The organism is Mesorhizobium sp. WSM4821 (genome assembly GCF_055901555.1).
Map to the genome: position 1 here is coordinate 631,820 of NZ_CM148371.1, position 56,680 is coordinate 688,499.

Sequence of the window (56,680 nt, forward strand, 5' to 3'; positions counted from 1 at the left end):
ATCTCACGGAGCAGCGTTGCGCGTCCTCCTGGACGCGCCGTAGCCTTTTCGACTTCCACGCATGAACCGCTCAAAAGGCCGATTTCGGGTCTCGGAGACCATGCATTAGCGTCGCGGGACGCCAAATTTTTCGGGAGTGCTTCCCATGTCGCTGCTCGAGACCTTCTTCAACGCCGATGTCATGATCTCCAGCCTGCCGGCGCTGCTGCGCGGCTTCCTGAACACGCTGCTGCTCGGGCTGCTGAGCATCGGCATCGGCATTCCCGTCGGGCTGGCGATCAGCCTGGTGCGGCTCTATGCGCCAAAGCCGCTGCGGTTGCTGTCGGTCAGCTATATCGATATTTTCCGGGCGATGCCGGTGCTGGTCGTGCTGATCCTGATCTACTACGCGCTGCCGTTTTTGGGCATACGCCTGTCGTCCTGGACCTCCGCGGTGACGGCATTCGCCATCATCATGGCGGCCTATTCGGCCGAGGTTTTCCGCTCCGGCATAGAAAGCATCCCGCGCGGCCAATTCGAGGCGGCGCAGGCACTCGGCCTGCCGTTTTTGCTGACCTTGCGCAAGGTGGTGCTGCCGCAGGCGATCCGCGTGGTCATCCCGCCGATGACCAGCAATTGCGTTTCGATGTTCAAGGATACGTCGCTCGCCTCCACCGTGGCGCTGCCCGAGTTGCTGAAGGAAGCGACCAACGCGCAGTCGCTCTACGCCAACCCCTCGCCGCTGATTGGCGCAGCGCTGGTCTATCTCATCTTTCTCTGGCCGATGGTCCGTCTCGTCAGCCTGCTGGAACGCCGCTTCAAAACCGAAAAAACCCGCTGACGTCGGCCGCGTCGCCATCTGTCAATTTCCGTATCTGCCAATTTCATGTCTGTCAGGCACTCGCAGGAGACCATCTTGAACAAGCATCAGATCCCCAATGCGAGCGACGTCTCCGCAGCCTTCCCGGTCGACACGATCCGCGCCATGTTCCCAGCCCTGCAGCAGGCCGGCGATTTCATCTTCATGGACAATGCCGCCGGCGCGCAGATCCCGCAAAGCGTACTCGACGCGGTGACCAACCATCTGGTCGCGCACAATGTACAGCGCGGCGGCCGCTATGGCCGCAGCGTCGCCGTCGACCAGGTGATCGCCGATGCACGCGAAAGCGTTGCCCTGCTGATCAATGCCTACAGCCCTGCCGAAATCTGTTTCGGCATGAACGCCACTTCGTTCATCCGCCTCGTCAGCCTCGGCATCGGCCAGATGCTTCAGGAGCGTGACGAGATCGTCGTCACCGACATGGACCACGACGCCAACATCGCGACATGGCTGGCGCTGGCGCCCACCGGCGCGAAATTCAAATTGTGGCGGATGCGCGACGACGGCAATCTCCATGTCGACGATTTGCGCCCGCTGGTCTCCAACCGCACACGGCTCGTCGCCTGCACGGTGACGGCACATTCGATCGGCTCGATCGTCGATGTCGCTTCAGTGGCTGACATCGCGCATGCGGCCGGCGCCGAAGTGTTCCTCGACTGTGTGCATTACGGGCCGCACGGGCTAATCGACGTGCAGGCCTGGGATTGCGACTATCTGGTCTGCTCCGGCTACAAGAATTTCTCGCCGCATATGGGCTTCCTGTGGGGCCGCTTCGAGACGCTGAAGCGCCTCCCGACCTTCCGCGAGGATTTCATTCCCGACGAGCCGCCCTACAAGGTCGAGGCCGGCACGTTCATCTACGAGAACGTCTCCGGCATGGATGCCGCGGTGCGCTATCTCGAATCGATCGGCCGCAACTTCCTGACCGAGAACAACCGGTCGCGACGCGACAACCTCGTCGCCGGCATGAATGCCATCCGCGACTATGAGCTGGTGCTGGCGCGCGAAATGCTCGCCGTGCTCAAGGATTGCGGCGCGACGATCTATGGTGTCGCCGACGAAGTCCGCCTCAACGAGCGCGTGCCGACTTTCTGCTTCAACATCGGCACGATGTCGCCGCAGATGATCGTCGAGGCGATGGCCGAGATGCAGATCGGCATCCGCGACGGGCATATGTACGCGCCGCGGCTGATGAAGCGTCTGAACCTCAGCATGGACAGCGGCGCCATCCGCGCCTCGCTGGTGCATTACAACACGGTCGGGGAAGTCCGGCGCTTCGGTGAGGCGCTGCGCGCCATCATCGCACGGCTGTCCTGATCGGCCGCGATTGCAGGATCAGGCGGCCTTCTTCTTCGCCAGCCTCGCCTTGATGCTGGCGACGTCGGCGCGCGGCGTCGCGGCGAACAACGTCTTGGTGTAGTTGTGCTTGGGGTCGGCGAAGACCGTGTCGCGCGAGCCGTACTCGACCGCCTCGCCGAAATACATGACCATCACGTCGTCGGCGATGTAGCGCACCACCGACAGGTCGTGGCTGATGAAGACATAGGTCAGATCGAACTCGTCCTGCAGGTCGGCGAGCAGGTTTAGCACCTGCGCCTGCACCGACAGGTCGAGCGCCGAGACCGGTTCGTCGAGCACCAAGAGGCTCGGATTGAGCATCAGCGCGCGGGCAATGGCGATGCGCTGGCGCTGGCCGCCCGAGAACATGTGCGGGTAGCGGTTGTAGTGCTCAGGTCCGAGGCCGACCTTCTTCAGCATCTTCATGGCGAGATCGCGCCGTTCGTCGGCCGGCTTGTCGGTGTTGATGAGCAGCGGTTCGCCCAGCACGTCGCCGATCTTCTGGCGCGGATTGAGCGAACCATAAGGGTTCTGAAAAACGATCTGCACCTTGCGGCGCATCTCCTTCGTCAAGCCGTCCTTGGCGATGTCGACCTTGTTGCCGTCGATGAAGAGCTCACCCGATGTCGCCGGATCGATCAGGGTGATGATGCGGGCGAGCGTTGACTTGCCGCAGCCGCTTTCACCGACGATGGCCAGCGTCTTGCCCTTGTCGACGCTGAACGAGACGCCCTTGACCGCATGCACCGTGCGCGAGGGGCGAAACAGGCCGCCGCCGACATGATAGTCGCGCACGATGTTTTTGCCTTCGAGAACCGTCACGCTCATGACGCGGCTCCCGTTGCAGGTCCGGTTCCCGCGGCGGAGGGGGCCGGCTCGAACAGCATGTCGGAAATGGTCGGCAGCCGGTCGCCGACGGCGTTTTCCGGCAGCGCCGACAGCAGCGCGCGGGTGTAGTTGCTCTTCGGCTGCTCGAACAGCGACAGAACGTCGGCCTCCTCCATCTTGCGGCCCTTGTACTGGACGATCACGCGGTCCGCGGTCTCGGCGACAACGCCCATATTGTGGGTGATCATGATCAGCCCCATGCCGTATTTGGCCTGCAGGCCGACCAAAAGATCGAGGATCTGCTTCTGGATAGTGACGTCGAGCGCGGTGGTCGGCTCATCGGCGATCAACAGCTTTGGATTGCAGGCGATGGCGATGGCGATCATGACGCGCTGGCACTGGCCGCCCGACATCTGGTGCGGGAACGAATTCAGCCGCTCTTCCGGATCGGCGATGCCGACCAGCTTCATCAGTTCGATGGCACGAGCCCTGCGCTGGGCGCGGTCCATGCCCATGTGAAAGCGCAGCACCTCCTCGATCTGGAAGCCGGCGGTGAAGCATGGATTGAGACTGGCGATCGGCTCCTGGAAGATCATCGAGATGTCCTTGCCGACGATCTTGCGGCGCTCGGACGGACCGAGCTCAAGCAAGTCAATGCCGTCGAACGCCATGCGGTCGGCCTTCACCGTCGCCGTGTTCGGCAACAGCCCCATCACCGCCAGCATCGCCACAGATTTGCCGGAGCCGGATTCACCGACGATCGCCAGCACCTCGCGCGGCTCAATAGACAGGTCGATGCCTTGTACGGCCATGAACGGTCCGGCGGCGGTATCGAAAGACACGGTAAGGTTCTTGATCTCGAGAAGAGGCATGGTCACGACCTCTTCAGCTTGGGGTCGAAGGCATCGCGCAGGCCGTCGCCGATCAGATTGATGGCAAGCACCGTGACCAGGATGGCCAAGCCTGGGAAGGTCACCACCCATGGCGCGCGCAGTATGAATTCGCGCGCCGTGGCGAGCATGGTGCCCCATTCCGGCGTCGGCGGCTGCGCGCCGACGCCGAGGAAGCCGAGAGCCGCGGCCTCGAGGATGGCGTTGGAGAAGGACAGTGTCGCCTGCACGATCAGCGGCGCCATGCAGTTCGGCAAGATCGTCTTCACCATCAGCCTGACATGACTGGCACCGGCCACCTTGGCGGAGATCACATATTCGCGGTTCTTTTCGGCCATCACCGCCGCGCGCGTGAGCCGCGCGAAATGCGGCTGCAGCACCAGCGCAATCGCCAGCATGGCGTTGAAGAGGCCGGGTCCGAGGATCGCCACCAGAACCAGGGCAAGGAGCAGCGACGGGAAGGCCAGAATGACGTCCATGACGCGCATGATCAGCGTATCGACCCAGCCGCGGAAATAACCGGCGAGCACGCCGAGCACGATGCCGCTGGTCAGCGAGAAAACCACGACGACCAGACCGATGAACAGCGAGAACCGCGCCCCGAAAATCAGCCGCGAAAGCATGTCGCGGCCAACGGCGTCGGTGCCGAGCAGGAACATCGATTTGCCGCCCTCCTGCCAGGCCGGCGGTGTCAGCAGCGCATCGCGAAACTGTTCGTCAGGCGAATGCGGCGCGACCAGCGGCGCGAAAATCGCCACCAGCACCAGAGCCGTGAACACGACCAGGCCGATGACGGCGCCGGTGTTCATCGAGTAGTAATGCCAGAATTCGGCAAAGGCGCGTTGCCGGCCGCCGGTCGGAATGGATGCGGCGGTGGCTTCTGCCGTGGTTTGGTCGGTCATCTCACTGCACCCTGATACGTGGGTTGATGACGGCGTAGAGCACATCGACGATCAGGTTCACCGCCATGACGATGAGGGCGATGATCAGCAAGCCGCTCTGGACGACGACGTAGTCGCGCTTGCCGATCGCGTCGATCATCCATTTGCCGATACCGGGCCAGGAGAAGATCGTTTCGGTAAGGATAGCGCCCGCCATAAGCGTGCCGACCTGCAGGCCGATGGTGGTGACGACGGGAATCAGCGCGTTGCGGAAGGCGTGGAGGCCGATGACGCGACGCGGCGCCAGGCCCTTGGCGCGCGCGGTGCGGACATAGTCCTCGCCCAGCACCTCCAGCATCGCCGAGCGCGTCTGGCGCGCTATGACGGCGAGCGGAATCGTCGCCAGCACGATCGCCGGCAGGACCAGATGACTGGCGGCGGACCTGAAAGCGCCGCTCTTGCCGGAGATCAGGCTGTCGATCAGCATGAACCCCGTCGTCGGCTTGAAGAAATATTGAAGGCCGATGCGGCCGGAAACCGGCGTCCAGCCGAGATAGCCGGAGAAGAAGATGATGAGCAGCAGCCCCCACCAGAAAATCGGCATCGAATAGCCGGTCAGCGCCACGCCCATCGTGGCCTGGTCGAACCATGACCCGCGCTTGACCGCCGCGAAGATGCCGGCGGGAATACCGATGAGCACGGCGATGATCAGCGCGATCGTCGCCAGTTCCAGCGTGGCCGGAAACAACGCCTGGAATTCACCGAGCACAGGCCGCTTGGTGGCGATCGATATGCCGAAGTCGCCGGTCAGGACCCTGCCGATATACTCCAGATACTGGATGACATAAGGCCTGTTATAGCCAAACCGCTCGATAAGCTCCGCGTAGCGTTCGGGGCTCACGCCGCGCTCGCCGGCCAGGGCCAGGATCGGGTCGCCCGGCAGAAGCCGGACGAATGCGAACGCCGCCAGCGATATGCCGAACACAGTCGGGATGATCAAGGCGAGCTTGTGGAGGAGATAGCGGAGCATCGTACTTCATAGAACGGCGGCGCCGGAAGTCCAGCGTCGCCGTTCAATTTCTCGTTGACTTATTCGGCCACGTCGACGCCGTCAAACCGATGAATGCCCAGCGGATCCATGACGAAGCCCGAAACCTTCTTGTTCATCGGCATGAAGACCTTGGAATGGGCGATGGTCAGCCACGGGGCCTCACGCTTGAACACGACCTGGGCTTCCTCGTAGATCTTGGTGCGCTCGGCGACGTCCGTGGTCGCCTTGCCCTTCTGCAACAGAGCCTCGAATTCCTGGTTGCACCAGATCGCATAGTTGGACTGGCCGATGGCATCGCAGCCGAGCAGGAACAGGAAGTTGTCCGGATCGCCATTGTCGCCGGTCCAGCCGAGTTGGAAGGCGCCGTCACGATCCTTCTGCTTGCCGCGTTCGCGATACTCGGTCCATTCGTAGCTGACGATCTCGGCCTTCACGCCGATCTTGGCGTAGTCGGCCTGGATCAGTTCCGCGACCCTTTGGGCGTTCGGATTGTACGGGCGGCTGACGGGCATTGCCCAGATCTTCATCGAGAGATCCTTGACGCCGGCGTCGGCCAGCATCTTTTTGGCCGCATCCGGATCATACGGATCGTCCTTGATGTCCTTGTTGTAGGACCACATCGTCGGCGGGATCGGGTTGATGGCCGCCTGGCCAGCGCCCTGATAGACCGCATCGAGAATGGCCTGCTTGTTGACGGCCATGTTGAGCGCCTTGCGGACTTCGACCTTGTCGAAGGGCGGCAGCGTCGTGTTGTAGGCCAAGTAGCCGATGTTCAGGCCTTCCTGCTCGTCGACCTTGAGGTTCGGGTCGGCCTGCAGGCCGGCGATGTCGGCCGGCGCCGGGTACGACATGATATCGCACTCACCTGCCTTCAGCTTTTGCGCGCGCACGGCCGGATCGGTCGTGATGGCGAAGATCAGATCGTCGATCTTCTGGCGGCCGCCATAGTAGCCGTCCCATGCCGCATAGCGGATGACCGCATCGACCTGGTAGTCGACGAACTGGAACGGACCGGTGCCGATCGGCTTCTGGGTGAATTGCTGCCTGGTGTCAGCCTTGTCGAGCTGGTCGGCATATTCCTTGGAGACGATCGAAGCAAAGTCCATGCCGAGGTCCGGCAGGAAAGCGACTTCAGGCTTGTTCAGCACGAATTTCACCGTCAGGTCGTCGACCTTGACGATCTCCTTGAGAAGATCCGGGAAGCCCATGCCGGCAAAATATTCCCAGCCGGTGCCTGCCAGATAGTCGTACCACGGGCTTTCCTTCTTCCACTGGCGTTCGAAGGAAAAGATCACATCGTCGGCATTGAGGTCGCGCGTCGGCGTGAAATAGTCGGTGGTCTGGAACTTCACGCCCGGCCGAAGCTTGAACGTGTATTCGAGACCGTCGTCGGAAACCGTCCAGCTCTCTGCGAGGCCGGGCGTGATGGTGGTCTTGCCGTGTTCGAACTCGACCAGGCGCGAATAGATGGTGCGCGACGATGCGTCGAAGTCGTTGCCACCGCTCCACGGCGACGGGTCGAAGCCGGCCGGCGCCGCCTCTGAGCAGTAGACCAATTGCTTCGCATTGGCCATGCCGCCGAGGACGCTTGCGGCCAGCAACGCGGCCGCAAAAGTCAGTTTCTTTTTCATGGAGGACTCCCTGATGTTCTTCCAAGCCCCTCTATCAGGCTCGCGAAGCGCGCATATAAGCACCGTTTTTCCGGCTTTGGAACACCCCGCTTGCCTACCCCACGGGAAGCAGAATTTAATTCTGCCTACATGTGACAAAATAGAAGAAATTGTCAATTCTTGCCGATCACAGCATTATTAACGACTGCATTTTTTTATTGATCTTCAACACGACCGATGGTGAGGAACCGCGACCTTCGGCTTGTCGCTGGCGCGGAAGATTTTCTTCCCCTCTTGCCGCAGGGGCAAGACTTGCACGGTCGCCGATAGTCGCAATACATAGTGGCATGCTGGATTTCCTGGGTGCCCGGCCGTGGAGGACGTCTCTGTCATTCGGAGGCGGCGCGATGGGCAAGCAGAGAAAAGAAGAACGACCGAGGGAGGGACAGGTGGCAAAAGCATCAAGGACGACGCCAGCGAAGGCGAGCGCCAAAACTGCCGCAAAGCCGGCCAGCCCCGACAAGCCAAAAGCGTTATCTGCCGGTGCCAAGCCGAAGGCGGTTGCTGCGTCCGCGAAGACCAATATGTCTGCAAAGGCTGGCGCAAAGCGCACCGTCGTCAAACCAGAGGCGAACGCGGCACCGACAACGGCTTCATCAGCGTCGAAGCCGAGGCCAGCCAGTAGATCGCCGAAGGCGCCTACAGCCGGATTGCCGGAAAAGCCTTGGCTCAAAAGCTATCCGAAAGTCGTTCCGGCCGAGATCGGCGCCCCGCGCTTCGGTTCCATCGGCGATCTGCTCGCCGATGTCTGCAAGCAGTACGCCGCCCGCCCCGCCTTCACCTGTATGGGCAAGACCGTCACCTATGCGGAAGTCGAGCGGCTATCGGCTGCCTTCGGCGCCTATCTGCAATCGAAGGGACTGCAGCAAGGCGCGCGCGTCGCGCTGATGATGCCGAACGTGCTGCAATATCCGGTGGCGATGATGGCAGTGCTGCGCGCCGGCTATATCGTGGTCAACGTCAACCCGCTCTACACGCCGCGCGAGCTGGAACACCAGCTCAAGGATTCCGGCGCGCAAGCCATCGTCATTCTGGAGAATTTCGCCAACACCTTGCAGGCGGTGATCGCCAGGACGGCGGTCAAGCACGTCGTCGTCGCGGCGATGGGCGACATGCTCGGCGGCCTGAAGGGGACGATCGTCAATTTCGTCGTGCGCCGCGTGAAGAAGATGGTGCCGGTATGGTCGCTTCCGGGCCATGTCAAGTTCAACGCCGCGTTGCAGGCAGGCGCCAGCGTGAGTTTCAAGCCGGTGAAGGTCACTGCCGACGATGTCGCCTTCCTGCAATATACGGGCGGCACCACCGGCATCTCGAAGGGCGCAGTGCTGCTGCACAGCAACGTGCTGGCCAACGTCGCGCAGAACGCGCTCTGGATCGAAGACGCCTTCACCATCAAGCCGAAGCCGGCGCATCTCAACTTCATCTGCGCGCTGCCGCTCTATCACATCTTCGCGCTGACGGTGAACGCGCTGATGGGCATGCAGATGGGCGGCCAGAACATACTCATTCCCAATCCGCGCGACATTCCCGGCTTCGTCAAGGAATTCGGCAAATACCCGGTCCACATCTTTCCGGGCCTCAACACGCTGTTCAACGCCCTGCTCAACAATGAGGATTTCCGCAAGCTCGAATTCAGGCCGCTGATCCTGACGCTGGCCGGCGGCATGGCGGTGCACAAGGGCGTTGCCGAGCGCTGGAAGGCGCTGACCGGCTGCCCGATCACCGAGGGCTACGGACTTTCCGAAACCTCGCCGGTGGCCACTGCCAACAAATTCAGCGACGGCAATTTTACCGGCACGATCGGCCTGCCGCTGCCGTCGACCGAGATCGTCATCCGCGACGACGACGGCAATGATTTGCCGCTCGGCGAAGTCGGCGAGATCTGCATCCGCGGACCACAAGTGATGGCCGGTTACTGGAACCGGCCGGACGAGACCGCCAAGGTGATGACGAAGGATGGTTTCTTCAAGTCGGGCGACATGGGCTTCATGGACGAGCGCGGCTACACCAAAATCGTCGACCGCAAGAAGGACATGATCCTGGTGTCCGGCTTCAACGTCTATCCGAACGAACTCGAGGAGATCGTAGCCCTGCATCCGGGCGTGCTCGAAGTGGCGGCGATCGGAGTGCCTGACGAGCATTCCGGCGAAGTGCCGAAGCTGTTCGTCGTCAAGAAGGATCCATCGCTGACCGCCGAGGTGCTGACTGTCTATTGCCGCGAAAACCTGACCGGCTACAAGCGGCCGAAATATATCGAATTCCGGACCGAACTGCCGAAGACGCCAGTGGGCAAGATCCTGCGGCGGGCGTTGCGGGGATAGGTATAATTTTGAGCGATTGCCTTGCTGTCGACGATACGGCGGATACGTTTTCCCGTGCCGATGCGCTGACCTTCATCAAGACGAACATGCGGATCGCCCCGGTTCCCGCGCTTCCCGAAATCCGGCTTTACGCAGCCCATCCAACGAGCGGTCTGTGGCGGCTCACGCATCCAGAAGGACGAGGAGCCGAGCCGGAGGAAGAAGCTGACGAGGACGGGCACGAGCCGCAGCCACCTTACTGGGCCTATGCCTGGGCTGGCGGCGCGGTGCTTGCCCGCTACGTCCTCGATAGGCCGGAGAGCGTGGCCGGGCTTCGCGTGCTCGACCTCGGCGCCGGCTCGGGACTCGTCGGCATCGCCGCGGCAAGGGCCGGCGCCAGCGAAGTGATCGCGTCCGAGATCGACCGCAACGGCGTCGCCGCGCTCGGTCTCAATGCGGCGGCGAACGGCGTCACGATCACGGTGGTCGGCGAGGATCTCACCGCTGGTCCGCCGCCGGCGGTGGATGTCGTGGCGGTCGGCGACTTGTTTTACGGGCAAGATCTCGCCAAAAGGGTCATGCACTTCCTCGATCGCTGCCTGGCCGCCGGCATCGATGTGCTGATCGGCGACCCGGGCCGCTCCTATCTGCCACGCTCGCGGCTTCGCCTGCTGGCAGAATACCGCGTGCCGGATGTCGGCGAAGCCGGGGAGGCCGCAATAAGGCCGAGCGGCGTCTTCTCGTTAGAGCCGGAGCAAACCGGATGCGAGGTTAGGTCGTCTCGCTGACCCTCGCGGAAAGAAACTCGGGCAGATCGGCAACGGATTCCAGAATGACGTCGGCAACCTGCGACAGCGATTCACGCGTGCCGGTGCCGGAGAGCACGCCGATCGCCAGCCCGCAGCCGCCGACCCGTGCCATCTCCAGATCGTGCCGGCTGTCGCCGACCATGGCGATAGCCGACGGCTTCAGGCCGGTCAGGTCCGAAAAGGCGATGATCGTATCCGGCGCCGGTTTCGGATTGGCCACCGCGTCGTAACCATAGGCGGCGTCGAACAGCTGGGCGACGCCCAGCGTCAGCAAGGTCTTTTCCGCACCAGTGGTCGAATCGTTGGTGGCGACACCGAGCCGGTAGGATTTGCCGTGAAGTAGGCCAAGCGTCTCGACTATGCCCGGCAGCGCCACCGCCATCGCCGAGCCCTGCATCGAGGTGATCTCGTTGAAGCGGGCGACGGCAAGCATCTGGTCTTCGTCGGACAGGCGCGGAAACCAAAGCTCGACGACATCCATATTGGTGCCGGAGGCAAAGATGGAATCGGGCTTGAAGCGCTTGGTGGCGAAATCGAGGCCAGCCGCGGCAAGCAGCCTGTCGGCTTTCCAGCGGTCGCCCTCCGCCGCGTCCATCGCCATGAAATCGGCGACGCCGAGCCACGTTGCGTTGAAGTCGACAAGCGTGCCGTCCTTGTCGAACAATATTCCCTTGATCTCGGCCAAGTCGTTTACTCCGATCCGCGCAATCGGTGGATATGTCCCACCAGTCCGGCAGTCGAAGCGTCGCGCTTTGCGGCATTCTCCTTGCCTTCCACGACCTCCTTGCCTTCCACGAAGGGTAACAGGCCGGTCGCCAGTTCCTTGCCGAGTTCGACACCCCATTGGTCGAAGGAATTGATGTTGAAGAGCGTGCCTTCGACGAAGACGCGGTGCTCATAGAGCGCGATCAGCCGTCCGAATGTGTGCGGATCGAGTTGTCGGTAGAGGATGGTCACCGAGGGCCGGTCACCGGAGAAGACGCGGTGCGGGGCGATCCTGTCGACATCGGCGGGGTCCATGCCTTTTGCCAGCATCTGCGCGCGCGCTTCCTCCAGCGTGCGGCCCTTCATGAAGGCCTCCGACTGCGCCAGGCAGTTGGCGAGCAACAGATCGTGGTGATGCTTGAGATCCGGCTCGTGGCCGATGGCCGCGGCGAGGAATTCGACCGGGATGAAGTCGGTGCCCTGGTGCAGCAGCTGGAAGAAGGCATGCTGGCCGTTGGTGCCGGGCTCGCCCCAGACAAGCGGGCCGGTCGGCGTGGTGACAGTGGCGCCGTCGAGGGTGACGCTTTTGCCGTTCGATTCCATGTCGAGCTGCTGCAGATAGGCCGGCAGCCTGGATAGGCGCTGGTCGTAGGGAATGACGGCGCGGGCGGGGTATTTGCAGATCACCCGATGCCACCAGCCGATCAGACCCATCAGCACCGGTAGGTTCCTGGCCAACGGCGCCGTCTGGAAATGTTCGTCCATCGCATGCGCGCCATCGAGGAAAACGCGAAAGTTCTTCGGGCCGACTGCGATCATCACCGGCAGGCCGATCGCACCCCAGACGGAGTAGCGTCCGCCGACCCAGTCCCAGAAGCCGAAGACGCGGTCGGATGCGATGCCGAATTTGGCCACAAGGTCGAGCGCCGTCGAGACGGCGGCGAAATGCTTTCCGACCGCTTCCTTGCCGAGCGCGTTCTGCACCCATTTGCGCGCCGTCTCGGCATTGGTCATCGTCTCGACCGTGGTGAAGGTCTTCGATGCGACGATGAACAGCGTGGTTTCGGCGGAAAGGCCTTTCAGCGTGTCGTGGATATGGGCGCCGTCGATGTTGGACACGTAATGCGCGCGCGGCCCGTCGTGATAGGGCGCCAGCGCCAGCGTCGCCATGGCCGGGCCAAGATCGGAGCCGCCGATGCCGATGTTGACGACGTCGGTGATCTTCTTGCCGGTGGCGCCGGCCGCCTTGCCGGAACGCACCGCATCGGCGAAGGCGCCCATCGCGTCGAGCACTGCGACAACGTCCGCCTTGACGTCCTGGCCGTCGAGCAGGATGCCCTTGCCGTTCAGGTTGCGTAGCGCGGTGTGCAGCACGGCGCGGCCTTCGGTGACGTTGATCTTCTTGCCCGAGAAAATCGCGGCGCGCCGGCCTTCGAGATCGGCGGCTGCCGCCAGCTTCTCCAGCAAATCCATCGTCTGTCGATCGACCGCGCATTTCGACCAGTCGAGCAGCAGGTCGCCGTCGGTGGCGGAGAATTTTTCGAAGCGCTGCGGATCGGCGGCGAAAGCCTCGCGCATGCTGCCCGATTTGGCCGCATGGCGAGAGCGCAGGGCGTCGAGCTGTTTTTGAAAGGAGGATTGATCCACTGCCTCGCTCCGAAGTCTTTGATGCCATCATATCAGACCGGATGTTTCCGGCGCGTGTCGTCGCGGCAAACTATCTAGACCAAATCCACCGGTTTCAATGCGCAGCGATGACGCACTGCGTCACGCCGGGATGACGGCATTGCGCCGATGCATTGCGTCACGCCGCGATGACTGTGTCACGCTGGGGATGCCGCACTGCAGCGAAGGATCACTGGCATAAATCTCAGCGATCAGAAAAATTGATTGGCGCAACCCCTTGTGCCACCGCTACATTCGACTGGTCCAGCCAAGTGAAAAAGGCTGGCCGTCGAGGAACAATCCCATGCCACAGCGAAACGACACGGCCATATGGTCCGGCCTGTTCCGGATTTCGGCGGAATCCGGTCAGACCCTGCAGGCGCAGATCCGTCAGGCGATCGTCGCCGCCATCCTCGACCGGCAGATCGCCGCCTCGATGCCGCTTCCATCCTGCCGCATCCTGGCCGAGAAGCTGGGCGTGGCGCGCGGCACCGTGGTGCTGGCCTTCCAGCAGCTTGTCGACCAGGGTTTCCTGGTGGCGCGCGAACGGCGCGGCCATTTCGTCAATCCCGAGGTGCTGGCGACGCCGGCGCGGCCGCATCAGAAGGCGCCGGACCAGGCCAACGAGATCGACTGGAAGGCGCGCCGGCAGATCGCCGCTAGTGACATGCCGCCGCCGGCCAAGCACGACAACTGGATCAAGTCGTCCTACCCGTTCGTCTATGGCCAGTTCGATCCGGCACTGTTCCCGACCGCAGAATGGCGCGAGTGCAACCGCATGGCGCTCGCCGTGCTCGAGATCCGCAACTGGGCATCCGACATGGTCGACCGCGACGACCCGCTCCTGATCGAGCAGATCCAGGCGCGGCTGTTGCCGCGGCGCGGCATCTTCGCCAATCCCGACGAGATCATCGTGACGCTCGGCGCGCAGAACGCGCTCTATATGCTTGCGACGCTGCTGATGACCAAGGGTTCCAAGGTGGCCATGGAAGACCCCGGCTACCCCGACGCACGCTCGATCTTCCGGCTGGCGGGCGCCGACGTCACACCGGTTCCGGTCGACCACTCCGGCATCGTAACCGCTTCCATTCCCAATGATTCCGGCTTCGTCTTCGTGACACCCAGTCACCATTGCCCGACCATGGTGCCGTTGTCGGCGGAGCGCCGGCAGGATCTGCTGGCGCGGGCCACCCGTCACAATCAGATCGTCATCGAGGACGGCTATGACAGCCAGCTTCTAGACGAGGCGCCGCAGCAGGCTTTGAAGAGCCTCGACCGTTCCGGCCGCGTCATCTATGTCGGCTCGATGTCGAAGACGCTGGCCCCCGGTCTGCGGCTCGGCTACATCGTCGCCTCGGCCGAGCTGATTGCCGAGCTTCGCGCGCTGCGCCGGTTCATGCTGCGTCATCCGCCTGCCAACAACCAGCGCGCGGTCGCGCTGTTCCTGTCGCTCGGCCATCACGAGGCGCTGGTGCGCCGGCTGTCGAGCGCCTTCGACGAACGGCGCAAGCGTCTGATCCATGCGATTTCCGCCTTCCTGCCGGAATGGCGCTCGACTGATTCGGCCGGCGGCGCGTCGCTCTGGCTCGAGGGGCCGCGCGGCACCGATTCGCGCGGGCTGGCCGAGGCCGCCGCCTCTCGCAGCGTTATCATCGAACCCGGCGACCGCTTCTTCGACCGCACCGAAAAGCCGTCGCGATTCATGCGGCTGGGCATCTCCTCGATCGCGCTGCAGCACATCGAGCCCGGCATCCGAGAACTGGCGACGGCGGCCGGGCGCAGACCGGCGGCGGCTTGATGCCTCGTCCAGACCGAGGCCGGGATCGGCCACGGTTCTTTAGCGCCCTGGCATATGTGACGGGATCGTCTGGCTCATAGGCTGTGCCAATGCCGACGGCATAGTTCGAGGCATAAGGGGACGAAGCAGGCCGATGGTGGACCAACCGCCGCCGCCCGCTTCGCAGTTAAAGGTGGAGTGCCTCCATGTCAGTGGCTGTTGAGAAGCCGGATACGCCTACGGACCAACGTTCGCGGCGTTCCGGCGGGCGCGAAGCGCGCCGCGCCATGCGGGCGGCGCCGCTTGCCGACGATATCAAGCCGGTGCGCGCCGGCCTCGAAGGCGGAAGCTACGGGCCGCTCAGCGAAAATGACCGCGAGCGCATCCACGAGGCGGTGCTGACGCTGCTTGAAACGGTCGGCTTCGCCAACGCCATCCCGTCCTGCATCGAGGCATTGACCAAGGCCGGCGGCACCCTTGGCGAGGATGGCCGCATTCGTTTTCCGCGCGCGCTCGTCCTCGACACCATCAGACGAGCGGCACGACATTTCACGCTGCACGGCCAGGATCCCAAGCACGACATGGTGATCCAGGGCAAGCGCGTGCATTACGGTACGGCGGGGGCCGCCGTGCATCTGGTCGATGTCGAGAAGCGCGAGTATCGCGAGTCGCTGCTGCAGGATATCTACGACGCCGCCCGCATCGTCGAAGGGCTGGACAACATCCATTTCTTCCAGCGGCCGATGGTGCCGCGCGATATTCCCGATCCGCTCGACATGGATTTCAACACGCTTTACGCCTGCGTGATGGGCACGTCGAAGCATGTCGGCACCTCGTTCACGGTGCGCGAGAACGTCAAGCCGGCGCTCGACATGCTCTATGCTATTGCCGGCGGCGAGGAAAACTTCCGCGCCCGGCCGTTCGTGTCGAACTCGAACTGCTTCGTCGTGCCGCCGATGAAATTCGCCGAGGACGCCTGCGGCGTGCTCGAGGCCTGTGTCGAAGGCGGCATCCCGATCCTGCTTTTGTCGGCCGGACAGGCCGGCGCCACGGCGCCGGCGGCGATTGCAGGTGCAGTGGTGCAAGCGGTGGCCGAGGTGCTCGCCGGCCTCGTCTACGTCAACGCTCTCAAGCCCGGCCATCCGGCGATCTTCGGCACCTGGCCGTTCGTCTCGGACCTCAGGACCGGCGCCATGTCGGGCGGCTCGGCCGAGCAAGCGGTGCTGACCGCGGCCTGCGCCCAGATGGCGCAATTCTACGACCTGCCCGGCGGTTCGGCCGCCGGCATGACGGATTCGAAACTGCCTGATATTCAGTCCGGCTACGAAAAGGGCATCACCGATGTGATGGCAGGCCTTGCCGGCCTCAACCTCGTCTACGAATCGGCCGGCATGCACGCCTCGCTGCTCGGCTTTTGCCTGGAAAGCCTGATCATCGACAACGACATGCTCGGTCATTGCCTGCGCTGCGTGCGCGGCATCGAGGTGACCGACGAGTCGCTGTCGATCGATACCATCGCCGACGTCTGCCTGAAGGGGCCGGGTCACTATCTCGGCAACGAGCAGACGCTGCGGCTGATGCAGACCGAATATTTCTATCCGTCGGTCGGCGACCGCTTTTCGCCAAAGGAATGGAACGAGAAGGGCAGGCCCGACATCTTGCAGCGGGCGATCATCGAGAAGAAACGCATCCTCGCCGAGCGCTTCCCACGCCATGTGCCGAAGCCGGTCGACGACAAGTTGCGCGCGCGCTTCGGCAATCTGATCCAGCTGCCGCGCAGCGGCATGGGCGGCTGAGCACGCCTCTCCTCGGTCAGTCTGTGCTCAACCCGTAGCGTTCGACGACCTCGCCACTGATCAGCTTGGCATGCAGCGTCATCAGTATGATTTGCGCATCGAAGCTGTCGCCGGCCTCAAGTGCGGTCTCGATCCGGCGCTCCGCATCCAGCGTATATTCACGACCGTTGGACAGTTCGAACGCTTCCGGCCCGGCAATACAATAGCCAAGCAGCAGCGCCACCGGCGGATAGGCTTGTGGCGGCGGCTCGTTGGGCCAGTGATCCTTCATCAGATTGACGATGGTGAGCTTTGCTCCTTCCGGCACAAGGGCGGGGTGAAGATCGACGCCGCGTAACGCGGCGTCGAGTTGCCTGAGGTCGCCTGAACGGCCGAACATTCCGAGGAAGCCCAGCGAAGAGCGTCGTCTCGCCATGATGTTCCTTTCAGAATACCCGAAACCGCGGCGAAAGCGCCGGCCGCACACCCGCTATCCGCTCGCCGCCAGCAACACAACACCGGCAAGGGCAGATCCCGCAAGCGTCGGCAGCATGCCGATCTTCAGCTTCAGGATGGCGATCATGGCCGCACATGACAGCAGCGCCGCACGCCAGTCGATCGATGATAACACCGGCGCATCCATGCCAAGGCCGATGTTGCGCACCTCGCCGAAGATGACATGCAAGGCGAACCAAAGAGCGAGATTCATGATGACGCCGACGACGGCGGCGGTGATCGCGCTCAGCGCCGCCGACAGCGCCTTGTTGCCGCGCAGGGATTCGATGTAGGGCCCGCCGAGGAATATCCAGAAGAAGCAAGGGGTGAACGTCGCCCACAGCGTGAGCATCGCCCCAAGCGATCCGGCAAGCAGCGGGTTCAACGATCCGGATTGGCGGAACGCGGCAAGGAAGCCGACAAACTGCAGGACCAGGATAAGCGGACCAGGCGTCGTTTCGGCGAGCCCGAGGCCATCGACCATCTCACCGGGTGCGAGCCAGCCGAAGGATTCGACCGCTGCCTGCGCGACATAGGCCAGGACTGCGTAGGCGCCGCCGAAGGTGACGACCGCCATGACGCTGAAGAAGCCACCGATCTGCGTCCACACGCTGGCGGATCCGGTGAATGCCCAGATCAGAAGGACGGGGGCGAGCCAGATCGGCAGCCAAATCGCCAAAGTGCGCGGCGCATGCCATCGCGTCGGCCTGACGTGGGCCAGCTCGCCGCGCTCGAACATCAGATCGACCGCACCCTTGATGTCTGGAACCGCGTCCTTGCCGTGCGCCGCGCCGGAAAAGAGGGCAGGCGCGATACGGTTTCCGACCCAGCCCGTCAGGCCGGCAAGCAGGATGATGAGCGGAAACGGCACGTTCAATGCATAGATGGCGATGAAGGCGGCGAGCGCGATCGGCACCATGACCCGATTCTTCAAGGCGCGTCGTCCGATCCGAATCATCGCTTCGACCACGACGGCGAGCACGGCCGCTTTCACCCCGAAAAACAGCGCCTCGACCAGCGGGGCGTCGCCATACAGTGCATAGAGGATGCTCAAGGCGAGCATCACAAGCGCACCCGGCGCGACGAAGAGGATGCCGGCGACCAGGCCGCCGATCGTCCGGTGCAGCAGCCAGCCGATATAGATGGCGAGCTGCTGAGCTTCAGGGCCGGGCAGCAGCATGCAGTAGTTCAGCGCATGCAGGAAACGTTGCTCGCCGATCCAACGCCGTTCCTCGACCAGTTCCCTATGCATGAGCGCGATCTGCCCGGCCGGCCCGCCGAAGCTGAGCAGGCCGATTTTCGCCCAGAGCTTTACGCCTTCGCGGAAGGTTGGCGCAGCCGGCGCCTGGATAATCTCGTTCGTCTTTTCAGAAGTGTGGGCGGTCATGCTGGCTTGCCCGCGCCTGGCCAGTTGTGCGTTTCCTCGGTGGCGTCGCGACACCATCGGAAAAACGCATCGTAAAGCAGCATGCCTGCCTCCAACTGTTCCAGATCGTCGCGAAACATCCGCGACAGGCCAAGCGAGGCGGCCAGGAATCCGGCTGCCTGGGGAACCAGATCGAGGCTTGCGGTATCGGCCGCGCGCACGATCATGGCGAGGCGATCGAGCGGTTCGGAGTCGAGTCCGAACTCTTCGACCATCGTGTCGAAGGTGCAGCGTTCGCCCCGGTGAGTCCAGAACACATTGTCGATGTCGAAAGGCACGGCCTGAAAGCGATCCGCAGTGGCCGACACTTCGGCCGCCTCGACAAAGAGGAAGACCGCGTCCGGATCGATGAAACGCCGGATCAGCCAGGGACAAGCGATGCGATCGACCTTGGGGCGGGTCCGCGTCACCCACACGGTGCGGCCTTTTTTGTCGCGGGGCGGTATCTTGCCGGCATGGATCAATAGTCCCTTGGCATCGCGCCAGGCTTCGAACCCGCCTTCCAGCGATTCGGCGCCGATGCCCTCATGCCGCAGCCAGGCGGCCACGCCTTGCGAGAGCTTCTGCCCTTTTTGGCACACGACCGCCACCCGGCTGCCGGCGAATTCTGAGGCCCAGGTCGATACAGTTTTGAAATCACGCCGGTTTGAGGCCGGCAGCAGGCGCGGATCGGCGTTGTAATCATCTTCGATGCGAACGTCGATGATCGCGGGCGCGCCCGGCAGACCAATCAGACGGGATAGTTGCGATACGGTGATAGCGGTTGTCGACGGCATGGCGTCCACCTCCTTGAGAGAGAAGCTTGGACGCGAACGTTGGGCTGACGCCTCACGGGGTCGTCGCGATGCACCCCTTGCCATGATCGTGGATTTGTAGTGCCCGCTTGTCAAGCAGCATACTTGGAGCAAAGGATGCTCTGGCTCAGAGGGCCGGTGTGGCGGAGCCAGAACACGTCTGCGAGGAAAATATGAAAAGGACTTATCACGGCAGTTGCCATTGCGGCGCGGTGCAGTTCGAAGCCGATATCGACCTCGCCGAAGGCATCCGCAAATGCAATTGCAGCTTCTGCTGGAAGCTCGGCTACCGGAAATCCTTCGCGGCCTATGAGGCCGTGCGGGTGACGGATGGCCGCGACCGGATGCGGGAATACAAGGCAATCCCGTCCAACTGGCCGAAGGGCGACATCAACCACTACATGTGCCCGAACTGCGGCGCGAATTTTCTCTCGCGCGGCTATCTCGACTTCATGGGCGGGAATTTCTGGGCGGTGAACGTCGCCTGCCTCGACGACGTCACCGAAGGGGAGTTGGCCGCGGCACCCATCGTTTACGAGGACGGCAAGCACGACCGGCAGGACCGGGCGCCGGAGATCACCGGTTATCTCTGAGCGGCCGCTTTAGGCGAGGCAGAGCAGAAATGCCCGCCCACGCATCCGACGGCGGCTTGATCGGATCAAGCCGCCGGTTAAGGAAGCGCCGCGATCCGGCGTCTAGTGATTGTCCCGCGGCACGCCGCTGGTGTGCGCCACATCCTGGTATTTCACCGCCGGCTTCAGCACCATTCCTTCGGAAAACTGGTCGACCATGCCGCGCTGGATCTCCTGCCACGGCGTCTGGTGCTTGGGGTAGTGATAGCCGCCATTGTTCTGCAGTTCGGCGCGGCGGCGGGTGATCTCGTCGTCGGTGACGAGAATGTCGGCGGTGCCCTTGCGCAGGTCGATGCGGACGCGATCGCCGGTTTTCAACAGCGCCAGCCCGCCGCCTATGGCGGCTTCGGGCGAGGCGTTGAGGATCGACGGCGAGCCCGACGTGCCCGACTGGCGGCCGTCGCCGATGCAGGCCAGCGCATGGATGCCCTTCTTGATGAGATGGGCCGGCGGCTGCATGTTGACGACTTCGGCGCCGCCCGGATAACCGATCGGACCGGCGCCGCGCATGAACAGGATCGTGTGCTCGTCGATGCCTTGCGCCGGATCGTCGATGCGGGCGTGGTAATCCTCTGGCCCGTCGAAGACCATGGCGTTGCCTTCGAAGGCCTCGGGATCCTTCGGATTGGACAGATAGCGTTCGCGGAATTCGGGCGAGATGCCGCTGGTCTTCATGATCGCCGAATCGAACAGATTGCCCCTAAGATTGATGAAGCCGGCATTTGCCTTCAGCGGTTCGGCGACGGTGCGGATGACGTCGAGGTTCTCGTTGACGGCCGCGCTGCAATTATCACCCATCGTCCTGCCGTTGACGGTGACGGCGTCTGGATGGGGCAACAGCCCGGCCTTCATCAGTTCGGCCACGACCGCCGGCACGCCACCGGCATGGTGATAATCCTCGCCGAGATATTCGCCCGACGGCTGCAGATTGACGAGAAGCGGTATCTCGAGACCGACCTTCTGCCAATCGTCGTTGTCGAGCGGCACGCCGAGATGACGGGCGATGGCGTTGAGATGGATTGGCGCGTTGGTCGAGCCGCCGATGGCCGAATTGACGACGATGGCGTTCTCGAAAGCTTTGCGGGTCATAATGTCGGAGGGCTTCAGATCCTCATGCACCATGTCGACGATGCGTTTTCCCGTCTCATAGGCTATCTGGCCGCGCTCGCGATAGGGCGCCGGTATGGCGGCCGAGCCCGGCAGTTGCATGCCGAGCGCCTCGGCCAGCGAATTCATGGTGGTGGCGGTGCCCATGGTGTTGCAATAGCCGGTGGACGGCGCCGAGGAGGCGACGATGTCCATGAACTCGTCATAGTCGATCTCGCCGGCCGACAGGCGCTGGCGTGATTCCCAAACGATGGTGCCGGAGCCGGTGCGCTTGCCCTTGTGCCAGCCGTTGAGCATCGGGCCGACCGACAGCGCGATGGCCGGGATGTTGACGGTGGCCGCGGCCATCAGCAAGGCCGGCGTCGTCTTGTCGCAGCCGATGGTGAGCACGACGCCGTCGAGCGGATAGCCGTAGAGCACCTCGACCAGGCCGAGATAGGCAAGGTTGCGGTCAAGTGCGGCGGTCGGACGCTTGCCGGTCTCCTGAATCGGATGGCACGGGAATTCGAACGGGATGCCGCCCATCGAGACGATGCCCTCGCGCACGCGCTTGGCCAGTTCGATATGATGGCGATTGCAGGGCGACAGATCCGAGCCGGTCTGGGCGATGCCGATCAGTGGCTTGCCCGACATCAGTTCGGCGCGCGTCAGCCCGTAATTCAAGTATCGCTCGAGATAAAGCGCCGTCATGCCCGGATTGTCGGGATTGTCGAACCACTCCTGCGAGCGAAATTTCTTCTTTCCGGTGGGGGCGCCTGCCATCATGGTCTCCGTATTTGTATGACAAATCGATATGCCAACGCGCGAGAGCAAGCAAGGGGGACGCGCGCTCCGAAACCGGACTTTGGTGCGATAGACATGTGAGCGCCCCTGCGCTAGAGCGTACTTCGTGCGTTCATATGGGCGCACGAAGTACGCTCTAGCATCTTGGATCTTCGCATCGTGCTTTCCGAAAATCGATTCCGATTTCGGGCCGATGCGATAGGCTTCGTGCCTGTCTTGTCGGGGAGATTTTCATGGCTTTGGTGATCGAAGGCGAGGAGCGCATCGCCGCACCCTTACAAAAGGTGTGGGAGGCGCTGAACGACCCGGAGGTTCTGAAAGAAACCATTCCCGGCTGCCAGAGCCTCGAAAAGAAGTCGGACACCGAGATGGGAGCGACGGTAGTGCTCAAGATCGGGCCGATCAAGGCGACGTTCAACGGCGAGGTGACGCTGAAGAACCTCAACCCGCCGCATTCCTACACCATCCAGGGCGAAGGCAAGGGCGGCATCGCCGGCTTCGCCAAGGGCGGCGCCGATGTGACGCTGACCGCCGACGGGCCGGAGGCGACGATCCTCAGATATGCGGCCAAGGCCGATGTCGGCGGCAAGATCGCCCAACTCGGCAGCCGGCTGATCGAATCGACGTCGAAGAAACTGGCCGGACAGTTCTTTTCGAGCTTCGGCGAGAAGGTCGGCGGCTGAGCCCTCCCTGGGAGGGATCATTCGAACACGATTGATGGCACGGCGGCTTCCGCCAGGCCGCGTTCTTCATTGACCCTGTCCCAGACCTTGGCTGCGATATCGCGGTAGATCTTCGCCTCGGCGCCACCGGGCTTCGAGGCCACCACCGGCGTGCCGGCATCCGAGCTTTCGCGGATGCCCATCTCGAGCGGCACTTCGCCGAGGAAGGCCACGCCGAGACGCTCGGCCTCGCGGCGCGCGCCGCCATGGCCGAAGATGTCGTAGCGCTTGCCTGTGTCGGGGGCGAGGAAGTAGCTCATATTCTCGACGATGCCCAACACTGGCACGTCGACCTTCCTGAACATGTTAAGGCCTTTTCGGGCATCGATGAGGGCCAGGTCCTGCGGCGTCGACACGATGACGGCGCCGGCCAGCGGCACCTGCTGGGCCATGGTCAACTGTGCGTCGCCGGTGCCGGGCGGCATGTCGACGACGAGCACGTCGAGCGGGCCCCACTCGACCTCGCGCAGCATTTGCGTCAATGCCGACATCACCATCGGCCCGCGCCAGATCATCGGCGTCTCCTCGTCGACGAGGAAGCCCATCGACATGACCTTCAGGCCGTAATTCTCCATCGGCCTCAGGACCTTGCCGTCGACGGTCTGCGGCCGGCCATGGATGTTGAGCAGCCGCGGCATGGACGGGCCGTAGATATCGGCGTCGAGCACACCGACCCTCAGGCCGTTGGCGGCGAGGCCAAGCGCGATGTTGACGGCAGTGGTCGACTTGCCGACGCCGCCCTTGCCGGAAGCGACAGCGATGATCGCGTTGATGCCGGGTATGCCGCGCTTTCCCTGGCTGTGCGAGGCTGGAGCATGCGGAGCCGGACGTGGCGCGGCAGCGGGTGCGGCCGGCGGCGCGGGCCTGGGCGCATGCCGTGTCGGAACCGGGGCCTCCATGCCGCCGCCTTTTCTCTCCGCCGTCAGCGCGACCACGGCGCCGGCGACACCGGGGATCGCCTTGACGACACGCTCGGCGGCGGCACGCAATGGCTCCATCTCCTGGGCCCGGGCGGCAGGAACGGTGATCGAGAAGAAAACCTTGGCGTCGGCAATGAATATCTCGGAAACCATGCCGAGGTCGACGATGTTGCCGGTGAAATCCGGTCCGTTGACCGTCTTCAGACGCTCGATAACGATTTCCTTGGTGACGTTTTCCTGGACGGCGGACATCAGCTTTTTCCTCTGCTTTCCGCTTCAGATAAGGCAGTTGCCGAACAGAACCAAGCGGCGGAACGACGCGCGCTGTGGCATGGCGGTCGCCAGAAGCCGACGCGGCCCTATTTCCTGCACAGCTTTCGATGGCGACAGCCAACAAGGAAAGGAGACCGCCATGCTCGCAAACAGCAACGCAACGGCCAATCTCGCGGTGAAGGACCTGGCCAAGGCCAGGGCTTTCTACCAGGACATCCTGGGTCTGACGCAGGTCCACAATGAGGGTGGCGAATTGATCGTCTACAAATGCGGCGATACCAGCATCAATGTGTACCGCTCGAAGTTTGCCGGAACCAACAAGGCGACGGCGGTGACCTGGATGGTCGGCGTCGCGATCGAAAAAATTGTCAGCGCGCTAAGGTCGAAAGGTGTTGTTTTCGAACATTACGACATGCCTCACACGATGATGGAAGGCGACATCCACGTCGGTCACGGCATGAAGGTCGCATGGTTCAAGGACCCCGACGGCAACATCCTGAACCTTGTGGACAGGTAGATTTCACACTGCCGCACAATGCGACTTCGAACGCAACCCGCGTCACGCCGTCAGGCTGACCGCGAGGTAGGTGAGGGCCGAAATCGCGGCCGTGGCCGGCAAAGTGACAATCCATGCGATGACGATGTTGCCGGCGATGCCCCAGCGCACGGCGGACACACGGCGGGCGGCGCCGACCCCAATGATGGCGCCGGTGATCGTGTGGGTGGTCGACACGGGAATGCCGAGCCAGGTGGCGGCGAACAGGGTGATCGCGCCGCCGGTCTCGGCGCAAAAACCCTGCATCGGGTTCAGCCGGGTGATCTTCGAACCCATCGTGTGGACGATGCGCCAGCCGCCGAACAACGTGCCCAGCGCCAGCGCCGCCTGGCAGGTGATGACTACCCATAGCGGCACGTAAAAATTGTCTCCCAGCATGCCTTGCGAGTAGAGCAGCACGGCGATGATGCCCATGGTTTTCTGTGCGTCGTTGCCGCCATGACCGAGCGAATAGAGCGAGGCGGAAACGAACTGCATGACACGGAAAGTGCTATCGACGGCGAACGGCGTCTGACGCACGAACACCCAGGAAACCGTAAGGATCAAGACAAGCGCCAGCAGAAATCCGGTTGCTGGCGACAGGACGATGGCCGCAACGGTCTTGCCGAGCCCGGTCCAGACGATGGCGCCGCCGCCTGCCTTTGCAACGCCGGCGCCGACCAGCCCGCCGATCAGCGCATGCGAGCTGCTGGAGGGGATGCCGACGAGCCAGGTGACGATGTTCCAGACAATGGCGCCGACAAGGGCGGCGAAGACCACCCCCGGGGTGACGATGCTGGCGTCGATGATGCCCGTTCCCAGCGTCTCCGCAACATGAAGGCCGAAGAACAGGAACGCGATGAAATTGAAGAAGGCTGCCCACAGCACCGCGTAGTGCGGTCTCAGCACGCGGGTGGAAACGATGGTGGCGATGGAGTTGGCGGCATCGTGCAGTCCGTTGAGAAAATCGAAGAACAGCGCAACGGCGATGAGCCCGACCAGCACGGGAAAGGCGATGGCGGCATCCATTGTCTAAACGTTCTCGATGACGATGCCACTGATCTCGTTGGCGACGTCCTCGAAGCGGTCGACAACCCTTTCCAGCTCGCCATAGATTTCGCTGCCGATCAGGTAGGCCATCGGGTCGCTGCGGCCATGCCTCTTGAACAGGTCCTTCAAGCCCTGCTCGTGCAGATCGTCGGCCCGGCCTTCCGCGCGCATGACCTCTTCGGCGATGGCATTGAGGCGCACGCTGTGAGCCCCGATCTTGCTGAGCAACGGGATGGCCTCGGCGACCAGTTTGGCCGTAATGACGATGATGCCGCCCATTTCCTGCATCAGCGGGTCGAATTCCTTCTTCTCGAACCGCTTCACCGTCTTGACGGTCTTGTGCATCATGTCGATGGCGTCATCCATCGACTGGATCAGATCCTTGATGTCACCGCGATCGAAAGGCGTGATGAACGAGCGCCGCACGGATAGCAGGACTTCCGCGGTGATGTGATCGGCCTTGTCTTCAAGATCGATAATCTTCTGGCACCAGCGATCGATGTCCTTGCCCTGGAGAAGCTGCTCGAGTGCCTCGGCCCCATCGACCACGGTACGGGAGTGTTGCTCAAACAGGTCGAAGAAGCGATCTTCGCGCGGCAGCAGCTTGCGGAACCAGCCCAGCATGTTCAACCTCCGGTCGCCCCACGGCATCGTTTCATCCACATAGCGCCGCATGCCGCTGTCGGAAATAGTAAGCCGGCTGAAAGATGTGGATGCAGCCGATTGCACGCGCGACTTGCGGCGGAAAGCAATTTCCCCGACCTTGCGCGGAACGCACTGGACAGATGGCATGATCGACAAGCTGGAATTCTTCATTGCGCTGGCCAGGGAAGAGCATTTCGGCCGGGCGGCTGAGGTATGCGGCGTCACCCAGCCGACGCTTTCGGCCGGCATCAAACAGCTGGAGGGCCAACTCGGCGTGATGCTGGTTCTGCGCGGCTCACGCTTTCAGGGGCTGACGCCGGAGGGAGAACAGGTGCTGGGTTGGGCGCGCCGCATCGTCGGCGACAGCAGGACCATGCGCGAGGAGATGCGGGCGGCGCGTCACGGCCTCTCGGGGCGCATCCGCATCGCGGCCATCCCGACGGCGCTGGCCATGGTGGCGCGGCTGACGACGCCTTTCCGCGCCAAACACCCCGGCGTCACCTTCTCGGTGCTGTCGCGCACTTCGATCGAGGTGCTGTCGCTGCTCGGCAATTTCGACATCGACGCCGGCATCACCTATCTCGACAACGAGCCGCTGGGGCGAGTGATCAGCGTACCGCTCTATGACGAGCGCTATCAGCTGATCACCGCGGTCGGAAACCCCTATTCCGACCGCGACAAAGTGACATGGGCGGAGCTCAGCCAGCTGCCGCTCTGCTTGTTGACCCCAGACATGCAGAACCGCCGCATCATCGACCAGCATCTTGCCGAGGCCGGCACGCAGGTGCGGCCGACACTCGAATCCAATTCGATGATCGTGCTGTTCTCCCATATCCGTACCGGCAAATGGTCGTCGATCATGCCGCTCAACCTCTCGGAAACATTCGGCTTTTCCGAGCCGATCCGGGCCATTCCGATCGTCGCGCCGGATGCCAGCCATACCGTCGGGCTGGTGGCGACGCCGCGCGAGCCGCACACGCCGCTGGTCTCGGCGCTGCTGGACGAGGCGATGGCGCTGGCAGACGATTTCCGCGCCCGCCGCTGAGCTAGAGATCGCAGACAGAACGGCATCGATAGAAGATTTCTATCAAGCAACGGATCGGCTTTATTGATTTCGCGGGTTTCCTCTGATTTCCTAACCACTTAGCGACATTGTGCATGTCGTCGCCCAAACCGCTTCACACTTTGGGCGGCATGCATTGGATCGCAACGACCAGGGAGGGCGCTGCATGACGATGCAGCCTGCAAGTACCGAGATCGCGTCGCGCACGACGGCGATCATCCAGGATCTGAAGGGCCTCGAAGGCCCGCTGCTACCGATCCTTCACGGCATCCAGGAAGAGTTCGGCCATGTGCCGCAGGACGCGCTGCCTGTCATCGCCGAGGCGCTCAACATCTCCAGGGCCGAGGTGCACGGCGTCGTCACCTTCTATCACGATTACCGCAGCCTCCCGGCCGGGCGGCATGTGCTGAAACTCTGCCAGGCGGAAGCCTGCCAGTCGATGGGCTCGGACGCCATTGCCGCCAAGCTCAAGCAATTGCTGGGCATCGGCTTTCACGAGACGGCCCGCGACGGTTCGGTAACGCTGGAACCGGTCTATTGCCTCGGCCTTTGCGCTTGCGCGCCATCGGCGATGCTGGACGGCGAAGTGATCGGCCGGCTCAATGACGAAAAGCTAGACGAGATCGTTACCGAGGTGCGCTCATGATCCCGCGCATTTACATTCCAGGCGATTCCGGCGCGCTGGCGCTCGGTGCGGAAAAGGTCGCCAAGGCGATTGAGAAGGAATTGGCCGATCGCGGTATCGAGGCCAAGATCGTGCGCAATGGTTCGCGCGGCGCGTATTTCCTCGAGCCGATGGTCGAAGTGGCAACAACGGACAAGGGCCGCGTCGCCTACGGGCCGGTGAAGCCTTCCGACGTCAAAAGCCTGTTCGATTGCGGCTTTCTCACCGGCGGCTATCACAAGCGCTGGCTGGGCGCACCCGACAAGATCCCGTTCCTGGCCAAGCAGACGCGGCTGACCTTCGCGCGTTGCGGCGTCACCGATCCGCTGTCGCTCGATCACTACAAGTCGCATGGCGGGCTGAAAGGCCTGCAGAACGCCGTGGTAATGGCGCCGGCCGATATTGTCAGCCAAGTAACCGAGTCCGGCCTGCGCGGTCGTGGCGGCGCCGGATTCCCGACCGGCATCAAGTGGAAGACGGTGCTCGAGACCACGGCCGACCGCAAATATATCGTCTGCAATGCCGACGAGGGCGATTCCGGCACGTTCGCCGACCGCATGATCATGGAAGGCGACCCGTTCGTGCTGATTGAGGGCATGGCGATCGCCGGCGTCGCGACGGGCGCCACCAAGGGTTTCATCTATATCCGCTCGGAATATCCGCACGCGGTAGCGGTGATGCAGAAAGCCGTAGAGATCGCCCGTAAGGCCGGGCTGCTCGGCCTCAACGTGCTGGGTTCTCCAAATGCCTTCGACATGGAAGTCCGTGTCGGCGCCGGTGCCTATGTCTGCGGCGAGGAAACCTCGCTGCTCGACAGCCTCGAAGGTAAGCGCGGGCAGGTGCGGGCCAAGCCGCCGCTGCCGGCGCACAAGGGCCTGTTCGGCAAACCAACGGTGATCAACAACGTCATCTCGCTGGCTTCGGTGCCTATCATCATGGATAAGGGCGCGGCCTTCTACAAGGATTTCGGCATGGGCCGTTCGCGCGGCACCATCCCAATCCAGATCGCCGGTAACGTCAAGTATCCCGGCCTCTACGAGGCCGCGTTCGGCATGACGCTGGGCGAAATCGTCGACGACATCGGCGGCGGCACCGCGACAGGACGTCCGGTCAAGGCCGTGCAGGTCGGCGGGCCTCTGGGTGCCTATTTCCCGCGCGCGCTGTTCGACACGCCGTTCGACTACGAAGCGTTCGCCGCCAAGGACGGGCTGATCGGACATGCCGGCATCGTCGTGTTCGACGACACGGCCGACATGCTGAAGCAGGCGCGCTTCGCCATGGAATTCTGCAGCATAGAAAGCTGCGGCAAGTGCACGCCCTGCCGCATCGGCTCGACGCGCGGCGTCGAGGTGTTGGACCGGCTCGCCCAGAACATCGAGCCCGAAAAGCAGATCGCGCTGGTCACCGACCTTTGCAACACGATGAAGTTCGGCTCGCTTTGCGCTCTGGGCGGCTTCACCCCATATCCGGTGATGAGTGCACTCAACCATTTCCCCGACGACTTTCGGCCGACGCCGGTCGCCGAAGCAGCGGAATAGGAGCGGACAGGCATGAACGCGACATTCGATATCAAATCGCTGGTCCAGGAAATCGACTACGGCACGCCCGCCTCGGAAGCGGAACAGCAGGTGACGCTGACCGTCGACGGCAAGTCGGTGACGGTGCCGGCGGGGACCTCGATCATGCGCGCTTCGATGGAGGCGGGCGTCGAAATCCCGAAGCTCTGCGCCACCGACATGCTGGACTCGTTCGGCTCCTGTCGGGTCTGCCTGGTCGAGATCGACGGACGCGGCGGCACGCCGGCATCCTGCACGACGCCGGTTGGGGAAGGCATGGTCGTGCACACGCAGACCGATCGCCTCAACGCCATTCGCCGCGGCGTCATGGAACTCTACGTCTCCGATCACCCGACCGGCTGGAACGAGAAGGCCGGCACCGGCGCCAGCGAGTTCGACAAGGTCGCCAAGACGGTCGGTCTGACCGAAAACCGCTACGGCATCGAGGGACGCAACCACGTCAAGCAGGAAAACGGCGTGGCGCCCGGCCATGGCTCGCTGGCTGTCGACTACATCGCCCGTGATGAATCCAATCCTTATTTCACCTATGATCCCGCGCAATGCATCGTCTGCTCGCGTTGCGTGCGGGCCTGCGAGGAGGTGCAGGGCACCTTCGCGCTGACCATCGAGGGCCGCGGTTTCGAATCGCGCATGGTCGCCGGCATGCACGAGGATTTCATTGCCTCCGAATGCGTGTCATGCGGGGCCTGCGTGCAGGCCTGCCCAACCGATGCGCTGCGCGAGAAGTCGGTGCTTGCCAAGGGCCTGCCGGAGCGTTCGGCCGTCACCACTTGCGCCTATTGCGGCGTCGGCTGCTCGTTCAATGCCGAAGTGAAGGGCGACGAGGTCATTCGCATGATGCCCTACAAGGAGGGCAAGGCGAACCATGGGCATTCCTGCGTGAAGGGCCGGTTCGCTTATGGCTACGCCACCCACAAGGACCGCATCCTGTCGCCGATGATCCGGGAAAGGGTCACCGATCCCTGGCGAGAGGTGAGCTGGGAAGAGGCGATCGCCCATACGGCCAAGGAATTCCGCCGCATCCAGTACCAATATGGCCGCACCGCGATCGGCGGTATCACCTCCTCGCGCTGCACGAACGAGGAGACCTATCTCGTCCAGAAGCTGGTGCGGCAAGGCTTCCGCAACAACAATGTCGATACCTGCGCGCGCGTCTGCCATTCGCCGACCGGCTACGGGCTCGGCCAGACCTACGGTACCTCGGCCGGCACGCAGGATTTCGACTCCGTCGAATTCACCGACGTCGCCGTGGTCATCGGCGCCAATCCGGTTTCGGCCCATCCGGTGTTCGCATCGCGGCTGAAGAAGCGGCTGCGCCAGGGCGCCAAGCTGATCGTGCTCGATCCGCGCCGTACCGAGATGGTCAAGTCGGCGCATGTCGAAGCCGCCTATCACCTGCCGCTGAAGCCCGGCACCAATGTGGCGGTGCTGACGGCGCTGGCGCATGTCGTCGTCACCGAAGGTCTTTTCGACGAAGCCTTCATCCGCGAACGCTGCGACTGGGCGGAGTTCCAGGACTGGGCTTCTTTCGTCGCCTTGCCGGAAAACAGTCCGGAAATCGTCGGCAAACTGTCCGGCGTCGATCCCGAGTTGATCCGCGGCGCGGCGCGTCTCTATGCCACCGGCGGCAACGGTGCGATCTATTACGGCTTGGGCGTGACGGAACACAGCCAGGGCTCAACCACGGTGATGGCGATCGCCAACCTCGCCATGGCCACCGGCAATATCGGCCGCCCGGGCGTCGGCGTGAACCCGCTGCGCGGCCAGAACAACGTGCAGGGCTCGTGCGACATGGGCTCGTTCCCGCACGAGTTGCCTGGCTACCGCCACATCTCCGGCGAAGCCGTGCGTGACATCTATGAGAGCCTGTGGGGCGTGAAGCTCGACGACGAACCCGGCCTGCGCATTCCCAACATGCTGGATGCCGCAGTCGACGGCAGCTTCAAGGGCATCTACATCCAGGGCGAGGACATCCTGCAGTCCGACCCTGATACCAAGCATGTCGCCGCCGGCCTCGCCGCGATGGAATGCGTCGTCGTGCACGACCTCTTCCTCAACGAGACGGCGAACTACGCGCATGTGTTCCTGCCGGGCTCGACCTTCCTCGAGAAGGACGGCACTTTCACCAATGCCGAGCGCCGCATCAACATGGTGCGCAAGGTTCTGGAGCCGAAGGCGCGCTACGCTGATTGGGAGGCGACGCAGGAGCTTGCCCGCGCGATCGGGCTGGACTGGAACTACCGGCATCCCTCCGAGATCATGGACGAGATCGCCAAGACGACGCCGAGCTTCGCCGGCGTCTCCTTCGAACTGCTCGACCGTGTCGGATCCGTCCAATGGCCCTGCAACGAGAAGGCGCCGCTCGGCACTCCGATCATGCACATCGACGGTTTCGTGCGCGGCAAGGGCAAGTTCATCCGCACCGAATATGTGGCGACGGACGAAAGGACCGGGCCGCGCTTCCCGCTGCTGCTCACCACCGGCCGAATTCTCTCGCAGTACAATGTCGGCGCACAGACGAGGCGCACCGAAAATGTGATGTGGCATGCCGAAGACCGGTTGGAGATCCACCCGCACGATGCCGAGAACCGCGGCATACGCGAGGGAGACTGGGTGCGGTTGGCGAGCCGTTCCGGCGAGACGACGCTGCGCGCCCTGATCACCGATCGCGTCTCGCCGGGCGTGGTCTACACGACGTTCCACCATCCCGACACGCAGGCGAATGTGATCACGACCGACTTCTCGGACTGGGCGACCAACTGCCCGGAATACAAGGTCACGGCCGTGCAGGTGGCGCCATCCAACGGCCCGACCGAGTGGCAGAGGGATTATAACGAGCAGGCTCGCCAGAGCCGGCGCATAGCCCCGCTGGAAGCGGCGGAGTAACCTTGGCCGCGCGCCGCAAAGCAACGACGCAGATTTCGCGGCTGGCGCACCGCGCCGGCGGCACTGCGGCTGCCAATCGCATGGTGCCGGAGGAGACGCCAGTGGCGTTCTCCTTCGCCGGCACCACGCACGCGGTGATGATGGCGAGCCCCGCCGATTTCGAGGATTTCGCGCTCGGCTTCTCGCTGACCGAGGGCATCATCGCCGACCGGCAAGAGATCGAGGCGATCGAGGTCGAGGATCACGGCGCCGGCATCGACATCCAGATCAGACTGAAGGATCAAGCCAATACGCGCTTCGAAGCGCGGCGCAGACGGCTGGCCGGCCCGGTCGGCTGCGGGCTGTGCGGCATCGAATCGATCGAGGAAGCGATGCGCACGGTCGATGCGGTCGGTTCGTCAAACCTTACGCTTAAAGCCGAGGACATCATCCGCTCGGTCAAACTTCTGTCGAAGGTGCAGCCGCTGCATGCCGAGACGGGTGCGGTCCATGCCGCAGGCTTCTATGTGCCGGGCAAGGGCATCGTCATGGCGCGCGAGGATGTCGGCCGCCACAATGCGCTGGACAAGCTGGCCGGCGCGCTGGCCAAGGCCTACATCGACGGCGCATCGGGTGCCGTGGTGGTGACGTCGCGCGTTTCGGTCGAGATGGTGCAGAAGACCGCGGCGATCGGAGCTGCCTTCATCATCGCCGTCTCGGCGCCGACAGCGCTTGCCATCCGCACGGCGGAAGAGGCCGGCATGACGCTGGTGGCGTTGGTGCGCGGCGATGATTTCGATATATTCACCCATCCTGAGCGGCTGGTTTCCGGAGTTGCCAAGCATGTCGCATGACGAAGAGCACATCATGAGCACCAGCGAAAAGCTGGTGCGCATGGCCAACCAGATCGCCGATTTCTTCCATTCCAAGCCGCGCGAGGAAGGCATTTCCGGCGTCGCCGAGCATATCAACAAATTCTGGGAGCCGAGGATGCGGCGGCAGCTGTTCGAAATGCTGGATGCCGGCGGCGAAGGCTTCAACGAGCTCGTCGTGGCTGCTTCCGCCAAGATCAAGCGGCCCAAGACGCCAGAACAGGCCGATACGAGCATCGGTTACACCGGGCGTGGGCCTGCGCAGGCCCAGAGGGCCGCTCCGCAGAAATAGCCCGACAACCGCCTCCCGGTCGCCAAAGGCGTTATATTTCGACCCTCTAAAGTTTGGCTGCCGCAAACGGCATGGCTCTGCTATGGTCGGCGACAAGAAATCGTCTGGCCGGGCGGGACATTTGCGTGAGGCCGATCGAAACTCGATACGCCCTTAGTGGCGACGTGCGGATCGCCTATCAGGTGGTCGGCCAAGGTTCGTTCGATCTGGTTTTCGTGCCGGGTTTCATTTCCAATCTCGATCTGCAGTGGGAAGACGAAGGCTACAGCCGGCTGCTGAAGCGGCTCTCTGCCTTCTCGCGGCTGATCCTGTTCGACAAGCGCGGTACCGGCCTGTCGGACCGCGTCGATGCCCGTCACCTGCCCAGTCTCGAGACCCGCATGGACGACGTGCGCGCGGTGATGGATGCGGCCGGCAGCGGCCGCGCGGCATTGCTCGGTGCTTCGGAAGGCGCATCGATGGCGATGCTGTTTGCCGCCACCTATCCGGAGCGGACTCGGGCGCTGGTGCTCTATGGCGGCTATGCGCATTTCCACAAATGGGTGATGCCGCCCGAACGCCTCGACGCCTTCATCGAGATGGCGGAGACCGCATGGGGCACCGGCGCCACCTTGCAGCATTTTGCGCCCGGGCGGGTCGACGATCCCCGTTTCGCCACATGGTGGGGGCGCTTCGAACGGCTGTCGGCAAGCCCGACGGCGGCAGCCGCCCTGGCGCGCATGAATGCGGGAATCGACGTACGCGGCGTGCTTGCGGCGATCCGCGCTCCAACGCTGCTGATCCATCGCCGCAACGATGCGCGGGTCGATCCCGATGCCAGCCGTTTCCTGGCCAGGAAGATCGCGAATGCGCGACTGGTCGAGGTGCCGGGGCGGGACCACCCGATCTGGACCGGCGATGTGGAACGAGTTGCCGATCTGATCGAAGAATTCCTCACCGGTCAACGCGTCGTGGCCGAGACGGAGCGCGCGCTCGCAGCACTTCTGGCGACGCGCATCCACGATACGGCACGGCTCGGTGACCGCATGTGGAACGAGCGCTTCCAACGCTTCCAGGAAACCTGGCGGCTGTTGGTCGGGCATCATGGTGGCCGAGCGGCAGGTATGCATGGCGAGCTGATGATTTCGCGCTTCGACAGCCCGGCACGTGCCATACGCTGCGCGGCGGCGCTGCGCGAGGTGACGCAGGGTATCGGCGTGGCCAGCGCGCAGGGTATGCATGTCGGCGAAATCGAATTGCGCGGGCCGCCAACGGGATTAACGGTGCGCGTGGCGACGCAGCTCGCCGGCCATGCCCGTCGCGGCGACATTCTCGCGTCGCGGCTGGTTGCCGATCTGGCGACCGGCTCGGGCCTTCATTTCACCGATGCCGGCCGGATCACGCTCGACGAGCTGAGCGAGCCGCTGGCACTGGTCCTGGCGACGTCCGAGCAGCATCTGGAGCCGGCCTGCCATTCCAGGATCAAGGCGACCGAGCCGGCGGCGCTGACGGCGCGCGAAAGCGAGGTGGTGAACCTAATTGCCGACGGCAAGAGCAACGCCGCGATCGCCGCCGAGCTCAGGCTGAGCGAGCATACGGTCAAGCGCCACGTCGCCAACATACTCCTCAAGCTGGACTTGCCGTCGCGGGCGGCTGCGGCGGCATTTTCGGTGAGGCACCCTGGCCCGGACGGGCCATGAGAGCCATGGCGCTTTCGGGCGAAGCGGCACAGGACGCGCAAGCGCTATCAATTCTGCCCATGCAGCCAGGCGGATGCCGCCGGGAAAGGTGCTGCGAAGGGACGTTGAAGTGTTGCCCGACGGCGAGCGCCGGACAGCGTTTCTGATCATCAACAGCCCGACCGTAAAGACGGGCACATGGAGGATGAAATGGCGACCAAGACACAGGCCGTGAACGGCGCGGCGATCAAGGAAGCGATCGAGGGGCGTGATGGAAGGATGCTATCGAGCTTCTATGCCGATGATGCGCTGGTGCGGGTGATCGACCGCAACAATCCGCCGAGCAAGCCGCGCGAAATCCGCGGGCGGGCGGCGATCAGCACGTTCTGGGACGACATCTGCAGCCGTGCCATGACCCACAAGGTCGACACCACCATCGCCGACGGCAACAGCCTCGCCTTCACCCAGGCTTGCGCTTATCCGGACGGCACGAAGGTGTTTGCCGCCGCGATGCTGGAGCTGAAGGACGGCCAGATTGCACGGCAGACTGTCGTACAGGCCTGGGACGAGTGAGGAGGAGGCGATGTTCAGCGCAAGATGGCAGATCGACGCCAAGTTCGGGCACAAGCAGACAGTGCTCGACTTGTTGAAAAAATGGGAGCGCGAGATCGGCTCGCAGGTTGGCATCGCCGATTTGGAGTTCAAGATCATGACCGGCTCGATCGGCGCACGGGAGGCGACGGTCGAGTCGCATCACCAAGTCGAAAGCCTTGCCCAGTTGGAGGAGTTCTTCGCCAAGATTGGCAAGATCGACGCGCACGCCAAATGGGGCAAGGAGATGGAGCCCTATGTCGTGTCGGGCACCAGCCTGTGGAACATCTATCGCATCGTGGAGTAGCGTTCTTCTCCCCATTCACGGAGGAGATGCCGGCAGGCAGATGAGGGGCGGCGCCAAAATGGCGGAATCTTCTGCTGCCCCTCATCCGGCCCTTTGGGCCACCTTATCCCCGTGAACGGGGAGAAGGAAAAGGCGCTACCCGTGCGCCACCATCACATGCCGCACGGCGGTGTAGTCCTCCAGGGCATAGAGCGACATGTCCTTGCCGTAGCCGGATTGCTTCAATCCGCCATGCGGCATCTCGTTGGTCAGCATGAAATGGGTGTTGATCCAGGTGCAGCCATATTGCAGCCGAGCGGCTGTCGCCATGGCGCGCGAGACATCCTTGGTCCATACCGACGACGCCAGGCCGTAGTCGCTGTCATTGGCCCAGTTCACGGCTTCGTCGGAATCCGAAAAACGGGTGACGGAGACGACTGGCCCGAACACCTCGCGGCGCACGATCTCGTCTTCCTGCAAGGCGCCGGCGACGACGGTCGGCTGGTAGAAGAAGCCGGAGCCCTCACCTGGCTTGCCGCCGGTCGTGATCGCGATGTGCTTCAGCTCGGAGGCGCGCTCGACGAAGCTCGAGACGCGGTCGCGCTGACGGCGTGAGATGAGCGGCCCGATCTCGTTTTCGGTGTCGTCGGCGCGGTTGTACTTGATGGTCGAGACGGCGGAGGAGAGATCGGCAACGAGCTTGTCGTAGATCTTCCTGCCGGCATAGATGCGGCAGGCGGCGGTGCAATCCTGACCGGCATTGTAGTAGCCGAAGGCGCGCAGGCCGTTGACCACCGCGCCGAGATCGGCATCGTCGAAGACGATGACCGGCGCCTTGCCGCCGAGCTCGAGATGCGTGCGCTTGACCGATTTGGCGGCGGCCTGCAGCACCTTCTTGCCGGTAGCGACGTCGCCGGTGATCGAGATCATGTTGACCTTCGGGTGGTTGATCAGCGTGTTGCCGACGCTGTCGCCGCGGCCGAGCACGACATTAACGACGCCTTCCGGGAGGATATCGGCGAGGATCTTCGCCAGTTTCAATGCCGTTAGCGGCGTCTGCTCCGACGGCTTGAAGACAACAGTGTTGCCGCCGGCAATCGCCGGCGCCAGCTTCCAGGCCATCATCATCAGCGGATAGTTCCACGGGGCGATGGACGCGACGACGCCGATGGCGTCGCGGCGGACCATTGAGGTGTGACCGGCAATGTATTCGCCGGCGACCTGGCCGGGCATCGAGCGGACAGCACCGGCAAAGAAGCGATAGCAGTCGACGATCGCCGGGATCTCGTCATTGAGCACGGCATTGATCGGCTTGCCGCAATTGAGCGCCTCGAGGGCCGCGAAATCCTTCGCGGTGGCCTCGATGCGGTCGGCGATCTTCAGGAGATAGCCGGAGCGCTGCGCCGGCGTGGTGCGCGACCAGGTGACGAAGGCCTTCTCGGCCGCCAGCACGGCCGCCTCGATCTGCGCCTGGCTGGCTTCGGGCAGGTTGAGGATGGTCGCCCCGGTCTTCGGATTGAGGATCGGTTCCTCGGTTTCGGTGCCCTTCTCGAATTTCGAGCCGATCAGCATCTTTGTGTCCATGGCAGTCTCTCCCTTGCGGATTCTTGACGTCATTTTCCCGAGCCGGCGATCTGGTCGCCGTCGCGGGTCAGGTAATAGGCAGCGAGGATAGGCAGCAGCGTCACCAGCACGACGACCATGGCCACGACATTGGTGACCGGGCGCTGACGCGGACGGATCAGCTCCTCCAGCATCCAGATCGGCAGCGTCTGCTGCTGGCCGGCGGTGAAGGTGGTGACGATGACCTCGTCGAACGACAGGGCGAAGGCAAGCATGCCGCCGGCGAGGAGCGCGGTGGCGATATTAGGCAGCACGACATGGCGAAACGTCTGGAAGCCATCGGCGCCAAGATCCATCGACGCCTCGATCATCGAGCCGGAGGTGCGGCGGAACCGGGCGACGGCGTTGTTGTAGACGACGACGACGCAGAAGGTGGCGTGGCCGAGCACGATCGTCCAGAAAGAGAACGGTATCTCGGCCAGCGAAAAGGCCGAACGCAGCGCGATGCCGGTGATGATGCCGGGCAGCGCGATGGGCAGGATGACCAGCAGCGAGATCGTTTCACGGCCAAAGAACCGCGTACGCGACACGGCGGCCGCGCAGAGCGTGCCGAGGACGATGGCGACGGCGGTCGAGATAGCCGCGACCCGGACCGACAGCGACAGCGCTTCCCACACGTCCGGGCGGTTCCAGGTGACGGCGAACCACTGCGTGGTCAGCCCCGGCGGCGGCCAGACGAAGCTTTTTTCCTCGGTCGTTAAGGCATAGACGAAGATCAGCAAAATCGGCAGATGCAGGAACAGCAGGCCGCCGGCGGCAGCGATCTTCAAGCCGAGAGGAGCGGTCTGGCCGCGATCAGAGCGCATCGAAAGCCCCCATGCGCTTGGCGCCCCAGAGGTAGAAACCCATGATGACGATGGGCACGACGGTGAAGGCGGCGGCGAGCGGAATGTTGCCTGCGGTGCCCTGCTGCGAATAGACGGCCTGGCCGATGAACAGCCGCGAGGTGCCGATGATCTGCGGGATGATGTAGTCGCCGAGCGTCAGCGAGAAGGTGAAGATAGAGCCGGCGACGATACCCGGCAGCGCCAGCGGGAACAGCACGGTGCGGAAGGTCTGGCCGGGCGAGGCGCCGAGATCGGACGAGGCTTCGACCAGATTGCCCGGCACGCGCTCGAGTGCCGCCTGCACCGGCAGGATCATGAAGGGCAGCCAGACATAGACGAAGACGATGAAAGTGCCGGTATAAGACACCGACAGAGAGTTGCCGCCGACGATCGGCACCGACAGCCAGGCATCGAGCAGCCACAGAAGATGCAGCTTGGCGAGCAGCCAGGTCAGGATGCCTTCCTTGGCGAGAATGAGCTTCCAGGCGTAGATCTTGACCAGGTAGCTCGACCACAGCGGCAGCATGACGCCGAGATAGAACAGCGCCTTCCAGCGGCCGCGGGCATAGCGCGCCGCGTAATAGGCGATTGGGAAGGCGATGACCGCGGAGGCAAGCGTGACCAGGGCTGCCATCGTCACCGTGCGCAGGATGATGTCGAGATTGGCGGCCTGCAGCAGGTCGCCATAAGTCTTCAGCGTGAACTCGCGATTGATGAGGCCGGAGAACTCGTCGATCGAGAAAAAGCTCTGTAGGAGCAGCGCGAACAGCGAGCCGATATAGACGATGCCGAGCCATAGGACCGGCGGCAGCAGCATGAGGAGCAGCAGCAGGCTCGGCTTGCGCCACAAGAGGTCGGACAGGGCGCCACGCAGGCCGCCGCTTCCCGGCAGGATGGCGGGGGCGGGGTTGGAGTTGAGCGCGGCGATTGTCATGACGCGCCTACCGTGTTGATTGGATCAATGGCGGAAAGGCCGAGATCCTTCTTGGACGCATACCCCGCTTCAAAACAGGCCATCATGCCGTCTCGTCCATAAGGTGCAAATGCTCGCGGTTGAAGGTGAGGGTGACCGCCTCGCCTTCCCTGGGCAATTTCGAACCCGCCGGCACGATGGCGTGCAGCCTCAACCCATCGGCATCGAGCGCCAGTCTTGTCGTGGCGCCGAGATAGCTGGTCGAGACGAGGCGGGCGGCAACGCCGTCGCCTTTCGGAGCACGGCCAACACGAATGGATTCAGGGCGCAGGCTGCCCCAGCGGTGCTGGCCAGAATAACGCTGGACGAAATCCGGCGGCAGCACGTTGGACGAGCCGACGAAATCGGCGACGAAGCGCGTCTTCGGCCGCTGGTAGATGTCTTCCGGCGTGCCGACCTGCATGATCATGCCGTCGTTGAAGACGGCGACGCGGTCGGCCATGGACAGAGCCTCGCCCTGATCGTGGGTGACGAAGATGAAGGTGATGCCGAGTGCCTTCTGCAGCGACTTCAGCTCCTCCTGCATGTTCTCGCGCAGCTTGAGGTCGAGGGCGCCAAGCGGCTCGTCGAGCAGAAGCACTTTTGGCTGGTTGACCAGGGCGCGAGCGAGCGCGACGCGCTGGCGCTGGCCGCCGGAGAGCTGGCCGGGACGGCGGGCGCCGTAGCCAGGAAGCCGCACCAGTGACAGCGCCGCCTCCGCCGCCTTCCGCCGCTCCGGCTTGCCGACGCCCCTGACCATCAGCCCGTAGGCGACATTGTCGAGCACGTTGAGATGCGGAAACAGCGCGTAGTCCTGGAACACGGTATTGACGTTACGGCGATAGGGCGGGACGCCCTCGGCGCGTTCGCCGAAGATGGAGATCGAGCCCGCCGTCGGCTGCTCGAAGCCGGCGATCAGGCGCAGGCAGGTCGTCTTGCCGGAGCCGGAAGGCCCGAGCATGGCGAAGAACTCGCCCGGCACGATGTCGAGATCGACAGTGTCGACGGCACGCACGCTGCCGAAATGGCGCGAGACTTTCTGAAAGGAAACGGCTGAGGTCATGGGCTGTCAGTCTTTGGCCGGTTTGATTTTGTTGACATCGTCAGCGCCGCCACGGACTGCGGGCGGGGCCACGAAATTGCGTGACGCCCTACTCCCCCTTGCGGGGAGGTCGCGGCGAAGCCGCGGGTGGGGGTGGTTCAGCAGGAACTGCCGAGCGGACCCCCACCCCGACGCTGCGCGTCGACCCTCCCCCAAGTGAGAGGGTAAGGGAGCTCACCGCCCGCCGATGACGCCGATGTAATCCGACACCCAGCGATAGTAAGGCACGCATTGGTCGTTCTGGGTGGGGCATTTCGATACTGGCGTCTTCCAGAACTTGATCTTGTCGAAATTGTCGTAGCCGTTGGTCTTGCAGCCTTCTTCGCCGAGCAGTTCGTTGCCCTTGCAGGCGGCGGGCACCACCGGCAGCGAACCGAACCAGGCGGAGACATCACCCTGCACTTTCGGCGACAGCGAGTGCTCCATCCACATATAGGCGCAGTTCGGGTGGGCCGCGTCGGCCTCCATCATGGTGGTGTCGGCCCAGCCGGTGACGCCTTCCTCGGGAATGGTCGAGGCGACTGGCTTCTTGGCGGCAACCAGCGTGTTGACCTGGTAGGGCCATGAACCGGAGGCGACGACGCCTTCGTTCTGGAAATCGTCGACCTGGATGGCGGCGTCATGCCAGTAGCGTCCGACCAGCGTGCGCTGGACGCGCAAGAGATCGAGGGCGGCCTTGTACTGGTCCTCGGTCAGCTCATAGGGGTCCTTGATGCCGAGTTCCGGCTTGTGGGCCATCAGATAATTGGCGGCATCGGCAATGTGGATCGGCCCGTCATAGGCCTGGACGCGGCCCTTGTTCGACTTGCCGTCAGGCAAGGTCATCTCCTCGAAGACGACGTTCCAGCTCTTCGGCGCTTCCTTGAACACCTCGGTGTTGTACATCAGCACGTTCGGCCCCCACTGGTAGGGGACGCCGTAATGGGCGCCGCCGACCGTGAACCACGGGGCATCCTTCAGGCGATCGTCGACCGTCTTCCAGCTCGGGATGAGATCGGTGTTGATCGGCTGGACGCGCTTGCCGGCGACGAGGCGCAGCGAGGCATCGCCGGAGGCGGTGACGAGGTCGAAGCCGCCCTCATTCATCAGTGCGACCATCTCGTCGGAGGTGTTGGCGGTCTTGATGTTGACCTTGCAGCCTGTGTCCTTCTCGAAAGACGTGACCCAGTCGTAGCCCTTGTCGGTCTCGCCGCGCTCGATGTAGCCGGGCCAAGCAACAATGTTGACCTGGCCTTCGCCCTTGCCGAGTTCCGTGACCTGGGCGACGGCCTGGCCGGAGAAGGCAAGCGCGACTGTGAATGCAGTGCAAGACTTCAGGGCAGTGCATGTCTTCAGGAATGAATTCATCGTCGATCTCCCATTTTGGCACATAAGGGGCCGCACTCTCGCGGCGGCTTTGGTCCCCTGACCGAAAGGTGCTGTGAAACTTCCGGTTTCGCAAATTCATTTGTCAGAAAGGCGATATCGGTTTTTCCGATAGGTCAGCGGCCAATCTTCTCCGGCCGCTGACGGACCATGCGTTGCGACTGGGCAAGACCGATGAAGTCGCGCGCGGCCTGCGGCAGGCCGGAGCCGCGGCGCCAGACCATGCCGACCTGGACCACCGGCAAGGAGCCCGAAATATCGCGCGATTCGATGCGGTCGCCTTCCAGCGACCACGGCCGGTAGACGAGGTCGGGCAGCAGCGCCACGCCGGCGCCGGTGGCGACAAGGCTGCGCACCGCTTCGACCGAGCGGGTGCGGAAGGCGACATGCGGCTTGGCGCCGATCGCCGCCAGCAGTTTTCCGGTGTTCTCCTCGATCTCGTCGACGGTCAGCATGATCAGCGGCTCCGAGGCGATGTCGCCGATGCCGATGATATCGGCGCCGGCCAGCGCATGGCCAAGCGGCAGCCACAGCCGATAGGCCGAGACCTCTAGGATTTCCGACTGCAGCGCGGTGCGGTCGCGCAGGTTCGAGGTGACCATGACGGCGATATCGAGCTTGCCGCCGATCAGGAGATGCTCGAGGTAGTCGCCATTGTCCTCGATGGCCGAGATTTCGACGCCGGGATAGGCGCGGCGGTAGCGGGCGAGAAGGTCCGACAGCACATAACCGGCGACCAGCGAGGTGACGCCGAGCTGGAGCCGGCCGCCTGCCACCGCCTGATCGCCGAAGAAGGCGCGGCGCGCGTCGGAAACGTCGGCAAGGATCTTGGTCGCGTGACGCAGGAACTGGTGACCCTTGTGGGTGATGTTGAGGCCACGCGGGTGGCGCTCGAACAGTTCGACGCCGAGATCGCTTTCGAGCTCCTTGATCGCCTCGGTGACCGACGATTGCGAGATCGACAGGTTCTGCGCGGCGCCCGACACCGTGCCCTGCTCGGCGACGGCGATGAAGAACTGCAGCTGGCGGATGGTGAAGGCCATCGCCGGACTAAACACGGCGGAGGCGGCGCTGGGAAGTGGGCGATCGACATCACTTGACGATCGCAAGACTCGTAACTAATTAAGTTACATGAGACGAAACAGCAGACTGTCCTCGACCCTGCACATTCTCGTCCACATGACCGAGACGCAGGAACACGCGCTGACCTCCGAGCAACTCGCCACATTCATCCACACCAACCCGGTCGTGGTCCGCCGGACCATCGCCGGCTTGCGCGACGCCGGCATCGTCACCTCGTCGCGCGGCCATGGCGGCGGCTGGCAGCTTGGCCGTGCACCCGAGAAAATTTCGCTGGCCGAGATCAGCGCCGCGCTTGGCGAAACGCTGCTGCCGTTCGGCACCGAGCCGGAAAGCCCCGGCTGCCTTGTCGAACAAGCGGTGATGGCGGCGCTCGATGATTTTCGTGTCGAGGCCGAGAGGCTGCTGGCAGAAAAACTCAGCCGCATCACGCTTGCCGATCTCGCCGCCGATTTCCGCCGCCGTTACGAACTGATTGGAGTGACCAGCCATGCAGTATGATCTGCCAGTTACGCAGTATGATCTGATTGTCGTGGGCGGCAGCTTTGCCGGCCTGTCCGCAGCCGTCCAAGCGGCGCGGGCCCGGCGCAACGTCCTGGTGATCGACGCCGGGCAGCCGCGCAACCGTTTTGCCGAGCATTCGCATGGTTTCCTCGGACAGGACGGGCGCACGCCCGGCGCAATCCTGGACGACGCAAGACGGCAACTGCTGGCCTATCCGACAGCCAAGCTCATCGCCGGATTGGCGGACAAGGCCGTTGCCGCCGGTTCCAGCTTCGAGATCACCACGGCGCGTGGCGAAACATTCGGGGCGGCGCGGCTGGTTCTTGCCACCGGCGTGCGCGATATCCTTCCGGATGTCCCCGGGCTTGCCGAGCATTGGGGAAAGAGCGTGCTGCATTGTCCTTATTGCCATGGCTACGAGGTGGCCGGCGGTCCGCTTGGCGTGCTCGCAACCGGACCGATGTCGGTGCATCAGGCGCGATTGATCGCCGACTGGGGTGACGTCACGCTGTTCGCAAACGGCATGTTCGAGCCCGACGCGGAACAGATGCTTGCGCTGGAAAGGCGGAATGTACGGTTTGAGCCGGCCGGCGTGGCCGAACTGGAAAAGGATGGTTCGGGCGGACTGACCGTCAGGCTCGAAGACGGCCGCAAAGCCGGCGTCAAGGCACTGTTCACCGCACCGCGCAACACCATGGCGAGTCCGGTTGCCGAACAGCTCGGCTGCGGCTTGACGGAAGGTCTTCTCGGCCCGGTGATCACCGTCGACGACCGCCAGCAGACGACGGTCCCCGGAGTCTATGCCGCCGGAGATGCGGCACGATCGATGCACAACATCGCCTTCGCCGTATCAGGCGGCGCCTTCGCGGGCATATGCGCCCACCAATCGCTGGTTTTCGGTTAATGCTGTCGCCCAAAAGCATGCCCTCGGTCTTGAACCGAGGGTGCGTGGCGGTTTTGCGATAACGACATCCATAGACCAAGAAGCTAAAGCGCGTCGCATTCGTTCGTTCGAACGCGACGCGCTTTAGATCCCGCTCTCGTCGCCGGCAATGCTGAGCCGTGCGCCGGACTCGGCAAGGGCGGCGACGATGTCGCGCGGCGGCGACTGGTCGGTGGCAAGTTCGGAAAAACCGTCGAAGCCGCAGACCTGGACCAGGCCTTGGCGGCCGAATTTGGTGTGGTCGGTGATGACCAGTGTGCGCTGGCCGCGCGACAGCACCATGCGGGCGAACTCCGCCTCTTCCAGATCATAGTCCATGACGCCGGTGACGGCATCGACCGCGCCGGTGGAGATCACCGCATGGTTGACGGAAAACCGGCTGACGAATTCGATGGCCGAGACGCCGAAGGCGGCGCCCGAATCGCTGCGCAACTCGCCGCCGGCCATGTAGACCTTGTTGCCGTTGACCGTGGCCAGCGTGCGGGCGATGTCGGAGGAGTTGGTGACCACCGTCAGCCGCCGGTGCCCGAGCAGTTCGCGGGCCAGGAAAGAGGTGGTAGTGCCGGTGTCGAGCATAACCGATTCACCGTCGCGGATGGTCGCGGCAACCATGCGGGCGATGGCGCGCTTGGCATCGGCGTTCTCGCGCATGCGCCGTTCGAATGGCGCCTCGCCGGCCATCGAGGGCAGGCCGACGGCGCCATGCATCTTCAGGATCGAACCGTCACTGGTCAGCGGCTTGACGTCGCGGCGCACGGTCTCGAGCGAGACGCCTAGCCGGTTGGCCAGGCTGGCGATGGTGACTGTGCCCTCCTCCTGCAGGAGACGCAGGATTTCGCCATGCCGCTTCGAATGAATCATCGGTTCGCTCAATCGGATTGTTGCGCCGCTGACCGCTTCTAAGGCAAATCTGCCACAGCTTACAAGGAATCCTTGCGATTTCGGGCAAAACGACAGAAAAAGCCACAAATTTTCGTTGACAAGGCAGGTCAGAAGGCAGGACACTGGCTTGGTGACAGGCTCGGAACGGCCACGTGAGAATGATGGCAGAGCCGCACCAGAACTTACCTGCCCGAACGTCTGGAAGATCGTCTGGCGCAAGGGAAAAGGATTTTTTCGAATCCGCGGGGGCGGCTGCCGGCGTCAAAGAACCCGGCACAGGGGCTCGTCGGTGCGGTGCGGGATACCAATCCTGGCGTCCCGCACCGACGAGACTTTCATATTGCTCCCTCCTGCCGACCGCTATCTTTGTGTCCCCCGCGGCGCCTTGAGATCTGCCAGACGAGGGATGAATTTGTGATTGCTGAAGACCGCATCCGCGCCCTGCCCTGCTGGACCGGCAGCGTCGAGATCGAGCCGCTGCCGGGCGGCCTGAGCAACGCCAACTATCTGGTCGAGGACGCGGCCGGGCGGCATGTCGTGCGCTTCGGCCAGGACTTTCCGTTCCACCACGTCTTTCGCGAGCGCGAGGTGATGACGGCACGAGCGGCGCACGCCGCCGGCTTCGCGCCGGCGGTCCGCTATTCCGAGCCTGGCATCCTGGTGACGGAATTTCTCGGCGCCAAGACCTATGTCGCGGAAGACGTGCGCGCCAATATCGGCCGCGTCGCCGCCCTGATGCGCGGCTTCCATCGTGAGATGCCCAATCATGTCTCCGGCGCCGGCTTCATGTTCTGGGTGTTCCATGTCATCCGCGACTATGCGCGCACGCTCGAGGAAGGCAGCAGCCGCAAGCGAAGCGAGTTGCCACGCCTGTTGGCTCTGGCGGACGAGCTCGAACGGGCGCAGAAACTGCTGCCGATCGTCTTCGGCCACAATGATCTCTTGCCGGCTAATATTCTCGACGACGGCCACAGGCTGTGGCTTATCGATTTCGAATATGCCGGCTTCAACACGGCGATGTTCGACCTCGCCGGCGTCGCCTCGAACGCCAGCATGAGCGACGAAGAGTCCTTCGCCTTCCTGACCGCCTATTTCATGAAGGAGCCGGACCAGGCGATCCGCCGTTCGCACGCAGCCATGCAATGCGCATCGCTGCTGCGCGAGGCGATGTGGAGCATGGTTTCCGAGCTTTATCTCGACGCGCCCGGCATCGACTACGTCGCCTATACCGACGACAACCTGACGCGGCTGGACGCCGCGCTGGAAAACTACAGAACGAAATACGGACAGAAATCATGACATTGCCCGCCCAAGCCGAGATCGTCGTCATCGGCGGCGGCATCATCGGCTGTTCGACGGCCTATCATCTGGCGCGTGACCACAAGGCCGATGTCGTGCTTTTGGAACAGGGCAAGCTGACTTCGGGCTCCACCTGGCATGCGGCGGGGCTGGTCGGACAGTTGCGGTCCTCGGCTTCCATCACCCGCGTGCTCAAATATTCGGTCGATCTCTATATGGGGCTGGAAGCCGAGACCGGGCTGGCCACCGGCTGGAAGATGACCGGGTGCCTCAGGCTCGCCACCAATTCCGACCGCTGGATCGAGTACAAGAGGCTGGCGACGACGGCGAAAAGCTTCGGCATGGACATGCAGTTGCTGTCGCCGGCCGAGGTGAAAGAAATGTGGCCGCTGCTGGAAACCGGTGACCTCGTCGGCGCCAGTTGGCTGCCGACCGACGGCCAGGCAAGCCCCTCCGACATCACGCAGTCGCTGGCCAAGGGCGCGCGCATGCATGACGCCAGGCTGTTCGAGGAGGTACGCGTCACCGGCTTCGAGATGAAGGACGGCCGCATCACTGCGGTGAAGACCAACAAGGGCGACATCGCCTGCGACAAAGTGGTGAACTGTGCCGGGCAATGGGCGCGGCAGGTGGGGGCGCTGGCCGGCATCAACGTGCCGCTGCAGCCGGTCAAGCACCAGTACATCGTCACCGAGAAGATCGACGGATTGGCGACCGATGCGCCGACGATCCGCGACCCCGACCGCCGCACTTATTTCAAGGAGGAGGTCGGCGGGCTGGTGATGGGCGGCTATGAGCCGAACCCGCAAGCCTGGACAACCGACCTTCCCGGGGGCGATGTTCCTGACGACTGGGAATTCCGGCTGTTCGACGACGATTACGATCATTTCGAGCAGCATATGAACCAGGCGATCGCGCGGGTTCCGGCGCTCGAAACCGTCGGCGTCAAGCAGATGATCAACGGGCCGGAGAGTTTCACGCCGGACGGCAATTTCATTCTCGGCGTGGCACCCGAATGCGCCAACATGTTCGTCGGCGCCGGCTTCAACGCCTTCGGCATCGCGTCGGGCGGCGGCGCCGGCTGGGTGCTGGCGCAATGGGTGGTCGACGGCGAGGCGCCGCTCGACCTGTGGGTCGTCGATATCAGACGCTTTTGCGACCTGCACCGCGACCGGCAATGGGTTCGCGACCGCACGCTGGAAGCCTATGGCAAGCACTACACGATCGGCTTCCCGCATGAGGAGTATGCCACGGGCCGGCCGCGGATCGTGTCGCCGCTCTATCAACGGCTGCGAAAGCACCGCGCCGTGTTCGGTTCGAAGCTCGGTTGGGAGCGACCGAACTGGTTCGCGCCCGAGGGTGTCGAGCCGAAGGACGTCTATTCGATGGACCGGCAGAACTGGTTCTCGCCGGTCGGCGACGAACACCGGCACGTGCGAGAAAACGTCGGCATCTTCGACCAGTCGTCCTTTGCCAAATATGAACTGCGCGGCTCGGATGCACTGAAGGCGCTCGACTGGATCTGCGCCAACGACATCAACAAGCCGGTCGGCCGGCTGACCTACACGCAGCTTCTCAACACGCGTGGCGGCATCGAGGCCGACCTGACCGTGGCGCGGCTGGCTGAGGAAAAATTCTACATCGTCACCGGCACGGGTTTCCGCACGCATGATTTCTCGTGGATCGGCGACCATGTCGGCAAGGAGCTCGACGTGACGCTGACCGACGTCACCGAGGATTTCGGCACGCTGTCGCTGATGGGGCCGCGCGCCCGCGACGTGCTGGCCGCGGTGACCGATGCGGATGTGTCGAACACCGCTTTCCCGTTCGGACATGCGCGGGAAATCGCCATCGCCGGCCACACAATCCGGGCGCTGCGCGTCACCTATGTCGGCGAACTCGGCTGGGAGCTGCATGTGCCGATCGCGGCAACGGGCGAGATCTTCGACGCGCTGATGGCGGTGGGCGAGAAGCACGGCATCCGCCCGGTCGGCTACCGGGCGCTGGAATCGCTGCGGCTGGAAAAAGGCTACCGCGCCTGGGGCTCCGACATCACGCCCAACGACACGCCGCAGGAGGCCGGCCTCGGCTGGGCGGTGAAGCTCCGAAAGAACACGGATTTCGTCGGCAGGCGGGCGCTTGAAAGGCTCGACGGCGCCGCGCTGAAAAAGCGCTTTGCCGGCTTCACGGTCGACGATCGCGAAATCGTTCTGCTCGGGCGCGAGACGATCCTGCGCAACAGCGAGCCGGTCGGCTACCTGACCAGCGGCGGCTATGGCTACACGGTCGGCAAAAACATCGGCTACGGCTATGTGCGCAACGCCGACGGCGTCAGCGACGACTTCCTAATCTCCGGCGATTACGAGCTGGTGGTGGCGATGGAGCGGACGCCGGCACGGATTCACCTTCAGTCGCTCTACGATCCTGCCGGAGACAGGGTCAAAGCGTAGCTTCAACTCACGCGCAGAACCAGGCCGCGGCTGGGCACGGTATCCGCCTCACCCGGCATCGAGACATAGGGCGGCGTTTCCTCGGCGCGCGTTATGACGCCCCTCGCCTCGAGCTCGGCGATCCGCGTGGCAAATCCCGCGTCCCAGAGCGTGTTCTTGACCGTCAGCACGATGATGCCATCCGGCCGGCAGATGCGGATCAGTTCGTCCAACCCCTCGACGCCGACATGGCCCGAGGTGAAGACCCCGGCCGATACGATCCCGGCATAGGCATCGTCGGCGAAAGGCAGCGGTCCGCCGAGCGCCAGGCAATGCAGCGCCGAATAGACGCCCTTGCGCGTGGCATGGGCCAGCATGCCGGCAGAGATGTCGAGCGCCTCGACCCGTGGATAGCCCGTGATGGCAAGCCATTCGCCGATGAGGCCGGTGCCGGCCCCGGCGTCAAGCAGCGGTGCCGCGCCCCGCGGCAGATGGCGGGCAAGCAGGGCAAGGCAGATGGTCGGATGGCGATAACCGACCGCCGACATGTCGGCGTCGTAAGTGTCGGACCAACTGTCATAGAGGGCCGCCACGTCCTCGGGGCGCTTTGCCGCATAGGCCGCGGCGAGCGGGTCTTCGTTCTTCTTGTCCGTCATCCCGGTCCCGTCCGCCGACTCGTGGCTCATACGCCATCCGAATGATAGCCAAATGGCGAAAATTGTGGAACCGTCGCCGCGAGAAAATAACGATGTGTGAATAGGGGGCGAAGCGATGGAGGTTGATGAGGCGCGCGCCAGGCTTGCGGCCATTCCGGTGCTGGCCGGCTATGACGGCCCGCTTGAACGCCTCGGCGGCCTCACCAATTTCGTCTTCAGGGCTGGAGATGCCTGCCTGCGCATCCCCGGCAACGGCACCGAGGAATACATCAACCGCGTCAATGAGGCGGTGGCGGCGCAGGAAGCCGCCAAGGCCGGCGTCAGCCCCGATGTGCTGCATGCCGACGGCAGAACGGGCGTCATGGTGACGCGCTTCATTGCCGGCGCCGAGACGATGTCGCCGGAAAAGTTCAAGATCCGGCCGGGCAGCCCGGCGCGCGCCGGCGAGGCTTTACGCAGACTGCACACATCGGGGGCGGTCTTCCCCTTTCGCTTCGAGCTGTTTGCGATGATCGGCGACTATCTGAAGGTGCTGTCGACCAAGGATGTCAGCCTGCCCGTGGGCTACCACGACGTCGTTCGCGAGGCCGAAACCGTGCGCTCCGCGCTTGCCGCCAATCCCCTGCCGATTGTCGCCTGCCATTGCGATCCGCTGTGCGAAAACTTTCTCGATACGGGCGAGCGGATTTGGATCGTCGACTGGGAATATTCGGGGATGAACGATCCGCTCTGGGACCTTGGCGACCTCAGCGTCGAAGGAAAGTTCGATGCGGCGCAAGATGGAGAGCTGATGCACGCCTATTTCGGCGCGGAGCCGACGCCGGTGGAGCGCGGCCGTGTCGTCATCTACAAGGCGATGTGCGATCTCCTGTGGACGTTGTGGGGACTGATCCAGCTTGCCAACAACAATCCGGTCGACGATTTCCGCGCCTATGCCGACGGGCGTTTTTCGCGCTGCAAGGCGCTGATGGAAACGCTGGAGTTTTCAGGGCATCTGGCGGCCGTGCGCGCGGGCTAGAGCAATTCCCTACGAGAGCGGTCCAGAATTCCCGCGATCCAGTAAAAGGCTTGAATGCTTAAAAGCGCATCGCGATTTTTTGCAGGGCAGGCGACATGACTTAGAGCAAAGCGCTGGACGTCAGCCTCTATTGGAAAACCCGCTCTATTTCACTCATCGTCACTGTATCGTCGGACTTTTTGCAGTACCAGACGATCAGCGCGATAGGGCCGATGGGGAATAATCCCGCAAGAAGCTGATGCCAACCGCTTCTGTTGATGTCATGCAGCTGGCGAGTGGTCGTGGAGTGTCGGCACAAGGACGGCAAGATTCCAAAGAGATGAGATAATCATTATTCACAACAGTATCAGCTATCATGGCAACGACAGAGACGATGAAAATGAAGGGGTAGGAATACCAGAACTCCGAGCGGCTGGCTCTGCCTGAAAAAGTCACATAATTTCGGAACGAGCTTGAAATAGCTTCCGCAAAGTTCATGGCAGGCCACCACGCGACGCGGTTACGCCTCGTTGCTTCAGTTCACGCCCTTGGGCACGTTTTCGGGCGGTACCGTGTCGACCACCTTCTGGCGATGGAAGATGAACAGGCCGGCCAGCACGATGATGGCCGAGCCGATCAGGATGCGTGGACCGGGCACGTCACCGAAGAAGGCCAAGCCAAAGATCACGGCCCACAAAAGCAGGCTGTAATGCAGCGGCGCCAACGTCGAGGCGGGCGCCAGCTTCAGCGCCCTGGTGATCATCAGATGCGCACCGCAGGAGACGATGCCAAGAAGCAGCATGGCGCCGAAATCGAGCGAGGACGGCGTTTGCCAGTTGCCGATGGTGAGAACTCCGCCGACCAGCAACGTGCCGATGGTTTGCCAGGTAACGAGCGAGGTGTCGCTGGTGCCACGCAGCCGGCGGTTGAGGATGATGGCGAAGGCGAATGAAATGCTCCCGGCCAGAGCGAAGCTCGACGACAGCGAAAACGCGGCCGAGGACGGCTTCAGCATGATCAAAACGCCGCAGAAGCCGACCAGGATCGCCATCCAGCGGCGCCAGCCGACCTTTTCACCGAGCAACAGGTGCGATAGCGCCGCAACGTAGATCGGCCCCGCCATGTAGAAACTCATGACGTCGGCGAGCGGCAGATAGACGACGGCGGCATAGAACAGCGCCGTGTCGAGCGTCGTCATGACCACGCGCAGGACCTGCAGCTCAAGGCGCTCCATGTGGAACAGCTTGGCCGTGCCCTGACGCGCGATCATCGGGCCGAGCACGAAAAAGGCGCCGATGGAACGGATCAGAACGACCTGGCCGACCGAAAAGCTGGCGACCAGCCACTTGCCCATCGCATCGTTCAACGCAAACAGGAAATCGCCGGCCAGCATCAGCAGAATGCCGGCCAAAAGCACGTTCCCGATCGTCGAATTCTGGGCTGTTGGCTCCGCCATGCCGATCTCGCTTCCTCCCGCATGAAGCCCGGTGAGCCGGGTCGTAGACGCAAGCAGCCGCTTTGACGAGCGGAAATCGGGAAAGCGGCCAGACCAGAGCCGGAAATCGGCTGGGCCTACACTGGTGCAGGCCGTCCAACAGTGCGCAGCGATTTTGGGATGACGACATGCATAAAACAAGAAAGCGCGTCGCATGAATTGCTTACACGCGACGCGCATTAGATCGCGGATTGAACGGCCTACTTCGGCCGCGGCCGGATGATGATCGGGCCATAGATCACCGGCCTGTCCCAAGGATCGAAAGCCGACGCGCTTCTCAGGTCCGCGCGGCGCGCGAGATCGATGCGCTGCAGACATTCGGCGAACGCATCATTCTTCCTGACGAAGCCGTAGGACCGGCATTTCGCCTCGTCCGCGGCACGGCGGTCTTCCGCCGTCATGCAACCTGTACAGATTGCGGCCAGCGCGACCACCATCGCCGTCTTGCACCACATGCTGTCCTCCTGGCATAAAAGTGGAGACTGGTTGTAGACTTAAGATCGGAACCCATCAATCCGATCGCCGCGCGGGGTTTTGACCTACCTGGCCTGGTGGGGCGGACGATGCCTGCGGTTCACCGTTCCCGGCCGTCCCGCGATCGAAAGCCGCGTGTCCTGCCTGGTCCGCTCGGCCACCACCTTGCCCCTGGCGATGACGCACAGGCGCTCGGGGCGCAGGCGCAACGCCTCGACCGGATCGCCGGCGTCGAGGACGACGAGACTGGCGCGCTTGCCGACCGCCAGGCCGAGATGGTCAAGGCCCATGATGGCGGCATTGACATTGGTGACCATGTCGAAGCACCGCGCCATGTCGGCCGGACTCGACATCTGGGCGACGTGAAGACCCATGAAGGCGACGTCCAGCATGTCGGCGGTGCCCAGCGAATACCAGGGGTCGAGCACGCAATCCTGGCCCCAGCCGACGCGGATGCCGTGGGCAAGCATCTCCTTGACCCGCGTCAGGCCGCGGCGTTTGGGAAAGGTGTCGTGGCGGCCCTGCAGCATGATGTTGATCAGCGGATTTGGGACCGCCGAGACGCCTGCCTCGGCGATCAGCGGCAGCAGCTTCGAGATATAGTAATTGTCCATCGAGTGCATCGAGGTGAGATGCGAGCCGGCGACCCTGCCCTGCAGGCCGAGGCGCTGCGTCTCATAGGCGAGCTGCTCGATATGGCGCGACAGCGGATCGTCGGTCTCGTCGCAATGCAGATCGACCATGAGGCCGCGCTTTGCCGCGATTTCGCACAATTCCGTCACCGAGCGTGTGCCATCGGCCATGGTGCGCTCGAAATGCGGAATGCCGCCGACGATGTCGACGCCCATGTCAAGCGCGCGGATGGTGTTGTCGCGCCCCATCGGCGAGCGATAGAACCCATCCTGCGGGAAAGCGACCAGTTGCAGGTCGATATAGGGCGCGACCGTCTTCTTCACGTCGAGCAGGGCTTCGACCGCCAGCAACCGGTCGTCGCAAACATCGACGTGGGTGCGGATGGCGAGCAGGCCCATCGACACCGCCCAGTCGCAATAGGCGAGCGCGCGCTCGCGCACCGCTTCGTGCGTCAGCAGCGGCTTCAGCTCGCCCCACAGTGAAATGCCTTCCAGCAGCGTGCCCGACGCGTTGATGCGCGGAATGCCCAGGGAGAGCGTCGCATCCATGTGGAAATGCGGATCGACGAAAGGCGGCGAGATCAGATTGCCATGGGCGTCGATCGCCGTGCCCGCGGTTACGTTCAGTTCGCGCTCGATGGCCGCGATCGTCTCGCCGACGATGCCGATATCGGCGGTCGTGCCGTCGGGCAGCATGCCGCCGCGAACGATAAGGTCGAAATTCATCTGTCGTCATCCCTTTTCAGAATCACACTCCGGCGCCGCGTGTCCTCTTGGACGCGCAAGGACGCTGCAGCACTTTGATTTTGCGCATGATCCCCAGCGAAAATCGATTCCGATTTACGGGTCATGCGCACGTGGCGCACAGATTGCCGCAGCCGCTTCTTTCCTCGGCGGCGAATGGTTCCATCCGGCCGCAACTCGCTCTATAAGCCGCCTTTCGTTGTCGCGGTTTCAGGGATCAGCCGTTTGTTTCGATTTTTCCGCTCGTCGGAGAACCTGCACCTCGTCGTGAGGCTGCTGAGGGAATCATTCCGCAGACACATGTTCGGCTACAGCATCGCCATACTGGCAATGCTGGTGGTGGCCGGCATGACGGCAGCCAGCGCCTGGATCATGCGCGACATCACCAACGAATTCATGATCTCGCGGGACGTCAAGCGGATCTACCTGATCGCGGGCGCGGTCGCCGCGATCTTCATAATCAAGGGCGTCGCCAGCTTCGTCCAGGCCTATTTCCTCAGCCGGGTCGGCAACAGCATCATCGCCGAGCGGCAGCGCAAGATCTACGACCGAATCCTGGCGCAAGGCATCGAATTCTACCACTCGACCTCCTCGTCCGACCTGATCACCCGCATGACCAACAACGCACAGGCCGCGCGTAGGGTGCTCGACCTCGTCGTCACGTCCTTCGTGCGGGATCTGGTTTCGCTCATCGGCCTGCTGCTGGTCATGTTTATCCAGCAACCGGCGCTCTCGCTGGTTTCCTTCATTGTCGGGCCGGCGGCGATCTATTTCGTCAACCGCATCCTCAAGCGGATCCGCAAGATCACCGAAATGGAATTCCGCTCCATCGGACAGATCGTGCAGGTGATGCAGGAAACGACGATCGGCGTGCGCGTCGTCAAGTCTTTCAATCTCGAGGATTCGATGCGCAAGCGCATGCACAAGGCGGTTTCCGATGTCGAAAGCCGGGCCAACAGCATCGCGACGCTAGAGGCCGGCACCAGCCCGATCATGGAAACGCTGGCCGGGCTGGCCATCGCCGGCGTCATCCTGGTCAGCGGCGTTCTCGTCGTGCAGGGCGGGCAGACGCCCGGCAGCATCATGGCCTTCATCACCGCGCTCCTGCTTGCTTACGAGCCGGCAAAGCGCCTTGCCCGCGTCCGCATCTCGCTGGAGACCGGCATGGTCGGGGTGCGCATGATGTTCCAACTGGCCGACCGGCCGCTGACGCTGGCCGAAAAGCCCGATGCCAAGCCGCTTCTGCCTGGCCCGGGCGAAATCCGCTTCGACGATGTGAGCTTCGCCTATCAGGATGGCCAACCCGTGCTGGAACATTTCGACCTGACCTTCGCGGCCGGCAAGATGACGGCGCTGGTGGGACCTTCGGGCAGCGGCAAGTCGACCATGCTGAACCTGGTCATGCGCATGTACGATCCCGACAGCGGCAAGGTGCTGTTCGACGGCCAGGACATTGCGCACGCCACGCTCGCTTCGCTGCGGCAGAAGATCGCCTATGTCAGCCAGGATACGTTCCTGTTCGCCGGCACGGTGATGCACAACATCCGTCTCGGGCGGCAGGACGCGAGCGACGAGGACGTGATCGCCGTCGCCAAGGCTGCCAATGCCCACAACTTCATCGTCGCCATGGCGGAAGGCTACGACACGGAAGTCGGCGAGAACGGCGCCCGGCTTTCCGGCGGCCAGCGCCAGCGCATTTCGATCGCGCGCGCCATGCTGCGCAGTGCGGAGATCCTGCTTCTCGACGAGGCGACCAGCGCGCTCGACGCCGAGTCCGAGGCGCTGTTTCGCGAGGCGCTGCAGCAGCTGACGGCCGGACGCACGACCATCGTCATCGCCCACCGCCTGTCGACCGTGCACCAGGCCGATACGATCGTGGTGCTGGAAGCCGGCAAAGTGGTGGAAAGCGGGTCGCACCGGACGCTGCTCAACCAGGGCGGGCTCTACCAGAAGCTTTATGAATACCAGTTGATACCTTGAGTGGCATGTTGCCGGGCGTTGGAGCCGTGCCCCCTCATCCGGCCTAGGCGCAAACCTACTCCGGCACGTACCGTACCGCACCCTTGGCAGCACTTGTCGCCATCGACGCATAGGCGCGCAACGCGGTCGTGACCTTGCGCTTGCGCTTTTCCTCGGGCTTCCAGGCGGCATCGCCCCTAGCCTCCATCGCCGCGCGGCGGGCTGCGAGTTCGGCGTCGCTGACCGCAAGACGAATGGAGCGGTTGGGAATGTCGATCTCGATCGTATCGCCCTCCTGCACCAGCCCGATCAGCCCACCTTCCGCCGCCTCCGGCGAGGCATGGCCGATCGAAAGGCCGGAGGTGCCGCCGGAAAAGCGGCCATCGGTGATGAGCGCGCAGGCCTTGCCCAAGCCTTTCGACTTGAGATAGCTGGTCGGGTAGAGCATTTCCTGCATGCCGGGGCCGCCGCGCGGCCCTTCGTAGCGGATGACAACGACATCGCCGGCCTTGATCTCGTTCGACAGGATCGCCTTGACGCTGGCGTCCTGGCTTTCGAACACCCGGGCCGGGCCGGTGAATTTGAGGATGGATTCGTCGACGCCGGCGGTCTTCACGATGCAGCCGTCGAGCGCCAGATTGCCTTTCAGCACGGCAAGGCCGCCATCCCTCGAGAAGGGGTGTTCGGCCGAGCGGATGGCACCTTTCTCGCGGTCGAGATCGAGTTCGTCCCAGCGGCGGTCCTGGCTGAAGGCGACCTGCGTCGGCACGCCGCCCGGCGCCGCCAGAAAGAAATCGCGAACGTTCTGGCTGGTCGTGCGCGAGATGTCCCAATGGTCGAGGGCTTCGCCGAGGCTTGCCGTATGCACCGTCGGCAGGTCGCGGTTGATCAGCCCGGCGCTGTCGAGCTGGCCGAGGAT

General features: G+C 63.4%; 52 protein-coding genes and 1 pseudogene (1 of these 53 only partly in view). 24 read left to right on the forward strand and 29 right to left on the reverse strand.

Annotated features, from left to right (window positions below; all coding sequences use genetic code 11):
- Positions 1 to 145: 145 nt before the first annotated feature.
- Both AC0NID_RS02855 and AC0NID_RS02860 read left to right on the forward strand, forming a co-directional pair.
- Positions 146 to 820, forward strand: a complete 675-nt coding sequence (locus AC0NID_RS02855; protein WP_473450640.1) for an amino acid ABC transporter permease — start codon at positions 146 to 148, stop codon at positions 818 to 820.
- A 75-nt stretch (positions 821 to 895) separates the two neighbouring features.
- Complete coding sequence (locus AC0NID_RS02860; protein ID WP_473450642.1) at positions 896 to 2,176, forward strand: cysteine desulfurase-like protein; 1,281 nt, start codon at positions 896 to 898, stop codon at positions 2,174 to 2,176.
- A gap of 18 nt (positions 2,177 to 2,194) precedes the next feature.
- Here the strand turns inward: AC0NID_RS02860 and AC0NID_RS02865 are convergent, their stop codons facing one another.
- From AC0NID_RS02865 to AC0NID_RS02890, 6 genes are all read right to left on the reverse strand, one after another.
- Entirely contained in the window at positions 2,195 to 3,025 is an 831-nt protein-coding gene (locus tag AC0NID_RS02865; RefSeq protein WP_473450644.1) for a dipeptide ABC transporter ATP-binding protein, read from the reverse strand.
- Positions 3,022 to 3,897 carry an ABC transporter ATP-binding protein gene (locus AC0NID_RS02870; protein WP_473451479.1) on the reverse strand — a complete coding sequence of 292 codons (876 nt, stop codon included), beginning with the start codon at positions 3,895 to 3,897 and terminating at the stop codon, positions 3,022 to 3,024. Before AC0NID_RS02870 ends, AC0NID_RS02865 begins: the two co-directional genes overlap by 4 nt.
- Positions 3,898 to 3,899: 2 nt before the next feature.
- Complete coding sequence (locus AC0NID_RS02875) at positions 3,900 to 4,817, reverse strand: ABC transporter permease subunit (protein ID WP_473450646.1); 918 nt, start codon at positions 4,815 to 4,817, stop codon at positions 3,900 to 3,902.
- Position 4,818: 1 nt separating this feature from the next.
- Positions 4,819 to 5,826 carry an ABC transporter permease subunit gene (locus tag AC0NID_RS02880; RefSeq protein WP_473450648.1) on the reverse strand — a complete coding sequence of 336 codons (1,008 nt, stop codon included), beginning with the start codon at positions 5,824 to 5,826 and terminating at the stop codon, positions 4,819 to 4,821.
- A 59-nt stretch (positions 5,827 to 5,885) separates the two neighbouring features.
- On the reverse strand, positions 5,886 to 7,478 hold the full coding sequence (locus AC0NID_RS02885) for an ABC transporter substrate-binding protein (RefSeq protein WP_473450650.1): 1,593 nt from the start codon (positions 7,476 to 7,478) through the stop codon (positions 5,886 to 5,888).
- A 166-nt stretch (positions 7,479 to 7,644) separates the two neighbouring features.
- Positions 7,645 to 8,190, reverse strand: coding sequence for a hypothetical protein (locus AC0NID_RS02890; protein ID WP_473450652.1), 546 nt, complete (start codon positions 8,188 to 8,190; stop codon positions 7,645 to 7,647).
- Here AC0NID_RS02890 and AC0NID_RS02895 point away from each other — a divergent pair.
- On the forward strand, positions 8,168 to 9,838 hold the full coding sequence (locus AC0NID_RS02895) for a long-chain-fatty-acid--CoA ligase (protein ID WP_473450654.1): 1,671 nt from the start codon (positions 8,168 to 8,170) through the stop codon (positions 9,836 to 9,838). The two genes, AC0NID_RS02890 and AC0NID_RS02895, sit on opposite strands and share 23 nt — an antisense overlap.
- Before the next feature lie 8 nt (positions 9,839 to 9,846).
- Entirely contained in the window at positions 9,847 to 10,605 is a 759-nt protein-coding gene (locus AC0NID_RS02900) for a class I SAM-dependent methyltransferase (protein ID WP_473450656.1), read from the forward strand.
- On the opposite strand, the gene AC0NID_RS02905 is transcribed toward AC0NID_RS02900, so the two are convergent.
- Both AC0NID_RS02905 and pgi read right to left on the reverse strand, forming a co-directional pair.
- Positions 10,589 to 11,311 (reverse strand): HAD family hydrolase, encoded by a 723-nt coding sequence (locus AC0NID_RS02905; RefSeq protein WP_473450658.1) that lies wholly within the window; start codon positions 11,309 to 11,311, stop codon positions 10,589 to 10,591. The two genes, AC0NID_RS02900 and AC0NID_RS02905, sit on opposite strands and share 17 nt — an antisense overlap.
- 5 nt (positions 11,312 to 11,316) lie before the next feature.
- A complete protein-coding gene (pgi, locus tag AC0NID_RS02910) occupies positions 11,317 to 12,978 on the reverse strand; it encodes a glucose-6-phosphate isomerase (protein WP_473450660.1) in 1,662 nt (553 codons plus the stop codon).
- A 322-nt stretch (positions 12,979 to 13,300) separates the two neighbouring features.
- Between pgi and pdxR the strand changes: the two genes are divergently transcribed.
- Both pdxR and AC0NID_RS02920 read left to right on the forward strand, forming a co-directional pair.
- Positions 13,301 to 14,794 carry a MocR-like pyridoxine biosynthesis transcription factor PdxR gene (pdxR, locus tag AC0NID_RS02915; protein WP_473450662.1) on the forward strand — a complete coding sequence of 498 codons (1,494 nt, stop codon included), beginning with the start codon at positions 13,301 to 13,303 and terminating at the stop codon, positions 14,792 to 14,794.
- Positions 14,795 to 14,979: 185 nt separating this feature from the next.
- The gene (locus AC0NID_RS02920) at positions 14,980 to 16,569 is read left to right on the forward strand and encodes a trimethylamine methyltransferase family protein (protein ID WP_473450664.1); all 1,590 of its coding nucleotides are present in this window, start codon (positions 14,980 to 14,982) and stop codon (positions 16,567 to 16,569) included.
- A 16-nt stretch (positions 16,570 to 16,585) separates the two neighbouring features.
- Here AC0NID_RS02920 and AC0NID_RS02925 read toward each other — a convergent pair whose 3' ends face one another.
- The 3 genes from AC0NID_RS02925 to AC0NID_RS02935 are packed head-to-tail and all read right to left on the reverse strand — an operon-like array spanning position 16,586 to position 19,245.
- The gene (locus AC0NID_RS02925; RefSeq protein WP_473450666.1) at positions 16,586 to 16,984 is read right to left on the reverse strand and encodes a hypothetical protein; all 399 of its coding nucleotides are present in this window, start codon (positions 16,982 to 16,984) and stop codon (positions 16,586 to 16,588) included.
- A gap of 54 nt (positions 16,985 to 17,038) precedes the next feature.
- Positions 17,039 to 18,430 (reverse strand): chromate efflux transporter, encoded by a 1,392-nt coding sequence (chrA, locus tag AC0NID_RS02930; protein ID WP_473450668.1) that lies wholly within the window; start codon positions 18,428 to 18,430, stop codon positions 17,039 to 17,041.
- On the reverse strand, positions 18,427 to 19,245 hold the full coding sequence (locus AC0NID_RS02935) for a chromate resistance protein ChrB domain-containing protein (RefSeq protein ID WP_473450670.1): 819 nt from the start codon (positions 19,243 to 19,245) through the stop codon (positions 18,427 to 18,429). The genes chrA and AC0NID_RS02935 overlap by 4 nt, the downstream gene beginning before the upstream one ends.
- 191 nt (positions 19,246 to 19,436) lie before the next feature.
- On the opposite strand from AC0NID_RS02935, the gene AC0NID_RS02940 reads away from it, so the two are divergent.
- Positions 19,437 to 19,856, forward strand: a complete 420-nt coding sequence (locus AC0NID_RS02940; RefSeq protein ID WP_473450672.1) for a GFA family protein — start codon at positions 19,437 to 19,439, stop codon at positions 19,854 to 19,856.
- 102 nt (positions 19,857 to 19,958) lie between these two features.
- On the opposite strand, the gene AC0NID_RS02945 is transcribed toward AC0NID_RS02940, so the two are convergent.
- Entirely contained in the window at positions 19,959 to 21,764 is a 1,806-nt protein-coding gene (locus AC0NID_RS02945; protein ID WP_473450674.1) for an IlvD/Edd family dehydratase, read from the reverse strand.
- A gap of 254 nt (positions 21,765 to 22,018) precedes the next feature.
- Between AC0NID_RS02945 and AC0NID_RS02950 the strand changes: the two genes are divergently transcribed.
- Positions 22,019 to 22,468 carry an SRPBCC family protein gene (locus tag AC0NID_RS02950; RefSeq protein ID WP_292163034.1) on the forward strand — a complete coding sequence of 150 codons (450 nt, stop codon included), beginning with the start codon at positions 22,019 to 22,021 and terminating at the stop codon, positions 22,466 to 22,468.
- 17 nt (positions 22,469 to 22,485) lie between these two features.
- Here AC0NID_RS02950 and AC0NID_RS02955 read toward each other — a convergent pair whose 3' ends face one another.
- Entirely contained in the window at positions 22,486 to 23,679 is a 1,194-nt protein-coding gene (locus AC0NID_RS02955) for an Mrp/NBP35 family ATP-binding protein (protein WP_473450676.1), read from the reverse strand.
- A gap of 160 nt (positions 23,680 to 23,839) precedes the next feature.
- Between AC0NID_RS02955 and AC0NID_RS02960 the strand changes: the two genes are divergently transcribed.
- Positions 23,840 to 24,217, forward strand: coding sequence for a VOC family protein (locus tag AC0NID_RS02960; protein WP_473450678.1), 378 nt, complete (start codon positions 23,840 to 23,842; stop codon positions 24,215 to 24,217).
- A gap of 42 nt (positions 24,218 to 24,259) precedes the next feature.
- Here the strand turns inward: AC0NID_RS02960 and AC0NID_RS02965 are convergent, their stop codons facing one another.
- Both AC0NID_RS02965 and AC0NID_RS02970 read right to left on the reverse strand, forming a co-directional pair.
- On the reverse strand, positions 24,260 to 25,264 hold the full coding sequence (locus tag AC0NID_RS02965) for an anion permease (RefSeq protein WP_473450680.1): 1,005 nt from the start codon (positions 25,262 to 25,264) through the stop codon (positions 24,260 to 24,262).
- Between the two features lie 3 nt (positions 25,265 to 25,267).
- Positions 25,268 to 25,909 carry a DUF47 family protein gene (locus AC0NID_RS02970; protein WP_473450682.1) on the reverse strand — a complete coding sequence of 214 codons (642 nt, stop codon included), beginning with the start codon at positions 25,907 to 25,909 and terminating at the stop codon, positions 25,268 to 25,270.
- 166 nt (positions 25,910 to 26,075) lie between these two features.
- Here AC0NID_RS02970 and AC0NID_RS02975 point away from each other — a divergent pair, with 166 nt between their 5' ends.
- From AC0NID_RS02975 to AC0NID_RS03015, 9 genes are all read left to right on the forward strand, one after another.
- Positions 26,076 to 26,975: a LysR family transcriptional regulator gene (locus AC0NID_RS02975; protein WP_473450683.1), complete on the forward strand. Its 900-nt coding sequence runs from the start codon at positions 26,076 to 26,078 to the stop codon at positions 26,973 to 26,975.
- Positions 26,976 to 27,159: 184 nt separating this feature from the next.
- On the forward strand, positions 27,160 to 27,639 hold the full coding sequence (locus AC0NID_RS02980; RefSeq protein WP_473450685.1) for a formate dehydrogenase subunit gamma: 480 nt from the start codon (positions 27,160 to 27,162) through the stop codon (positions 27,637 to 27,639).
- Positions 27,636 to 29,195, forward strand: coding sequence for a formate dehydrogenase beta subunit (locus AC0NID_RS02985; RefSeq protein WP_473450687.1), 1,560 nt, complete (start codon positions 27,636 to 27,638; stop codon positions 29,193 to 29,195). Before AC0NID_RS02980 ends, AC0NID_RS02985 begins: the two co-directional genes overlap by 4 nt.
- A gap of 12 nt (positions 29,196 to 29,207) precedes the next feature.
- Positions 29,208 to 32,120: a formate dehydrogenase subunit alpha gene (gene fdhF / locus AC0NID_RS02990; RefSeq protein ID WP_473450689.1), complete on the forward strand. Its 2,913-nt coding sequence runs from the start codon at positions 29,208 to 29,210 to the stop codon at positions 32,118 to 32,120.
- Positions 32,121 to 32,122: 2 nt separating this feature from the next.
- Positions 32,123 to 32,953 carry a formate dehydrogenase accessory sulfurtransferase FdhD gene (gene fdhD, locus AC0NID_RS02995; RefSeq protein WP_473450691.1) on the forward strand — a complete coding sequence of 277 codons (831 nt, stop codon included), beginning with the start codon at positions 32,123 to 32,125 and terminating at the stop codon, positions 32,951 to 32,953.
- Positions 32,943 to 33,263, forward strand: coding sequence for a formate dehydrogenase subunit delta (locus AC0NID_RS03000; RefSeq protein WP_473450693.1), 321 nt, complete (start codon positions 32,943 to 32,945; stop codon positions 33,261 to 33,263). Before fdhD ends, AC0NID_RS03000 begins: the two co-directional genes overlap by 11 nt.
- Before the next feature lie 125 nt (positions 33,264 to 33,388).
- Positions 33,389 to 34,942 carry an alpha/beta fold hydrolase gene (locus tag AC0NID_RS03005; protein ID WP_473450695.1) on the forward strand — a complete coding sequence of 518 codons (1,554 nt, stop codon included), beginning with the start codon at positions 33,389 to 33,391 and terminating at the stop codon, positions 34,940 to 34,942.
- Positions 34,943 to 35,131: 189 nt separating this feature from the next.
- The gene (locus AC0NID_RS03010; RefSeq protein ID WP_145720439.1) at positions 35,132 to 35,494 is read left to right on the forward strand and encodes a nuclear transport factor 2 family protein; all 363 of its coding nucleotides are present in this window, start codon (positions 35,132 to 35,134) and stop codon (positions 35,492 to 35,494) included.
- A 10-nt stretch (positions 35,495 to 35,504) separates the two neighbouring features.
- Positions 35,505 to 35,819 (forward strand): hypothetical protein, encoded by a 315-nt coding sequence (locus tag AC0NID_RS03015; protein WP_473450697.1) that lies wholly within the window; start codon positions 35,505 to 35,507, stop codon positions 35,817 to 35,819.
- 135 nt (positions 35,820 to 35,954) lie between these two features.
- On the opposite strand, the gene AC0NID_RS03020 is transcribed toward AC0NID_RS03015, so the two are convergent.
- The 6 genes from AC0NID_RS03020 to AC0NID_RS03045 form a co-directional block, all read right to left on the reverse strand.
- Entirely contained in the window at positions 35,955 to 37,382 is a 1,428-nt protein-coding gene (locus AC0NID_RS03020; protein WP_473450698.1) for a gamma-aminobutyraldehyde dehydrogenase, read from the reverse strand.
- Positions 37,383 to 37,411: 29 nt separating this feature from the next.
- Positions 37,412 to 38,227, reverse strand: a complete 816-nt coding sequence (locus tag AC0NID_RS03025; protein ID WP_473450699.1) for an ABC transporter permease — start codon at positions 38,225 to 38,227, stop codon at positions 37,412 to 37,414.
- A complete protein-coding gene (locus tag AC0NID_RS03030; protein WP_473450701.1) occupies positions 38,217 to 39,182 on the reverse strand; it encodes an ABC transporter permease in 966 nt (321 codons plus the stop codon). Before AC0NID_RS03030 ends, AC0NID_RS03025 begins: the two co-directional genes overlap by 11 nt.
- Before the next feature lie 82 nt (positions 39,183 to 39,264).
- The gene (locus AC0NID_RS03035) at positions 39,265 to 40,263 is read right to left on the reverse strand and encodes an ABC transporter ATP-binding protein (RefSeq protein ID WP_473450703.1); all 999 of its coding nucleotides are present in this window, start codon (positions 40,261 to 40,263) and stop codon (positions 39,265 to 39,267) included.
- A gap of 213 nt (positions 40,264 to 40,476) precedes the next feature.
- Positions 40,477 to 41,649, reverse strand: a complete 1,173-nt coding sequence (locus tag AC0NID_RS03040) for an ABC transporter substrate-binding protein (protein WP_473450704.1) — start codon at positions 41,647 to 41,649, stop codon at positions 40,477 to 40,479.
- 134 nt (positions 41,650 to 41,783) lie between these two features.
- Positions 41,784 to 42,710 carry a LysR family transcriptional regulator gene (locus AC0NID_RS03045; protein WP_473450705.1) on the reverse strand — a complete coding sequence of 309 codons (927 nt, stop codon included), beginning with the start codon at positions 42,708 to 42,710 and terminating at the stop codon, positions 41,784 to 41,786.
- Between the two features lie 88 nt (positions 42,711 to 42,798).
- Here AC0NID_RS03045 and AC0NID_RS03050 point away from each other — a divergent pair, with 88 nt between their 5' ends.
- The gene (locus AC0NID_RS03050) at positions 42,799 to 43,248 is read left to right on the forward strand and encodes an RrF2 family transcriptional regulator (RefSeq protein ID WP_473450707.1); all 450 of its coding nucleotides are present in this window, start codon (positions 42,799 to 42,801) and stop codon (positions 43,246 to 43,248) included.
- Positions 43,238 to 44,155, forward strand: a complete 918-nt coding sequence (locus AC0NID_RS03055; RefSeq protein ID WP_473450709.1) for an NAD(P)/FAD-dependent oxidoreductase — start codon at positions 43,238 to 43,240, stop codon at positions 44,153 to 44,155. The genes AC0NID_RS03050 and AC0NID_RS03055 overlap by 11 nt, the downstream gene beginning before the upstream one ends.
- A gap of 123 nt (positions 44,156 to 44,278) precedes the next feature.
- Here the strand turns inward: AC0NID_RS03055 and AC0NID_RS03060 are convergent, their stop codons facing one another.
- Positions 44,279 to 45,055, reverse strand: coding sequence for a DeoR/GlpR family DNA-binding transcription regulator (locus AC0NID_RS03060; RefSeq protein WP_473450711.1), 777 nt, complete (start codon positions 45,053 to 45,055; stop codon positions 44,279 to 44,281).
- A gap of 435 nt (positions 45,056 to 45,490) precedes the next feature.
- Between AC0NID_RS03060 and AC0NID_RS03065 the strand changes: the two genes are divergently transcribed.
- The gene (locus tag AC0NID_RS03065) at positions 45,491 to 46,375 is read left to right on the forward strand and encodes a phosphotransferase (RefSeq protein WP_473450713.1); all 885 of its coding nucleotides are present in this window, start codon (positions 45,491 to 45,493) and stop codon (positions 46,373 to 46,375) included.
- Positions 46,372 to 48,825 (forward strand): GcvT family protein, encoded by a 2,454-nt coding sequence (locus AC0NID_RS03070; RefSeq protein ID WP_473450715.1) that lies wholly within the window; start codon positions 46,372 to 46,374, stop codon positions 48,823 to 48,825. Before AC0NID_RS03065 ends, AC0NID_RS03070 begins: the two co-directional genes overlap by 4 nt.
- 2 nt (positions 48,826 to 48,827) lie before the next feature.
- Here AC0NID_RS03070 and AC0NID_RS03075 read toward each other — a convergent pair whose 3' ends face one another.
- The gene (locus tag AC0NID_RS03075) at positions 48,828 to 49,460 is read right to left on the reverse strand and encodes a class I SAM-dependent DNA methyltransferase (protein ID WP_473451481.1); all 633 of its coding nucleotides are present in this window, start codon (positions 49,458 to 49,460) and stop codon (positions 48,828 to 48,830) included.
- Between the two features lie 115 nt (positions 49,461 to 49,575).
- Between AC0NID_RS03075 and AC0NID_RS03080 the strand changes: the two genes are divergently transcribed.
- Complete coding sequence (locus tag AC0NID_RS03080) at positions 49,576 to 50,478, forward strand: phosphotransferase (protein WP_473450717.1); 903 nt, start codon at positions 49,576 to 49,578, stop codon at positions 50,476 to 50,478.
- A gap of 127 nt (positions 50,479 to 50,605) precedes the next feature.
- Here AC0NID_RS03080 and AC0NID_RS03085 read toward each other — a convergent pair whose 3' ends face one another.
- From AC0NID_RS03085 to AC0NID_RS03105, 5 genes and pseudogenes are all read right to left on the reverse strand, one after another.
- Positions 50,606 to 50,785 carry a DUF805 domain-containing protein gene (locus tag AC0NID_RS03085; RefSeq protein WP_473450718.1) on the reverse strand — a complete coding sequence of 60 codons (180 nt, stop codon included), beginning with the start codon at positions 50,783 to 50,785 and terminating at the stop codon, positions 50,606 to 50,608.
- A gap of 77 nt (positions 50,786 to 50,862) precedes the next feature.
- Positions 50,863 to 50,955: pseudogene (locus AC0NID_RS03090) on the reverse strand (DUF805 domain-containing protein); the annotation flags it as partial.
- Between the two features lie 37 nt (positions 50,956 to 50,992).
- Positions 50,993 to 51,913, reverse strand: a complete 921-nt coding sequence (locus AC0NID_RS03095; RefSeq protein ID WP_473450720.1) for a DMT family transporter — start codon at positions 51,911 to 51,913, stop codon at positions 50,993 to 50,995.
- Positions 51,914 to 52,152: 239 nt separating this feature from the next.
- Positions 52,153 to 52,407 (reverse strand): hypothetical protein, encoded by a 255-nt coding sequence (locus AC0NID_RS03100; protein ID WP_473450722.1) that lies wholly within the window; start codon positions 52,405 to 52,407, stop codon positions 52,153 to 52,155.
- 84 nt (positions 52,408 to 52,491) lie between these two features.
- Positions 52,492 to 53,784 (reverse strand): amidohydrolase family protein, encoded by a 1,293-nt coding sequence (locus AC0NID_RS03105; protein WP_473450724.1) that lies wholly within the window; start codon positions 53,782 to 53,784, stop codon positions 52,492 to 52,494.
- A gap of 243 nt (positions 53,785 to 54,027) precedes the next feature.
- Here AC0NID_RS03105 and AC0NID_RS03110 point away from each other — a divergent pair, with 243 nt between their 5' ends.
- The gene (locus AC0NID_RS03110; RefSeq protein WP_473450726.1) at positions 54,028 to 55,782 is read left to right on the forward strand and encodes an ABC transporter ATP-binding protein; all 1,755 of its coding nucleotides are present in this window, start codon (positions 54,028 to 54,030) and stop codon (positions 55,780 to 55,782) included.
- A gap of 55 nt (positions 55,783 to 55,837) precedes the next feature.
- On the opposite strand, the gene ilvD is transcribed toward AC0NID_RS03110, so the two are convergent.
- Positions 55,838 to 56,680, reverse strand: the 3' end of a protein-coding gene (gene ilvD / locus AC0NID_RS03115) for a dihydroxy-acid dehydratase (protein WP_473450728.1). Its footprint extends 1,002 nt past the window's final position; the window shows 843 of its 1,845 coding nt (coding positions 1,003-1,845); the start codon falls outside the window, past its right edge; it ends in the stop codon at positions 55,838 to 55,840.

What these genes read in the sequence shown, in the direction of transcription:
- AC0NID_RS02885 (WP_473450650.1), bottom strand. Translation starts at nt 7,478, where the DNA reads ATGAAAAAGAAACTGACTTTTGCGGCCGCGTTGCTGGCCGCAAGCGTC.
- AC0NID_RS03075 (WP_473451481.1), bottom strand. Translation starts at nt 49,460, where the DNA reads ATGACGGACAAGAAGAACGAAGACCCGCTCGCCGCGGCCTATGCGGCA.
- AC0NID_RS02960 (WP_473450678.1), top strand. Translation starts at nt 23,840, where the DNA reads ATGCTCGCAAACAGCAACGCAACGGCCAATCTCGCGGTGAAGGACCTG.
- AC0NID_RS03015 (WP_473450697.1), top strand. Translation starts at nt 35,505, where the DNA reads ATGTTCAGCGCAAGATGGCAGATCGACGCCAAGTTCGGGCACAAGCAG.
- AC0NID_RS03025 (WP_473450699.1), bottom strand. Translation starts at nt 38,227, where the DNA reads ATGCGCTCTGATCGCGGCCAGACCGCTCCTCTCGGCTTGAAGATCGCT.
- AC0NID_RS03070 (WP_473450715.1), top strand. Translation starts at nt 46,372, where the DNA reads ATGACATTGCCCGCCCAAGCCGAGATCGTCGTCATCGGCGGCGGCATC.
- AC0NID_RS03040 (WP_473450704.1), bottom strand. Translation starts at nt 41,649, where the DNA reads ATGAATTCATTCCTGAAGACATGCACTGCCCTGAAGTCTTGCACTGCA.
- AC0NID_RS02975 (WP_473450683.1), top strand. Translation starts at nt 26,076, where the DNA reads ATGATCGACAAGCTGGAATTCTTCATTGCGCTGGCCAGGGAAGAGCAT.
- AC0NID_RS03105 (WP_473450724.1), bottom strand. Translation starts at nt 53,784, where the DNA reads ATGAATTTCGACCTTATCGTTCGCGGCGGCATGCTGCCCGACGGCACG.
- AC0NID_RS02985 (WP_473450687.1), top strand. Translation starts at nt 27,636, where the DNA reads ATGATCCCGCGCATTTACATTCCAGGCGATTCCGGCGCGCTGGCGCTC.
- AC0NID_RS02880 (WP_473450648.1), bottom strand. Translation starts at nt 5,826, where the DNA reads ATGCTCCGCTATCTCCTCCACAAGCTCGCCTTGATCATCCCGACTGTG.
- AC0NID_RS03055 (WP_473450709.1), top strand. Translation starts at nt 43,238, where the DNA reads ATGCAGTATGATCTGCCAGTTACGCAGTATGATCTGATTGTCGTGGGC.
- AC0NID_RS03030 (WP_473450701.1), bottom strand. Translation starts at nt 39,182, where the DNA reads ATGACAATCGCCGCGCTCAACTCCAACCCCGCCCCCGCCATCCTGCCG.
- AC0NID_RS03080 (WP_473450717.1), top strand. Translation starts at nt 49,576, where the DNA reads ATGGAGGTTGATGAGGCGCGCGCCAGGCTTGCGGCCATTCCGGTGCTG.
- pdxR (WP_473450662.1), top strand. Translation starts at nt 13,301, where the DNA reads ATGCCACAGCGAAACGACACGGCCATATGGTCCGGCCTGTTCCGGATT.
- chrA (WP_473450668.1), bottom strand. Translation starts at nt 18,430, where the DNA reads ATGACCGCCCACACTTCTGAAAAGACGAACGAGATTATCCAGGCGCCG.
- AC0NID_RS02870 (WP_473451479.1), bottom strand. Translation starts at nt 3,897, where the DNA reads ATGCCTCTTCTCGAGATCAAGAACCTTACCGTGTCTTTCGATACCGCC.
- AC0NID_RS03095 (WP_473450720.1), bottom strand. Translation starts at nt 51,913, where the DNA reads ATGGCGGAGCCAACAGCCCAGAATTCGACGATCGGGAACGTGCTTTTG.
- AC0NID_RS02945 (WP_473450674.1), bottom strand. Translation starts at nt 21,764, where the DNA reads ATGGCAGGCGCCCCCACCGGAAAGAAGAAATTTCGCTCGCAGGAGTGG.
- AC0NID_RS02940 (WP_473450672.1), top strand. Translation starts at nt 19,437, where the DNA reads ATGAAAAGGACTTATCACGGCAGTTGCCATTGCGGCGCGGTGCAGTTC.
- AC0NID_RS03035 (WP_473450703.1), bottom strand. Translation starts at nt 40,263, where the DNA reads ATGACCTCAGCCGTTTCCTTTCAGAAAGTCTCGCGCCATTTCGGCAGC.
- AC0NID_RS03060 (WP_473450711.1), bottom strand. Translation starts at nt 45,055, where the DNA reads ATGATTCATTCGAAGCGGCATGGCGAAATCCTGCGTCTCCTGCAGGAG.
- AC0NID_RS03020 (WP_473450698.1), bottom strand. Translation starts at nt 37,382, where the DNA reads ATGGACACAAAGATGCTGATCGGCTCGAAATTCGAGAAGGGCACCGAA.
- AC0NID_RS02855 (WP_473450640.1), top strand. Translation starts at nt 146, where the DNA reads ATGTCGCTGCTCGAGACCTTCTTCAACGCCGATGTCATGATCTCCAGC.
- AC0NID_RS03100 (WP_473450722.1), bottom strand. Translation starts at nt 52,407, where the DNA reads ATGTGGTGCAAGACGGCGATGGTGGTCGCGCTGGCCGCAATCTGTACA.
- AC0NID_RS03010 (WP_145720439.1), top strand. Translation starts at nt 35,132, where the DNA reads ATGGCGACCAAGACACAGGCCGTGAACGGCGCGGCGATCAAGGAAGCG.
- AC0NID_RS02950 (WP_292163034.1), top strand. Translation starts at nt 22,019, where the DNA reads ATGGCTTTGGTGATCGAAGGCGAGGAGCGCATCGCCGCACCCTTACAA.
- AC0NID_RS03050 (WP_473450707.1), top strand. Translation starts at nt 42,799, where the DNA reads ATGAGACGAAACAGCAGACTGTCCTCGACCCTGCACATTCTCGTCCAC.
- AC0NID_RS02955 (WP_473450676.1), bottom strand. Translation starts at nt 23,679, where the DNA reads ATGTCCGCCGTCCAGGAAAACGTCACCAAGGAAATCGTTATCGAGCGT.
- AC0NID_RS02865 (WP_473450644.1), bottom strand. Translation starts at nt 3,025, where the DNA reads ATGAGCGTGACGGTTCTCGAAGGCAAAAACATCGTGCGCGACTATCAT.
- AC0NID_RS02935 (WP_473450670.1), bottom strand. Translation starts at nt 19,245, where the DNA reads ATGCCGTCGACAACCGCTATCACCGTATCGCAACTATCCCGTCTGATT.
- AC0NID_RS02875 (WP_473450646.1), bottom strand. Translation starts at nt 4,817, where the DNA reads ATGACCGACCAAACCACGGCAGAAGCCACCGCCGCATCCATTCCGACC.
- AC0NID_RS03000 (WP_473450693.1), top strand. Translation starts at nt 32,943, where the DNA reads ATGTCGCATGACGAAGAGCACATCATGAGCACCAGCGAAAAGCTGGTG.
- AC0NID_RS02980 (WP_473450685.1), top strand. Translation starts at nt 27,160, where the DNA reads ATGACGATGCAGCCTGCAAGTACCGAGATCGCGTCGCGCACGACGGCG.
- AC0NID_RS02920 (WP_473450664.1), top strand. Translation starts at nt 14,980, where the DNA reads ATGTCAGTGGCTGTTGAGAAGCCGGATACGCCTACGGACCAACGTTCG.
- AC0NID_RS02965 (WP_473450680.1), bottom strand. Translation starts at nt 25,264, where the DNA reads ATGGATGCCGCCATCGCCTTTCCCGTGCTGGTCGGGCTCATCGCCGTT.
- AC0NID_RS02970 (WP_473450682.1), bottom strand. Translation starts at nt 25,909, where the DNA reads ATGCTGGGCTGGTTCCGCAAGCTGCTGCCGCGCGAAGATCGCTTCTTC.
- AC0NID_RS03045 (WP_473450705.1), bottom strand. Translation starts at nt 42,710, where the DNA reads ATGGCCTTCACCATCCGCCAGCTGCAGTTCTTCATCGCCGTCGCCGAG.
- AC0NID_RS02925 (WP_473450666.1), bottom strand. Translation starts at nt 16,984, where the DNA reads ATGGCGAGACGACGCTCTTCGCTGGGCTTCCTCGGAATGTTCGGCCGT.
- fdhF (WP_473450689.1), top strand. Translation starts at nt 29,208, where the DNA reads ATGAACGCGACATTCGATATCAAATCGCTGGTCCAGGAAATCGACTAC.